Below are 57,671 nucleotides of genomic sequence, written 5' to 3' on the forward strand. Positions count from 1 at the left end.
TATAATTTTATTCTAAATACCACAGTAAAATCAGATACAATTTTAATTGTTTTCCTTAGCTGAAGATTATAAAATATTTTTTAGATCAGTACAAGGATAAAGGCTTTGCCCGTGCTATCGCACGTCCTTGACAGATTTAAAAAATATATTTTGAGTATTTGTAGGGAAAACAAATGAATTATTATTTAAAGTATTGATATATAATTATTATAGATAAGCAGATCATTTATTTTTATGTAAAATTTTGGATAAATAAACAGAGGACAATTTTTTTAGAAAAACCGTGCATTTAACCTTGCAATTCTCAATATAGTTATTAGGTGTCATTGTATTTGTAAAAAAGTCTTGAAGATGATAAAATTATGTAAAAGTTTATGTGAAATATTGATAGAATAATATGTAAATGGTGGTGGGTATAAATGAAAACAAAAAGAAAGATTGGGATAGGCTTTATACTTTTATTTATAATAGGGATTTTGGCTATAGGTTTTATTAGAACTAATTCAAAACCTCCTCAATATGAGACTAAAGAATTCTTTATGGACACCGTGGTTTCTGTTAAGGCTACAGGAGATAATGCTAAAAGGGCAGTGACAGATGCAATAAAAGTTATGCGCCAAATAGCAGATGAATCAGATAGATATAAGCAAGCTAGCATAGTTAGTAAAATTAATCGTCAAGCTGGAATTAGACCAGTAAAAGTTGATGATGATATTTTAAATATGATTAAGACTGCTAAAGAATATGGAAGTTCAATAAATGGCAAATTCGATATTACTATTGCTCCTGTTATTGAATTATGGGGTTTTGGGACAGAGAATAAAACAGTACCTAATACCCAAAAGTTAAAGGAAAAATTAAAGTTGGTTAATTATAAAGATATTATTATTAATGAAGAGAAAGAAACAGTTATGTTAGCTAAGCCAGGGATGAAGATTGATTTAGGTGGAGTTGCTAAAGGTTATATCGTCGATAAGGCGGCTAAAATACTTAAAGAAGCCGGAATTAAATCAGCTTTAATCAATGCGGGAGGAAATATTAGGACTATAGGAACTAAATATAATGGAGACAAGTGGAGATTAGGAATTAGAAATCCTAGAGATGATGAGAAAGATCCTGATGATACTTATTTAGATGTAATTGCAGTAAAAGAGACTAATATTGTTACATCTGGAGATTATCAACGTTATTTTATGCAAGCTGGTAAAAGATATCATCATGTTTTAGACCCGGATACTGGATATCCAGCCAGAGGTTTAGCTAGTGTGACTATTATTAGTGATTCTTCATTTACAGCTGATATCCTCTCTACTGCATTATTTATATTAGGTTTTGAAGATGCTAAGGCATATATTCAAAATCATTCACAGATTGAAGGTATGTTGATTACAACGGATCTTGAAAAATGGAAGAGTAAAGGATTTAAAGATTTATTAAATAATTAAAATAAGGAGGAAGTGGGATGGCAGCCATAATACTTGCTGGTGGTAAAAGTTCTAGAATGGAAGGGGCTAATAAGCATTTAATGGAATTTAGAGGAGAAACTATGATTGGGTATTTAATAAAAAAATTAAAGACAGTATTTACGGAGATTATTATATCAACTAAAGATGAAAATTTATATCAAGAATATGATGTCCAAATAGCTGTTGATGATTTTAACCATCAGGGGCCTCTTAGTGGAATACATGCAGGTTTAATGGCTAGTAATGATCATCATAATTTAGTTATTGGCTGTGATATGCCTTTATTGAATCTGAAATTAATAGAATATATGTTAGGTCAACAACTACCTGATCTTCTTGTCCCTAGAATAAATGGTCAATTTGAACCACTCCATGCTATTTATAGTAAAGAATGTATTATTAAGATAGAAGAATCAATAAAAAAAGAACAGTATAAGATCATGGATTTTTGGCCAACAGTAGAAGTTAAATATATAGAAGAAGCAGAAATTAAAGAATTTGATCCACATTTATATTCTTTTTTTAATGTTAATACCAGAGATGATTATAATCAAGTTTTAAAAGTTTTAAATAGACTTGATTAATTTAAAGGAGGGGCCATTAAATGAGAAGGTGTGTTAAATGTTCAGTTAGAATGAATAGTATTTTAGCTGAATTATCCTCAGAAGAATTGAAAGAGGTCGAAAAATTATTAATTGATCAAGAAGTTAAAGACGGGGAGAAACTTTTTTACCAAGGAGAAGATATGCATGGTTGCTATATAGTAAAATCAGGAAAAATAAAATTATATAAAAGTTCATTAAACGGTCAAGGACAGATATTACGTGTTGTAGCTCCTGGAGAAATAGTAGGATTGTGTGCATTAAGAGATAAGAGTAATTATGGACATACTGCAGAAGCTATAGGTGATTCAGTAGTCTGTTACTTAAATAAGAGTAAGTTAGATAAATTATTTACTATAAATGCTTCTTTAACTAAAAACTTCATTTCTGCATTAACTGATGAAGTTACAAATGCATATAATAGAATCTTTTTGTTAGGAACTAAATCGGCGAAAGAGAAAGTAGCTAATCTATTAATCTCCTTAGCTACTGGTGAGAATAAAGAATTAGTCGACGGAATGCAATTAAACTTAACTTTAACTCGGGCAGAAATGGCAGATATGCTAGGGGTTTCCATGGAGACGGCTATTAGAGTAATTAGTGGTTTTAAGAATAAAGGATTAATTATTGGTCAAGGCAAGAATTTAATTATAAAAGATGCTGCTGGGTTAAAAGCAGTTGTTAATGGAAATTAAAACTTTATATTAATTAAAATTTATTTTAAGCACTTTCTTATGGATATCCATAAGAAAGTGCTTTTTTCATTTGTAATATGAATGATTATGACACATATCATACAAATTTGACGAAAAAAGTAATACAATATTATTAAAATATCACATACAAATGAGATTTAGGAGAAGTATCATATAACTTGTGAAATATATATTAATTAATTTTTAGTAGAGGATATTTTATTTTGTTTAAATTAGTTATTTTTATCACATAGATAATTATTAATGAAATAAAGGGGGAGATTTATTGTTAATAGCAGGAGCTTTAGTTGAATATGATAAGAATTTCAATGAGAAGGTCTTGGACTTACTTAGAAGAGAAGAAAATCTAACTTTTTATGAGACTGAAAAGGCTGGTAAAGTAGTAATTGTTATTGAGGCTCAGGACACTAATATATTAGAAGAGCAGATAAAGGAATTAGAAGGATTAAATGAGATTATTGGTGTATTCCCATCATATATCAATTATGAAGAAGAATTCTCTAAAAATCAGACTAAAGAGCAGTTTTTAAATTAAGGTTTATATGTTTAAGGAGGGCAGTTAATGAAACTTACAAGAAGAAGTTTTTTAAAGGCATCAGCAGCTGCAGCGGTAATGACAGCAGCAGGAATCAATCCTAAGGATAAATCCTTATTCTCTACTGCTAACGCAAGTAATGAGGTTGATAAGTGGACAAAAGCACCTTGTCGTTTTTGTGGGACTGGATGTGGAGTTTTAGTTGGTGTTAAGGATGATAAAGTAGTTACAGTTAAAGGAGATAAGAAGAATCCAGTAAATAAAGGATTCTTATGTGTAAAAGGATACTCTTTAGGCAAATTAATGAATGCTACAGAAAACAGGTTGACTAAACCACAGATACGCAGAAATGGAAGACTAGTCGAGACTGATTGGGAAACAGCTTTGAATTTAATAGCTAAGAAGTATAGAAAATACATAGATAATTATGGTCCAGATTCCGTATCTATATACTCTTCTGGACAATCAACTGTTCAAGAGGGTTATGTCTTAAGTAAGTTGATGAAAGGTGCCATTGGAACTAATAACCTAGAATGTAATGCCCGATTATGCATGGCTAGTGCTGTAGGTGGCTACTTAACTACCTTTGGAAAAGATGAGCCAATGGGTTGTTATGATGATATTGAAAATGCTGATCTATTCTTTATCATTGGTGCTAATATGGCCGAATGTCATCCTATTCTTTATGCAAGAGTTGTGCGTAGAGTAAGAAATAGTGATGTTAAGGTAATTATGGCTGACCCAAGAGAGACAAGAACTCATAAGATCTCTGATTTAGATTTATTCATGAAGCCAGGTAGCGATGTTGCTTTATTAAATGCAATCTCTTATGTAATTATTGATGAAGGTTTAATTGACGAAGATTTTATTAATAAACACACTCATCTAAAGCAGAACGGTAAAGAAATTAATTTAGATGAATTCAAATCTTTTTTAAAAGATTATACTCCTAAAAAGGCTGCTAAAATTACGGGTTTAGATCCAAAGGATATTAGAAAAGCTGCTAGAATGTTTGCTGATCCTAAGCGAGAAAGTTTAAGCTTATGGACAATGGGAGTTAATCAGCAGGTGCAAGGAGTCTTCATAAATAATGCCATTCATAATCTACATCTATTAACAGGAAAGATCTGTCGTCCAGGTTCTTCACCGTTATCTTTAACTGGACAACCGAGTGCTTGTGGTACTGCAAGAGAGGTAGGAACATTTACTCATAAGCTTCCAGCACATAGAATAGTTGCAAATAAAAAACATAGGGAAGAGATGGCCAAGCATTGGGGGATTGATGTAGATAAGATTCCATCTAAGCCAAGTTATCATACAATGGCTATGTTTGAGGCAATTAATCGTGGTGATATTAAAGCACTCTGGGTAACAACTACTAACCCGGCACAATCATTACCTAATTTCAATAAATATCGTAAGGGGTTAGAAGATGTATTCTTAGTAGTTTCTGATGTATATCCAACAGAGACCACTAAGTACGCTGATGTAATCTTACCATCAGCTATGTGGGTAGAGAAGGAAGGAGTCTTTGGTAATACTGAAAGAAGAACACAGCATTTTGAAAAGGCTGTTGATGCTCCAGGAGATGCTAAGCCTGATTTATGGCAATTTCTTGAAGTGGCTAGGAAATTGGGGTATGGAGATTTGTTTCCATATAAGGATCATCCAGAAAGAGAAATTTTTGAAGAATATAGAGAATGTACCCTTGGTACCGGGAAAGATTTAGCACCATATGATGCTTATCGACAAAAAAGAGGTTTAATGTGGCCAGTTGTGGATGGAAACGAAACAGCACGACGATATGTAGCTCCGGATGACCCATATGTAAAAGAAGGCATTGAATTCTATGGTAAACCAGATGGTAAAGCTATCATTTATGCCCGTGAAAATAAAGGACCTGCAGAGTCTCCAGATGAAAAGTATCCATTTGTTTTATCCACTGGTAGAGTGGTAGAACATTGGCATACAGCAACAATGACTATGCAAGTGCCTGAATTGAAGAAAGCAGTTTCGGAAACCTATGTTGAGATTCATGAAGATGATGCAAGACGTTTAAATATTAGAAGTGGAGATATAGTTAAATTAATTTCTCGTCGTGGTGAATTAGAACTTAAAGCTAAAATTGGTGGTAGAGGTGTTCCGCAACCAGGAATGTTATTTGTACCATTCTTTGATAGAAAACGTCTAATTAACTTAGTAACTATAGATGCCGTTGACCCTAGTTCTAAAGAACCAGAATATAAAATATGTGCGGTTAAAATGAGAAAAGCATAATTCCGGAGGTGTGATAAAATAATGGATAAGAAGATAATGATAGGGTTATTGGTAACTTTATTAGGATTATTAGTATTGAGTGGTTATAATTCTATTGAATCGGGAGCACAAGCAGGATATCCACCTACTGTTCCCCATAGTATTGAGAATAGACAGAATTGTTTAATGTGTCATGAATCTGGAGTTATGGGAGCAACAGTAACTACTCATCCCGAGCGGCCAAACTGTGTGAGCTGCCATGTAACTCAATAGTTTTAGAGAATTTAAGAATGCAACATCAATAGAGGGTGACCAAGATAAAGAAGAATAGAAGAGGTATTTATGAAAATCCTACGTCAAAATTTTAGGCGTAGGATTTTTAAATAATAATTTTTAAGGAAGGGAGAAAGAATGAATCAGTATTATTTTATCTTTAACCAAGACTTATGTATAGAATGTAATAGCTGTATAATTGCATGCTCCCAGAAGAACGAAGAGGTAAATGGTAATTTAAGAAAAGTACTTCCTCATCCTATTTCAATATCATGTAATCACTGTCAAGAACCCCTCTGCCAAAAAGTGTGTCCAGTTAATGCGATTGATAAACGGTTAGAAGATGGAATAGTTATAATAGATTCTGATCGATGTATCGGTTGTAAGCGTTGTGTTAAGCGGTGTTTATATCAGGCACCGTATTTTTCAGAGAATGAATCAAAAGCTTATAAATGTAATCTTTGTTTAGATAGATTAAAGAATAATGAATTGCCTAGTTGTGTGGAAAGTTGTTTAATGCAGGCTTTAGAGATAAAGAGAGAAGATGAGTTATCTGATGCAGAGAAGAATTTGGTCAAGAATAATCCGTTGCCTAATTCAGAAGTTACTGAACCGAGTTATATTTTCAAGAATGTAGAGGAGAGATAAAGATATGTTAGGATTAGAAAAATTATTAAATTTCATTAGTGATTTTGATTTAACCCAATTGAAGGTTAATCAAGATTTATGTATAAATAATATCTTTAATAAAAAGGTTTGTAATAAATGTTATGATGTCTGTCCTTATGATGTAATTACTTTAGAAGGTACAAATTTAAAATTAAAAAAGAATAATTGTAACCACTGTGGCTTCTGTTATCAAGTCTGTCCAACAGGAGTCTTTAATATTTTAAAAGAATCTAATGGCAAATTAAGTGGTCAAATTAGATCTTTAGCTGAGAAGAGATCAAGAATTAAGATATATTGTTCTCAAAATAAACAGAGGATTAAAGATGGAGTAGAAGTAATCTGTTTAGGTAGATTAGATGAACGATTACTGATGGAAAGTCTATTAGCAGGAGCTTCAGATATTTGGGTTGTAGCGGCCGAATGTCAGAACTGTGAAATGAGTATTGGAGAAGATTTATTTAAAGAAGTATTATTTACTTGCCAAGAATTATTGAAAGATATTTCTAAGCAGAATAGAATTTATTATGCTCAAAAAGAACCAATTAAAGAAGAGAATAGTTCATTAAATATTAATAAGATTGAATTTAGTGATGATGCTTCAGAATTAAGTTTAAATCGTCGTGACTTATTTAAAATTTTAAAACCAAAGGTTAACGTGAATGATAGCAAGGAATCTCAGAATAAAGATGGCTTAGATACCTTTAGTGAGACGAGCATTTCAGAAAAAAGAGTTAGATTATTAAAGTTATTATTGGTCTTGGATATGAGAGACGATGAATTACAACAGATAATAAGAAATAATCTTTCTTTAGTTGAATTTAATTCGAATTGTGATTTCTGTCAAGGTTGTAGCAATCTCTGTCCAACTAATGCACTTCAATTAGAAAGAAAAGAAAAAGAATTAAGTTTTACTTTTAATCCTTTACTCTGTACTTCATGTCGACTCTGTGAGATTAGTTGTCTTTATAATGCTATTAAAGTGACTAAGGTTAGGAATGAAAAAATAAAACTTACAGAGATTGATTTGGAGAAGAGTTTTGAAATGTTCCGTGGGTCAAAGATTGAATGTCAAGAATGTGGTGATTATTTTTATACAGCTAAAAGTACGCAAGAGATCTGTTTTAATTGTCAGTATGTAAGTGATAAAGTCCATTAATTGCAAATTAATATATGTCATGATAAAATAAGTAAAAAGGTAATTAGATAATACTAAAAAATTGGAATTATGACAGGAGAAATCCGTACTTATTGGCTAGTATTTAAAATTAAAGGAGGGGATGAAATGTTTGGATTAGGTCCTACAGAGTTAATTCTTATTTTAATTATTGCTTTAGTTATTTTTGGTCCAAGTAAATTACCTGAGATAGGGAAAGCTATAGGTAATGGAATTAAAGAATTTAAAAATGCTACAAATGATGATTCAAATGACGTAGAATAGGCTAGTTATAAGGATTCTTTACTATTGGTGTGATGCCTATCACTTATGTAAGGCATTATATCTTATTATAATAACGATATAACTATATTATTTTAAGACTTAGATTTGATTAAGGTGATTATAATAAATATATATAAATTATGCTTAGCGCCTTATTAAAATGGTTTTATTTGGAAACAATATCAAATAATACGATAACTATGTAATTATCTATCTTATATAGGAAATAAAAGAATAGTACTTAATATATAAATTTAGTATTAAATTATGGACAAGCAACCTGATTTTAAATAAGTTTCCGTAAATATTATAATGCTATATTAAAGGACTTTATGTTGGATATGACGAAAGCTATTGACGGGGAATTTATGTATAATTTTATGATTAGAATAGATAGGTGGTGGTCAATATGATACCAGTAGTCTCTATGGTAGGTAATTCAGGTTCAGGAAAAACTACTTTTATTGAGCAATTAATACCTAAGATAAAAGAAAGAGGGTATAAAGTGGCAACTATTAAGCATGATGCTCATAATTTTGAGATAGATAAACCAGGAAAAGATAGTTGGAAACATCGTCGAGCTGGTGCTGAAACAGTTGTGTTATCTTCACAGAATAAATTAGCTATGATTAGAGAATTAAAGACAGAAGTTGATTTAGATCATATAATTGAGGATTATATAAGTGATGATATTGATTTAATTATAACTGAAGGATATAAAACAGGTAATAAGCCAAAAATTGAGATATTTCGACCAGCGAAATTTTCTAAACCTTTATTTACATTAGATGATGAAGATATATTGATGATTATTGAGAATAAAGAGAATGATAAAAGTCAGTTTAATAAAGAAGATATAAAACAAGTAGTAAATTTAATTGAAACTAAAGTAATAAGTAAGTAAATAATTAATTAATAGTAGTATGAAATTTGATTATTATTTAAATTATTTTGTTATAATAAATAGAAGGAAGGGGAAAGTGTGTATAGCTATAAAAAGCTTCTATACTTAGCATTGTTAACTGCTTTAGCAGTAGTTTTACACATGGTTGAAGCTTTAATTCCTACTTCAATAATAGTCCCTGGAGCCAAATTAGGGTTATCAAATAGTATAATTCTATTAACATTAGTGTTGTTTGACTCTAAAGCTGGGTTTAAGGTATTATTATTAAGGATTATTATTTCATCATTATTAATAGGTACATTTATGACTACTAGTTTTTATTTAAGTCTAGCTGGTGGGTTGTTAAGTTTTAGTTTAATGGCTCTAGCTTACAAATATTTAAGTGATAAATTTAGTATAGTAGGGATTAGTTTATTAGGAGCTGTAGCCCATAATATAGGACAGATAGTAACAGCTTATTTAGTTATAAATAATTGGGGGATATTCTATTATTTACCCTATTTGTTACTCTTTGCTTTGCCTACTGGAGTTTTTATAGGTTTAACTGTTATTCACTTAGAAAAATATTTAAGATTAAATTTTAAATTTACACAGGAATTTAATTAAGAATAAAGAATTGAAATTAATAGTGGTTCTTTTATAGTGGTTGGAGGAATGATAATGAAAAAAGTAGTATTAGCATCTGCATCACCTAGAAGACAAGAATTATTAGAGCAGATTTATGTGAACTTTGTTACTATTCCTAGTAATGTAGACGAAACTAAAATTAATGGTGAGGATCCTATAGATTTAGTACAGAAACTGGCTTTAGCTAAAGCGGATGACGTGGCTAAAAGAGTTGGTAATAGTTTAGTTATTGGTGCTGATACTGTTGTAGTCTATAAAGATGAAGTATTAGGGAAACCTAATTCTAATGCAGAAGCTTATGAGATGCTTTCTAAGTTAAGAGAGACTGAACATCAGGTTATAACTGGATTTGCAATTATTGATACTAATACTTTAGAACAAAAGATAGATTATGAAATGACAAAAGTAATAATGAAAGATTTTACTGACCAAGATATATCAGACTATATCGCTACTGGTGAACCTATGGATAAAGCAGGTGGATATGCAATTCAAGAAAGAGGAGCTGTCTTTGTAGAAAAAATAGATGGTTCTTATTCTAATGTTGTTGGTTTACCGTTGTCTAAATTAGTTATTAACTGTAAAGAGTTAGGTTACCAAATAGTCTGAATAAAGGTTGGTGACAAGTTTGGTTGAATGGAATTTGACAATTAAAGATTTACCGGAAGATGAAAGACCAAGAGAAAAATTACTTAAATTTGGCTCAAAGGCTATGTCTACAGCAGAGTTATTAGCCTTAATTATTCGTACTGGAAGTAGAAGTGATACAGCTATAGAGTTGGCTAATAAATTATTAACTTATGCTGGGGGTTTAAAGTTTTTAAAAGACTTAAGTCTAGAAGAATTAAAAGAAATAAAAGGAATAGGTTTAGCTAAAGCTACTCAGATTAGTGCTACTGTTGAACTAGGTAGAAGAATTAGAATGGCTAGTTCTAAACAACGTGATGAAATTATTACTTCACCTCGAGATGTGGCTAATTTATTATTAGCTAAACTGTCATTTTTAGAACGAGAACATTTTGTAACTGTATTATTGAATACAAAAAATAGAGTGATTACTATAGAAGAAATTTCAGTTGGAAGTTTAAATAGTTCTATAGTGCATCCCAGAGAGGTATTTAAGCCTGCTATTAGAAGGAATAGTGCTGCAATCATTTTGGCACATAATCATCCTAGCGGCAGTCTAGAACCTAGTTCTGAGGATATTAAGGTCACTAATAGGTTACGAAAATCTGGAGAGATAATGGGAATTGAAATTTTAGACCATTTAATTGTTGGAAATGAAGAATATATTAGCCTTAAAGAAAAAGGTTATTTCAAATAAGTTGGGAAGAAAGGAGCAACTAAAGATGGTACTGAACTTTTTGACTGCACCATTTTCACGAGATATGGGAATAGATTTAGGAACAGCTAATACATTGGTTTATATTAAAGGTAAAGGGGTTTTAATTACTGAGCCTTCAGTTGTGGCTATTAGAAAAGATAGTGATGAGGTTTTAAAAGTAGGAGATGAAGCTAAGCAAATGATTGGTAGAACTCCAGGTAATATAGTTGCCATTAGACCAATGAAAGATGGAGTTATTGCTAATTTTGAAATTACAGAAAAAATGTTAAGACATTTTATTACTAAGGCACATAAAAGAAAGAGATTAGTTAGGCCAAGAATTATTATTTGTGTTCCTTCAGGCGTAACTGAAGTAGAGAAACGGGCAGTGATTGATGCGGCTTTACATGCTGGTGCTAGGGAGGCTTATTTAATTGAAGAGCCGATGGCAGCAGCTATTGGAGCTGGATTACCTGTACACGAACCAACAGGTAATATGGTAGTAGATATTGGTGGTGGTACCACTGAAGTAGCTGTTATATCTTTAGGTGGAATAGTTACTAAACAATCTATTAGAATCGGTGGAGATGAGATGGATGAAGCGATTGTTAGTTATATAAAGAACAATTATAATCTGATGATAGGTGAGAGAACAGCAGAATCTGTTAAGATGGATATTGGTTCCGTATATGATGTAGAGCAACAAGAAGAGGTGGATATTAGAGGTCGAGATTTAGTTAATGGTTTACCAAAAACAATTACAGTTACTACAGATGAGGTACAAGAAGCATTAAGAGAACCAGTTGCCGATATAGTTAAAGCTGTGAAGAACACCTTAGAGAGTACTCCTCCAGAGCTATCTGCAGATATTATGGATAGAGGTATCATTATGGCTGGTGGTGGTTCATTATTGACTGGATTGGATAAATTATTATGTGATAATACAGGAATGCCAGTATATTTAGCTGAAGACCCACTTAATTCTGTTGTGCATGGAACTGGTAAAGTTTTAGATGAATTAAATACTTTACGTGATGTTTTAATAAGTCCTAAGCGTTTATCTTAAAATAGAAAAGAATCAAAGTAGGTGGTTATTATTGGCTAATTTATTCACAAAGCACAATCGGTTCATATCTATTCTAGTAATTTTAATTTTGATTTTAGTATTGGCTAATTTAGTTGGTAATGTCTTGCCTGATGGAGATTGGGGTGAAAGTTTAGTAATTGAGTTCGTTTCTCCTTTTTTAGCTGGAGTAAATATAATAAATGATAAAGTGACAGATACTTTTAATGTTATATTTAATTATCGGCAGGTTAAACAGGAGAATACTTCATTAAGAAAAGAAGTGAAAAAATTAAGTTGGAAGGTTCAGCAGTTAAATGAAATCGCTAAAGAGAACAGTCGATTACGGAAATTACTTAATTTTAAAGAGCGAGAAGATTTTGAAATTGTAGGCGCTAAGGTAATTGGGAAAAGTGCTAGTAATTGGTCTCGAATAGTGACTATTAATCGAGGTAGTGAAGCTGGACTAGAACCGAAAATGTTAGCAGTTACTTATAATGGTTATTTAATAGGTAGAATCGAAAAGGTTACTGCTAATAATGCCCAAATTTTATTATTAAATGATCCTAATTTTGCTATTGGCGGACTGATTTCTAAAAATGAATCTCGTGAAATTGGAATAGTAAATGGTACTTTAAGTCAGACAGAATTATTAGAGATGAATAAATTGCCATGGAATGCTGAAGTTAAAGCTGGAAATAAAGTGGTGACTTCGGGATTATCGAAAATATATCCTAAAGGGATTTTAATTGGTAAAGTAAAAAAGTTAAAACCTGAAAACTATGGGTTGACTCGTGTAGCTATTATTAAACCTTTTGTTGATTTAAAAACTTTTGAAGAAGTCTTAGTAATTACTGATTTTTAATTCAGGAGGCGGGTAGATGCAGTACCTAGTCTATTTTGTATTAATGTTAATTTCATTAGTTTTACAAATAACTATATTTGCTTTTTATCCAGTCTGGGGGGTAACTCCAGACTTGCTTTTAATTATAGTAATTAGTTCAGCATTGCTTAATGGTTATCGTAAAGGGGCTTATATAGGATTTTTCACAGGACTTATTCAAGATGTATTTTCAAGTGGATTATTTGGTAGTAATATAGTTATTAAATTAATCCTTGGTTATGCATGTGGATTTTTACAAAAGAAGATATACCCTAAAAGCATTATTATTCCTGGACTTGTTATAACTGTATCTACTATTTTCAGTCAACTTTTAATGGTGATTTTAACTGATCATATTATGCTACAGGCTGAACTTTGGACTCGATTTAAAGAGGTTACACTTCCGTTAATTATTTATCATATTTTATTATCTCTATTTATTTATCCTATGATGTATTACATTAAATATAAATTTTTAGATAATTATTTAAAATAGTAGGAGGAAATTGAGTTGGGTGTAGAAAATAAATTTAACCAACGTGTAAAGTATTTTGGAATAATAATTATTATTTTATTTGTAACCTTAATTGGGAGAAGTTTTTATTTGCAGATTATATTAGGCAATAAGTATCAGAAATTGGCTAATGGAAATCGAATAGATATTAGAGATATTCAAGCGCCAAGAGGTAAGATTAAGACTAAAGACGGTAGAGTATTAGTCTCAAATCGTTTAGCATATACAGTTTCTATTATTCCCGAAAAGGCTCAAGAAGAATTAACTCTTACTTTAAAGAAGTTAGGAGAAATATTAAAGGTTAAACCAACCAAATTAAGAGATAAGATTGAAAAAAAGGGTAATCATAAAAGTGTAGTATTAAAAAGAGATATAAGCCAAGAAGAATTAGTGATTATTGAAGAAAGTAAAAGTGAATTACCAGGGGTAATTATTGATAAATTGCCGGTTAGAGATTATGTTTATGGTCATTTCGCTAGTCATATGCTCGGCTATGTAGGTGAAATTTCTGCATCTCAATTAAAAGAATATGAGCAGTTTGGTTATGAAACTAATGATATTGTAGGAAAAACTGGTTTGGAATTAGAATATGAAAGATATTTACAAGGTAAAGATGGTAGAAAACAAATAGAAGTAAATAATTTAGGTCAAAAAATTCGTGTTTTAGGGGTAGAACAACCTATTTCAGGTGATGATTTAGTTTTGAATATTGATTTTAAATTGCAAAAAATTGTTGAGAAGAATCTTAAAAATGAATTAAAGAAGTTACGTCAAAAAGCAAAAGATAAGAATAGTGAAGAATCTCAAGGTCTACCAACTGGAGGAGCTGTTGTAGCTTTAAATCCTAATAATGGAAAAGTCTTAGCTTTGGCTAGTGCCCCAGATTATAATTTATCACTCTTTTCTGGTGGGATTTCAATTAAAAAATGGGAAGAATTAAATACTAATTCTTTACGTCCATTATTTAATAGAGCAATAAAAAGCGCTCCACCATCTGGGTCTATTTTTAAGTTAGTAACTGGAACGGCTGCTATTGAAGAGTTAGGTATAACTGCTAATAGTCAATTCTATGATCCTGGCTATTACAAAGTAGGTGGAATTAGATTTAATAATTGGTTAACAGGGGGACAAGGGAATTTAGATTTCATTGATGCTATTGCATTTTCTAATAATACTGTCTTTTATAAATTAGGCCATCGTTTATATAAGACAGATAAAGTATTATTACAAAAATATGCTAGAAATTATGGGTTAGGTCAAAAAACAGGTATCGATTTACCGAATGAAGCATCAGGTTTAGTTCCTGATCCTACTTGGAGAGAAAAAATATTCAGCAAAAGAATTAATCAAATTTGGTTTCCGGGTTACACAATTAATCTTTCTATAGGTCAAGGGAACTTAAAGACTACTCCGGTTCAATTGGTCAATTTAGTATCTGCTGTGGCTAATGGAGGTACTATATATTCTCCACAGATAGTTGATAAAGTTATTAACAATCAAGGCAAGGTAGTTAAAAATTTCAAATCACAAATTCTTAATAAATTAAATATTGAAAAGAAGACTTTTGAAATTTTACAGGAAGGAATGGTAGGAGTTACTAATTACGGAACTGCTGCCTATATGTTTAAAAAGTTACCATTTAAAGTAGCTGGTAAGACTGGAACGGCTCAGACCGGAGGTAATAGAAATAATCATGCTTGGTTTGCTGGTTATGCTCCAGCTGATAATCCACAAGTAGCTATAGTTGTTTTTCTAGAACATGGTAATTCTAGTAGTAATACGTTGCCAATAGCCAAAAGAATTTTAGAAAGTTATTTAATTTCTAAAGCTAAACCTGCAAAAAATTCACAATAATATGCAAAAAAAGAATAATTTATAAATGAAAAAAAGGAAATGTAAATTTTTTCACGAAATAAATAAATATAATGATGTTATTTTGGGCCAGGGGGAAGGTGGATTATGCAGAAGGATAGAATTCTCTTTAAGTGGGATAAGGGGAGTTTAGTAATTGTTTTGGATGAAGATGTAGAGTTTGATTACTTAATTAAAGACTTAAAAGAGAAGGCGTCTAAAGCAGAGAATTTTTTTATAGATGCTAAAATAAAACTTGATATTGGTAAAAGAGAATTAAGTTCTAAACAGAAAGAGAGATTAATTAAACTTTTTACTTCTTTGCCTGGTTTATCAGTTATAGAGATTGTTAAAAATAGTCTTCCGGATAATCCAAAGGACCATAAGAATGAAGATGAACCTGAAATTTCTACTTTATGGTTGGACAAGACTCTGCGTTCTGGCCAATCAATTGAGTATGATGGAAATATAATTATTCAAGGTGATGTTAATCCAGGAGCAGAAGTAGTAGCTAAAGGGGATATTATGGTGATGGGAACCTTTAGAGGAGTAGGACATGCTGGGGCTACTGGAAAAGAAGATGCTACAATTGCAGCTTTTAGACTACAGCCTACTCAATTAAGGATTGGGAATAAAATCTGTAGGTCTCCAGATGGAGAGATTAAGCATCCTAATAAACCAGAGATTGCTCTAATTGAAGGTGGAGATATTCTTATTAAAGTTTTAAAAAATTAATTAAGTTAAAAAGGGAGGATTATTTATGGCCGGACAAGCATTAGTAATTACCTCAGGTAAAGGAGGAGTAGGAAAGACCACTACTACTGCCAACTTGGGGACAGGACTAGCTAAATTAGGTAAGAAAGTAGCTTTAATAGATGCTGATATAGGTTTAAGAAATTTAGATGTAGTTATGGGGTTAGAGAATAGAATTGTTTATGATATTGTGGACGTTGTAGAAGAGAATTGTAGGCTTGAACAGGCTTTAATTAAGGATAAAAGGTATAATAGTTTGACATTATTACCTGCAGCTCAAACCAGAGATAAAACTGCTGTTAATCCAGAACAAATGAAAGATTTATGTATTGAGTTAAAGAAGGAATTCGATTATGTACTTATTGATTCTCCAGCAGGTATTGAGCAGGGCTTTAAGAATGCTATAGCAGGAGCTGATAGAGCTATAATCGTGACTACTCCTGAAGTTTCTGCTGTTAGAGATGCTGACAGAATTATTGGTATGCTAGAGGCTGAAGGAGTCAAGGACCCAGAAGTAATCATTAATAGAATCAGAATAGATATGGTTAAAAAAGGTAATATGATGGGGATTGATGATATGATTGAAATCTTAGCCATTAAGTTATTAGGAGTAGTACCTGATGATGAAGGAATTGTAGTTTCTACTAATAAAGGAGAACCAATTGTTTTAACTGCAAAAAGTACTCAAGCAGGTAAAGCATTTGAAAATATTGTTAGAAGAATTGAAGGAGAAGAAGTACCATTGATGCCTTTGGAGCAAGGGATAATGGATAAATTTAAAAGAATTATTGGTTTAGGATAATTTAGGAGGAGGTATATTTAGTGTTAGAGAAAATTAAAAGTTTCTTTGGAGAAGGAACTGATAGTAAAGACTTAGCTAAAGAAAGATTAAAGTTAGTTTTAATTCATGACCGAATTAATATCTCTCCTGAACTATTAGAAGATATGGAAGCAGATTTAATTGAAGTTATTTCTAAATATGTTGAAATTGAACAAGAAAATTTAAATATAGATTTAGATAAAGATAATGAAAGCATGGCATTAGTCGCTAATATTCCAGTGAAATCATTAAATAGAACTGTAAAAAAATAGTTAAATTAATCAGACCAGGATTTCCTGGTCTGATTTTTTTGCCTAACAAGGTAGACTAGTTAGTTGAAGTAATATATAATCTATAATGAGGCCTTTAACTAGCTCGTTCGTTAGGAGGTAAAGAGCATGAGTTTAAAGAATATCAGGATGAAGAAATTACTTCAAGATTTAGACTATTTAATTCCGCTGATAACACTTATTTTAATAGCAATAGGAATATTGATTATTGATAGTGCTACACATATCGATGGTTCAGTTGGTAATCGATTTATTATGAAGCAATTAATAGCCGCTATATTAGGGGTAATTTTAGTAATAGTAAGTCTAATCTTCGATTATAGAGCTTTAAGAAATTATTCTAATCTTATATATATGTTGACTATTCTAATGTTAGTTGGAGTTTTGTTTTTAGGAAAAGAGGTTGCTGGATCTAAGAGTTGGATTCAATTAGGATCGTTAAGTTTTCAGCCATCGGAATTAGCTAAATTAGGTATGATTATTGCTCTAGCTAACTTTTTAGCAGATCGTAGGCAAAAGTTAAAAGAATTAAAGCATTTTATATTCTCTTGCTTATATATTGTACCAATTATTATATTAGTTTTACTTCAAAATGATTTAGGAACGACTTTGGTTTTGTTAGCAATTTTTGCTGGGATTTTTTATATTGCAGGGGCTAATCTTAAATATTATTTTAGTATAGCCGGGACGGTTTGTGCCTTAATTGGAGGAATGTTAATAGCACATTTTCAATTTGGGGTACCTATTCCATTAAAAGAATACCAATTAATGAGATTAATAATTTTTTGGAATCCAAATTTAGATCCATTAGGTTATGGGTATAATATAATTCAATCTAAGATTGCTATTGGTTCTGGAGGTTTATTGGGTAAAGGTTTATTTGATGGAACTCAGAGTCAATTAGGTTTTTTACCTGAAAAACATACCGATTTTATTTTTTCAGTGTTGGGGGAAGAGTTTGGGTTTATAGGAGTAGCAGTAGTCTTAATCTGTTATTTTATTTTAATTTGGAGAGCAATTAAGGTAGCTTTAGAGGCTAAAGATGACTTTGGACAATTATTAGTGGTAGGTATTCTGTCTATGTTTATTTTTCATATCTTTGAGAACGTAGGAATGGTAGTTGGAATTATGCCAATTACTGGGATTCCATTACCATTTATTAGTTATGGAGGAAGTTCATTGTTAACAAATATTCTAGCTATCGGTTTAATCATTAATGTTAATATTCGAAAGAAGAAATTAATTTTTTAGAATATCATATACTTAATTCTACCTTAATATATTTTATAGTAAATATGAATATTAAGGTGGAATTAAGATGTACATAATTAAAATTTGGGGAGTTAAGATAAAATTAAATCTATTATTTTTGGTTGTAATTTTGATATTTGGTTATTTTCGGTTATTAGATAAAGCTTTGATTACATTTGGAGTTGCTTTATTACATGAGATATCTCATGTAATAGTAGCTAAAAACAACAATGTTTCCATAGATGAGATAGAGTTATTACCTTTTGGAGGAGTAGCTAAGTATGGAGATTTGTTAGAATTAGAGCCATTAGTTGAGATTAAAACTGCTTTAGCAGGACCTATATGTAATCTGTTCTTGGCCATGGGAATGATAGTTGCTTTAAGATATTCTTTATTTTCTGTTGATTGGAGTCTCTTTTTTATTAGGACTAATTTAATCATTGCTTTCTTTAATTTACTTCCGGCTTTTCCATTAGATGGAGGTAGAATTTTAAGAGCAGTTAAAACAGAGAAATTAGGATTTAGGCAGGCTACTAAATTATCTATTAAAATCAGTAAGTATTTATCTATAGGAGTAGGAATATTAGCTATTATTGGTTTATGGTTAGGATATTTTAATATAATTATATTAATTATTGCTTTTTTTATTTATATTTCTGCTTCTAAAGAGAATAAAAATAGCATCTTTATATTAATGAGATATCTGGCTCAAAAAGAGGAAAGGTTACAAGCAGAGGAAATTTTAAGAAATGAAGAACTAGTTGTCATAAAAGATGCTCAAATTAAAAGAATTATAGAAAAATTTAAACCTAAATATTTTCACACTGTTGTGATATTAAATCAAAATCTGGATATTGTTGCTACTTTGACTGAAGAAGAAATTATTGATGGTATGTTAAATTTTGGCATTAATACTCGAGTTAAGGAATTAATCTAAGTAATAGTTAAATAAAGGGATTTTATAGTTTTATCCAGAATGTAAAAAAGTAGTATTAATTATAAGATAGAATAATAAAAAATTATCATTTATTAAATACTAATTTTATATCATTTAGTAGATGACTATTCTGAATTATGAATTGGTATTAGTCTATTATCTTTACGAATTAATAAGGAAAGAATAAGTTAATTACTCCTTGTGAAGTAGTTTAGAATAAATGTTGGAAATTTAATAGGGAGATGAAAAGTTATGGTTAAGGAAATTTTAGTTGATATTGATCCGCGAGAGACACGAGTAGCAATTTTAGAAGATAAAGAATTAGCTGAAATATATTTTGAGCGAGATGATGAACAACGAATAGTGGGAAATATCTATAAAGGAAGAGTGGCTGATGTATTACCAGGGATGCAGGCTGCATTTGTTGATGTAGGTTTAGATAAGAATGTTTTTTTACATGTAAGTGATGCTTTTTCCTTGGTTGGGAAAAAGAAACAAAATAAAAATCTATCTATTCAAGAAGTAGTGCAGCCTGGACAAAAAATCATGATTCAAATTACTAAAGAACCTTTGGGCACTAAAGGGGCTAGAGCTACCTGTGATTTGAATTTACCAGGTAGATATTTAGTCTTAATGTCTACGGTAGATCATGTAGGAGTTTCTCGCCGCATTACTGATAATAAGGAAAGAAATAGATTAAAGAAGATAGCTCATGAATTAAAACCGGATGATAAAGGAGTCATTGTTCGAACTGCTGCGGCTAATAAATCTAGGTCTGAATTAAAACATGATTTAAATTTTTTGCTTAGATTATGGGATAAGACTAATCATCACTATCACAATAGTCAAGCACCAGCTTTAATTCATAAGGATTTAAATTTAGTTAATAAATTAGTCAGGGATAAATTTACTAATAAGGTAGATCGAATGTCAATAGATGATAAAGAGGAATATGAAGATATAAAAGAATTATTAAGTTTTATATCTCCACATTTACAATCTAAAGTAAGATTATATCAAAAGTCCAAACCTATATTTGATTACTATGAAATTGAAGGAGCGATTGAGAAGACTTTACAGCGGCAGGTATGGTTAGATTGTGGTGGGTATATTGTTTTTGATCCTACTGAAGCTTTAACTGCTATTGATATAAATACTGGTAAATATGTGGGAAGTACAAATTTAGCAGATACTGTACTTAAGACTAATATTGAAGCAGCTGAAGAGATAGCTAGACAGATTAAGTTAAGGGATCTCGGGGGTATCATTATTATTGATTTTATTGATATGGATAATAGAGAAGATCAGAATCAGGTATTATCTGTATTAGAAGCAGAATTGAAAAAGGATAAGACTAAAACTACTATCTTAGGTTTAACAGAATTAGGATTAGTTGAAATGACTCGTAAGAAAGAAAAAGAAGGAGTAGAAGAGTTTCTACAAACATCCTGTCCATATTGTGAAGGTCGAGGGAGAGTTTTATCGGAAGATACAATTGCGTTAAGAGCGATTCGGAAATTACGGCATATCTTTGCAGAGTGTGATGAAGAGGCGGTATTATTAAAAGTTCATCCTCGGGTAGCTTCTAGGTTGATAGGTTTAGGAGGCAATAATCTTAAAGAATTAGAAGAAGAGTTACATAGACATATTTATGTAAAAGGTTCTGAAGAATTACATATAGAAGAGATTGAGATAGTAGATATAAGTAGCAAAGAAAAAATTGCAGAGTTGGCTTCACCGGTAGAAGTAGGTGAAGAGATAACTCTAGAGATAGAAGAGACTCATGTTACTAACAAACAAGATGGAATTTCAAGGATAGAAGGATTCATTATAGATATTATTGAAGGTGGTCATTTAGTCGGTGAAACTGTAAAAGTAGAAATTACTGATGTTTACCGAACTTATGCTAAAGGCGAAGTGATTCGAGCGATTTGGACTTGACATTATACGTAAAATATGCTAGAATATTGAGTTGTAAATGGTAAATATGATGGTGTTTTACCAAAACCGCTCGGTACGGGTTTGAAAAACTTTAGAAGTTTCTTAAAGTTTACCTAGTTATCGGCGAGTCTGAGGTAGAGGAGGTGTCAAAGTAATGTACGCAATTATAGAAACAGGTGGTAAGCAACATAAAGTAGAAGAAGGACAGATAATCGAAATTGAAAAGTTGGATGCTGACGAAGGTGAGACAGTAGATTTTGAAGTTGTAAAAGCTGTCTCTACTGAAGATGGTTTTCAAGTTGGACAGCCTAATGTTGATGGTGCTAAAGTTGCTGGTGAAGTTTTAGATCATGGTAAAGGTGATAAGATTATTGTTTTCAAATATAAGCCTAAGAATAATTATCGTAAGAAGATGGGACATCGTCAGCCTTATACTAAAGTAAGAATTCAAAAGATAGAAGCGTAGAACTATGGTAACAGTAACTATTAATAGAAATGACTATGGTGAAATAAATTATTTTTGTTCTAGTGGCCATGCGCATTTTGATGAGTATGGTAGTGATATAGTCTGTGCTGCCGTGTCAGCAATTTTACAAACAGCTGTTTTTGGGATAATTGAAAATTTAGGTTTAGAAGATATATTAGTTAAAACTGAAGATGGTTGGTTAATTTGTGATTTAGAAGATTATTCTTCTAATGATGATGTAAAGCTTATTCTAGAAGTGATGGTTACTGGACTAATGAAAACAGAAGAATCGTATCCCGATAATCTTAAAGTAGTGGAAGGGGGTAAAAAAGATGCTTAAAAAAATGAATCTACAATTATTCTCACAGAAAAAAGGTGTAGGTAGTTCTAAAAACGGTCGAGATAGTATCTCTAAGCGTCTAGGAGTTAAGAGTCATGACGGACAGCATATTAAAGCTGGAAGCATTATTGTAAGACAGAGAGGAACTAAGTTTAAGCCTGGATTAAATGTAGGTCGAGGTGGAGATGACACATTATTTGCTAAGTCTGACGGATATGTTACTTTTGAAAGAAAAGGTAAGAAGACACGTCAGGTGAGTGTTTATACTGAAGAGCAGTTAGAGATGATGGCATAAATATATTAGACTTTTAACTCCCAGTAGGTAAATATCTACTGGGAGTTTTTATAGTTATATATTTATTTCATATAGAATTCTTAATAGTTGGGTATAATGGTTGGTAGGATATACATAATTTTTAGCAATGTAAGTGAGGTGAAAACGGTGTTTATAGATGAAGCGATTATTGAAGTTAAAGGTGGAAAAGGTGGAAACGGAGCCACTAGTTTTCGTCGTGAAAAATTTGAACCTCAAGGAGGCCCAGATGGGGGTGATGGAGGTTTAGGTGGAGATGTAGTCTTTATAGTGGATGAAGGATTAAATACTCTAATGGATTTTCAAGAAACAAAACATTATGATGCTGAAGATGGTGAAAATGGTAAAGGTAAGAATCAGCATGGTCAAACTGGAGATGATTTAATAATAACTGTACCTCCAGGGACTGTAGTCTATGATGATAAGACTGACGAAATAGTAGCTGACTTAATAGACGAAGGTGAACGAGTAGTTGTTGCAGAAGGTGGCCGTGGTGGTCGAGGTAATGCTAGATTTAAGTCTTCTACTAGACGAGCACCGAAGTTTTCTGAGAATGGGGAACCTGGTGAAAAGATGAAGTTAAGATTGGAATTAAAGTTATTAGCTGATGTAGGTCTAGTTGGTTTTCCAAACGTAGGAAAGTCGACTTTAATTTCTAATGTGTCAGCCGCTAAACCTAAAATCGGTAATTATCATTTTACTACTCTAAAGCCTAACTTAGGAGTAGTTAAGACTGGAGATTATAGTAGTTTTGTAATGGCTGATATTCCTGGGTTAATTGAAGGAGCACATTCAGGAATTGGATTAGGAGATGAATTTTTACGTCATTTAGAGAGAACTAAAGTGATTGTTCATGTTTTAGATGTTTCGGGTATAGAAGGAAGAGAACCTTTAGAAGACTTTGAAGTTATTAATGAAGAACTAGAAAGTTTTAGTTCGCAATTACTGGAAAGAGAACAAGTAGTAGTAGCTAATAAAATGGATTTAACTCCAGCTCAAGATAATTTTGAAGAGATTAAGTCTGAACTGGAAACAAGAGGTTATCAAGTCTTTCCAGTTTCAGCTGTAACAGGAGAGGGAGTTAAAGAATTAATTAAGACTGTAGATAAGTTAGTTAAAGAGGCTGATGATATTGTTGATATTGCTCCTGAAAAGGAGGAAGTTGTTATTAAAGGTCCGCAACCTACTAATGAAGAAGAGGGCTTCTATATTACTAAGAAGGATGGAATATTTGAAGTTAATGGTGAAGAGATTGAAAGAAGAGTAGCCATGACTAAATTAAATAATGAAGATGCTGCTTACTATTTAGCAAGAACAATGGAAAAAATGGGGGTAGAAGAAGCTTTAAAAGCTGAAGGAATTCAAGAAGGTGACACAGTTAGAATCGGTAGCATAGAATTTGAATATTATGAAGAGTAAAATTAAAATACAAAAATGAAAGGAGTTGGGCAGGATGTTAACCGGAAAACAGAGAAGTTATTTAAGAGGGAAAGGTAATCAGATGAATCCTATAGTACAGATTGGAAAAGATGGTATTAATTCTAATTTAGTAGAACAGACAGATGATGCTTTAGAAGCTAGAGAATTAATTAAAGTTAGAGCTTTGAATAATTCTCTTTATACAGCACGCGAAGCTGCTGATGAATTAGCTGAGGAGTGTGGAGCAGAAGTTGTACAGGTAATAGGGAATGTGTTTTTAATTTATCGTCGTAACGATGAAGACCCTATATATAATTTACCAAACTAATACTTTATAAGTTGTGGTGATGGAAATGTCAATAAAAGAAGAGTTACAAGCAGCAGAAAGAATTGTAATTAAGGTAGGTAGTAGTACGTTGACTCACCCTACTTCTAAATTGAATTTAGGTCAGATTGAAGTTTTAGTTAGGCAGCTAGCTGATCTTAGAAACCAAGGGAAAGAGTTAATAGTAGTAACTTCTGGAGCGATTAGTGCTGGGAGAGGAAAAATAGGTTTAGATGATCCTCCTAGAACTATTCCAGAAAAACAGGCTTTGGCATCAGTGGGTCAAGGTTTATTGATGCAGATCTATGAGAAAATTTTTAGTGAATATGGGCAAATCCCATCCCAAATTTTGCTGACCCGTAGTGATATTACTGAACGAAAGAGATATTTGAATGCCCGCAATACTATATTAAAATTACTTGATTATGACATTATACCAATAATTAATGAAAATGACACAATAGCAGTAGATGAGATTAAATTTGGGGATAATGATACATTATCAGCTTTAGTTGCTAATTTAGCAGAGGCTGATTTGTTGGTTATCCTATCTGATGTAGAAGGGATATATACCGGAGACCCTCGTACTGATGAGACAGCAGAGTTAATTCCTGAAGTTAATGAAATTGATTCAGAATTAGAAGGTTTAGCGCAAGGTGCTGGAACTGATAGAGGGACTGGCGGCATGATTACTAAAATTGAAGCTGCTAAAATTAGTACTAAGGCTGGTATTCCTATGATAATAGCTAAGGGAAGTCAAGGAGATGTATTACGTAAGATTGTTCAAGGAGAGAATCCCGGGACTGTCTTTACTCCTGTTGAACAAAATTTAGCTGCTCGTAAAAAATGGATAGCTTTTAATCTATCAGTCCAAGGCGAACTTATGATAGATGAAGGTGCAGCAGATGCATTATTAAATCACGGTAAAAGTTTATTAGCGTGTGGGGTTGTAGAAATAGAAGGTGAATTCCAAACCGGTGATGTAGTTGATGTGGTAACTGAAGATAAAGAAAAGATTGCTAAAGGTATTGTTAATTATTCTATTTCTGAAGTTGAAGCAATAAAAGGATTACAGTCGACAGAAATTGAAGATAAATTAGGATATAAAGATTATGATGAGGTTATTCATCGAGATAATTTAGTCTGTATGTAGAGAAAGGAGTTTATAAGAAGATGAGTATTAAAGAAGAAGTGGTTAAGAAGGCTAAAGCGGCACATAAAGCAGCTAGAAAATTAGCAAACTTAAATACTAATCTTAAGAATCAAGCTTTGTTAGCTATGGCTGATGCATTAGAAGAAAATGTAGATAAAATTTTTGCCGCTAATAAGAAAGATTTAGAATATGGAAAAGATAAAGGTTTAAGCGAGGCATTGATGGATAGATTATTGTTGACTGAAGAACGAATTAAGAAGATGGCCAACGGTTTAAGAGCGGTAGAACAGTTCGATGATCCCATTGGAGAAGTATTAGAGATGAAGAAACGACCTAATGAGTTGCAGATTGGTAAAGTACAGGTCCCATTAGGGGTTATCGGTATGATTTATGAAGCTAGACCTAATGTTACTGTTGATGCTGCCGGTTTATGTCTGAAATCAGGTAATGCCATTTTATTACGCGGTGGCTCGGAGGCAATTAACTCCAATAAAGCGGTGGCTGAAGTTATTTCTAAAGCTGCTTATGAGAATGGGATTCCTGAAGGTGCTATTCAATTAGTTGAGACTACTGATAGAGAGGCTGTTCAGGTCATTTTTGGATTAAACGAATACTTAGATGCTTTAATTCCACGAGGCGGACCTGGACTTATTCAAGCAGTTGTTAATAATTCAACAGTACCAGTAATTGAAACTGGAGTTGGTAATTGCCATACTTATATCGATAATGAAGCTGACGTTGTTATGGCAAAAGATATAATAATCAATGCTAAAACTCAACGCCCTGGCGTTTGTAATGCCATGGAAACTTTATTAGTTCATAAGGATATAGCTGAAGAATTTTTACCAGAAGTGATTAAGAAGTTACAGGAATTAGATGTAGAGATTAGAGGCGATGAAATTGTTCAAAAGTTAGGAACTGATATTATTTCTGCTACAGAAGAAGATTGGGAAACAGAATATTTAGATTATATTTTAGCTATTAAAGTAATAGGTAGCTTAGAAGAGGCTGTAGATCATATCCATAAATATAATACTAAACATTCAGAAGCGATTATTACTGAGAATTACCATAAAGCTCGTGAATTTTTAAATGTAGTTGATGCTGCTGCTGTTTATGTTAACGCATCTACTAGATTTACTGATGGTGGAGAGTTTGGATTAGGAGCTGAGATTGGGATAAGTACTCAAAAACTTCATGCTCGGGGTCCTATGGGTATTAATGAATTAACTACTACTAAGTTTGTTATTTATGGAGAAGGTCAGATTAGAGAATGATTTTGTAATAAATTAATTTATTAGAAAGCAGCCTGAAGCCATGATGGATAAAGGCTGTTTTTTAATATTTTAGTTTTTTATCTTTTTCTTCACAAAAAATTCACAAAAAGATAATTCTCTATTAAAGGATTTAAGAATGGCTTCTAGAATTATATTAGTAAAGTAATATTTAGCAGAAGCAGATATTTATTAAGGAGTTAGGGGGGTGTAAGTAGAACACTTGTGAAATTAAGAACATCAAATAGAAGTATTTAGTTAATGATAGAATAAATATTATTAGAATAATTATTGTAATAAATGGTAAAATAATATATTATTGTAAAGGAGGGTTGGTAATGACAAAGAAGACAAAGATGGGAATAGGAATTTTAATTTTATTAATCGGATTTGGATATTTACTTTTTTCAGGAATAAGTGGTTCATCAAGTTACTTTTTGACTATAGAGGAAGTATTAGCTAAGGGAGACGAGGTTTATGGTCAGCCGCTTAAAGTTTCAGGGACAATTATTGGTGATTCTATAGATTGGCAGCCTGAAGAGATTCAATTGAATTTTAAGATTAAAGAAAAGGAAGGGAATAAGACTATCTTGGTTAAGTATGATGGGGTGAAACCTGATAACTTTAAAGAGGGGGTAACAGCCATTGTACAAGGGGAATATACCCAAGATCAATACTTTAGGGCAGATGATTTAATGTTAAAATGTCCTTCTAAGTATGAAGCGAAAAATCCAGAAAGGGTTAAAAAAGAATAAATAATTTATTAGGGAGGAAATAATATGGCAGGGGTAGGATCAATAGCTTTATTAATCTCGTTGGCTGTAGTTATTTATACAGTAATTGCATATATTTTAGGGTTAATGCAAAAGAACAAGAGATTATTAAAGAGTGCCGAAAATGGGATATTTGCTAATGCTATTTTAAGTACTGTAGCATCAGCAGCTTTACTTTATGCGTTAATTACTGGTGATTTTAGTATTGAATATGTAGCTCACTATACTAATCAGACTTTACCTTTATTTTATAAGATTTCAGCTTTTTGGGCTGGAAATAGTGGGTCAATTTTATTATGGTATTGGGTTTTATCTATTTATGCAGCTATAATCTCTCAATCAAAGAAGGCACAGGGAGCAGAATTAAAACAATATGCTAGTTTAGTTATGATGTTAATTAGTTTGTTTTTTGTTGTAATGTTAAATTTTGAAACAGATCCATTTACTACCTTAGGATATATGCCTCAAGATGGGCAAGGTATGAATCCAATGTTACAGAATATTGGGATGGTAATTCATCCAGTAACCCTTTATTTAGGATATGTTGGTTTTACAGTACCATTTGCATATGCACTAGCAGCTTTATTCTTAAAGAAGACAGGTGCTACTTGGATTAAGTTAACCCGAAGATGGACATTAGTTGCTTGGTTATTTTTAAGTATAGGTATGATTTCTGGTGGAGAATGGGCTTATGTAGAGCTAGGTTGGGGAGGTTATTGGGCTTGGGACCCAGTAGAGAATGCTTCTTTATTACCTTGGTTAACAAGTACAGCTTTCTTCCATTCAGTAATGATTCAAGAACGTAAAGGGATGTTAAAGATTTGGAATGTATTATTAATTATTACTACATTTATTTTAAATATATTTGGAACTTTCTTAACTCGTAGTGGAGTTATTTCATCAGTACATGCCTTTGGTAATTCAAGAATAGGATTATATTTCTTCTACTTTATGTGGTTTTTAATAGTGAGTTCTTTGGCATTAGTCTTTTCTAGACTTAAAATACTTAAAAGTGGAAAAGAATTCGAGGCTATATTATCTAAAGAAAGCAGCTTTTTACTTAATAATTTGTTATTGATTGGAGCCACTTTTGCTGTATTCTGGGGAACGATTTATCCAGCTATTTCTGAATTGGTCACTGGAGTTAAAGTTACAGTAGGGCAAGCATTCTTTAATCAAGTAACAGTTCCTATTGGAATCTTATTAGTATTTTTAATTGGAGTTTGTCATTTGGTAGCTTGGAGAAAATCATCTGCAGAAAATCTTAAGAAAAATTTCTTACTACCATCAATTTTGAGTCTTATTTTCGCTATAGCAGTCTACACTATCCTAGGAGTTAATAAATTATATTCCTTATTAGCTGTAACGGGAGCCTTCTTTGTCTTCTTAACTACTATTTTAGAGTTTTATAAAGGTATTAAAGCCAGGATGAAGATGACAGATGAAGGAGTTATAACTGCTTTAGGAAGATTAGTTTCTCGTAATCGACGTCGTTATGGTGGGTATATAGTTCACTTGTCTGTTATTATTATGATTATTGGAATTACAGGTTCTAGTGCTTATAAAAAGCAGACTGAAGTAACAGTTAAAAAAGGAGAAGTAATTGAATTCGAAGGTTATAGTATGAAGTATAATGGTTTAAGAATTAATGAAGATCCTAATAAAACAACAGTCTATGCTGATTTAAATATTAAGAAGAATGGTAAACCATATACTAAATTAACACCGGCAAAACAGTATTTTAAGACATGGGAAGAACCGGTTACTGAAGTGGATTTTGAAAGTGGAATTAAAGAAGATTTATACTTGATCTTAGCAGGCTGGTCTGAAAGTGGTAAACAAGCTATATTTCAAGTAGTTGTCAATCCGTTAGTTAGCTGGTTATTTTTTGGGGTAAATGTACTAGTTATAGGTACTTTAATTGCAGTCTGGCCAGATGAAAGAAAACAGTCTATTGAGTTAATGAAAGAGTTACACAAGAAAGTATAATTCATAGGGAGGGATGGTAGTGAGCTTAATGACAGGAATACTGTTAGGAGCTATGGTACTTTATTTGATAGGGTATCCAATTATAGTGGATGAAGGGGTAGATGAAATAGATTATGATGGACGGCTGACAACTTTAGAAGCAGATAAAGAGTTACGTAAAGAAGCTATTTTTTCTGAATTGAATGAAGTAGAACTTGATTATCATATGGATAAACTATCTGAAAATGATTATAAGAAAATAAAAGAAAGATTACAGAAATTAGCATTAGAAGTTATGGGAGAAGAGGCTAGCTAAAAAAGCTAAGGAGTGAAGTCAGTGGGTAATCAGTCATTACTATCAGTCAAAGATTTAAGTAAAGATATAGGAAAGAAGAATATTTTAAATAATATTAGTTTTTCTTTAGAAGCAGGAGAAGTTTTAAGTGTTTTTGGTCCAAATGGAGCGGGCAAAACTACTCTTTTAAAGTTGCTTTCTACAGTTACTAATTTAACTAGTGGAGAATTAGAAATTGCTAATGAAAAAGTTACTGAGGAAGCAATCAGTTTAAGAAAAGATATTGGAGTGATTTCTCATAATACTTTCTTATATGATGATTTAACTGCTTATGAAAATTTAAAATTCTATGGGGAAATGTATGAAGTACCCGATCTAGAGGACTGTATTTTTAATGTGATTGATAAAGTAGGGCTGAATTTTTGTTTTCATGACTTAGTCCGAACTTTTTCTCGAGGGATGAAACAAAGATTATCTATTGCTCGAGCTATTCTTCACTTGCCAGATTTACTATTATTAGATGAGCCATATACTGGTTTAGATCAACATGCCATTGAAATGTTAAATACGGTCATTAATGATCTTAATACTAAGCAACGAACTATAGTAATGATTACTCATAATTTCCAGCAAGGATTAAATTTAAGTGATAGTTTTTTAATATTAGTTAATGGTCAAATCAAGTTTGAAGGAGTTAGTGCTGAGTTCACCTTATCAGAGTTACAGAAGAAATATAAAGAAGTGTTAGGAGAGTAGTAAATGACTTTTTTTAAACAAGTAAAGGCATTGGTCTGGAAGGATTTAAAATCAGAATTTAGAACAAAAGAAATGTTAAGTGCTATGTTAATCTTTGCTTTTTTAGTTATAGTTATCTTTAGTTTTGCTTTTGATCCTACTGATAAAGATTTACAACAAGTCTTTCCAGGCATTATTTGGGTTGCATTTATATTCTCAGGAATCTTAGGACTGAACCGTTCATTTGTTTCAGAGAAAAAGAATAATAGTATTCAGGGCTTGATGTTATGTCCGGCTGACAGAAGTGTTATTTATTTTGGTAAAGTAATTACCAATTTAATTTTGATGTTAATTGTAGAATTTATTTCTTTACCAATCTTTATTATTCTGTTTGATTACAGATTCAGTGGGTCTATACTTAAGTTAGTTTTGGTTATTTTGTTAGGAACCTTTGGTTTTGTTTCTATTGGGACATTCTTGGCTGCTCTAACTGCTAATACTAGAACGAGTGAAGTATTACTACCAATTATTCTTTTTCCTGTAGTTGTACCTCTAATAATTGGTGCAGTAGAATCTACAGAAGCTATTTTTATTGGTAAGGGCATTAGTGAAATTTTACCCTGGTTAAAGATATTAGGAATTTATGATTTAATCTTTATTACTGTTCCATTTATGTTATTTGAGTTTTTGCTGGAGGTGTAAATAGTGGAGATATTAGATAGAGGTAATAAATATAGTAACATTTTAGGGATATTATCCTTCATAGTTACTTCTATAGGATTGTATATGGTCTTTAATTATGCTCCTACAGAAAAGGTTATGGGGCATATTCAACGACTTTTTTATTTTCATGTGGCTGCAGCTTGGATTGCATTTTTTGCTTTTTTTGTAGTCTTTATAGCTAGCATTCTTTATCTTAAGAGTCGTAATACAATCTGGGATATTCTAGGTTTAGCTTCAGCTGAAATAGGTGTGGTCTTTACAACTATAGTTTTAATCACTGGACCTATTTGGGCTCGACCGATTTGGAATGCTTGGTGGACTTGGGACCCTAGATTGACTACTACTTTAATTCTGTGGTTCATTTATATTGCATATATCATAATTCGAGCGTCGGCTGATGAAAGTGAAAAGAAGGCTCGGTTTGCGGCTGTCTTTGGTATAGTTGGTTTTATTGATGTACCTATTGTGTTTATGTCTATTAGGTGGTGGAGAACGATTCATCCTCAAGTATTAGAAGGTGGAAGTATGAATTTAGCCCCACCAATGCTACATACTTTATTAGTCAGTATCGCAGCTTTTACTTTGCTTTATTTTTACTTGTTGGCTAGAAGAATTAAAGTAGAAATATTAGGGAATAAAGTTAAAGAAATGAAAGATAACTTACGTGGTTATCAATATAACTAAAGAATAAGAGAGATTTTTTAATAGGGAGGCTGTTAAGATGGATAAGCTAAATTATCTGTTTGCTGGCTATTTAATAATTTGGATCATTATCTTTGGGTACACTATGCTTATTGGTAGAAAACAGAAGAATTTAGAAGAAGAAGTTGAGTTTATGAAGAAGAATATAGAAAAAATGAATTAAAATTATAGTGAGAGGTGAAAATAATATGGATAAACAGAAGATAATAATTTTAGTTTTAGCTGTTGTTTTATTGGCTGGTTTAATTGCTACTAAACAATCAAGTTGGACTCCTGGTAAGAAACAAGGTGTTCCTATGGAAGAAGTGGTAAGTAATAGTGGAGGTAATCAACAAGGGGATAATAAACAAGATAAGAATCAAAAGGATCAACAAGATAATCCTCATGCAGGAGATAATACAGATACAGAAAAATCACCACATGAACAAATATCAGCCAAAATTGAGACTAATGAGGCTGGTTTTCCTAAAAATATTGGTGGGTTAAAATTAGTAAAGTTCTTATCAGGCCAAAATGCTATTAAAAGCATAGAAGATTTACATGGAACTACTATCGATGTAACAAATGGATATGTAGCAACTTATGGTGAAGGAGATCATATGGTCGAAATTTGGGTCTCTGAAGCTAAGAGTGTAGAAGCAGCTACAAAGCAAATTGAGGTAATGACAGAAAAAATCACAAATAATAGTGATGTCTTTATGCAACCAAGTGCCTTTCAAATTAGTGGTATTAAGTTCTTTCAGACTAAAGGTATGGGGATGAATAATTACTATTATCAAAAAGGTAAGAAAGCCTATTGGATTTCAGTTAAAGGAGTCAAAGAAGCTGAAGTGATGGGGTTAATCTTTAGGGTTTTATAGATAAATATTTGAATTTAAAGTCCAATAGAGTGGATAGCTCTTTTGGACTTTTTTTATGTGGTAAATGAGGGGGAAGAGAGATGGATAAAGTAGACTTACATACTCACACCTGTTACAGTGCTGATGGTGAGATTAGACCGAGAGAAATAGTAAGTATGGCTAAAAAGAAAGGTTTAAAAGCTATTGCTATTACAGACCATGATACTGTAGATGGGTTAGAGGAAGCGTTACAAACAGGAGAAGAGGAAGAGATTGAAGTTATTCCAGGAATAGAGTTTGATACTAAATATAAAGAAGAAAATCTTCATATATTAGGGTATTATTTAGATTGGCATGATAATAGACTAATAGAGATTACTAAAAATATTAGAGATAAACAATATCAGCAGGCTAAAGAGAGAGTAAAACTTCTGCAGGAGATGGATTTTGCGATTAATTGGGAAGATGTAGAAGAAGAAGCTAATATAATTCCTGTTGGTGGAATTATAGCTAAGGTTCTTTTAAATAATGGTTTAAATGATAAGGATCCTAGATTAGAACCTTATTATAATGGTCAAAGAAGTGACCAACCATACTTTAATTTTTATTTAGATTATTTTTTGCCTGGGAAGCCGGCTTCTGTACCTGCTAATATGCCTGATTCTCGTGATATAATTGCTTTAATTAAAGAATTAAATGGTATTGCAGTTTTAGCACATCCAGGTTCAGCTATAAACTTAGATGATAATGAAGAAATTTTATATGAATTAATTGATAGTGGTTTAGATGGAATGGAAGCTTATAGTACATATCATTCAATTAAAGAAAATGAGGAGTTTGCAAAGTGGGCAGCTAATCATCAGATGTTGATAACTGCTGGTAGTGATTTTCATGGACATCTAAAGCCTGATATTGAATTAGGAGGTATAGAGAAGAATAATTATAGTATAGTTGAGGAGATGAAAAGTAAGTTTTTAGCATAATTAAATGAGGGTAATTATAAAGGAATATCAATAATAATAGAGAAAAATAGTAGTGAAGGGAGTAATTTACTAATGGGATTAAATCGAAAATTCACTACTATTTTTTCGTTATTGGGTTCTTTATTATTAATTTTAGGGATAATTATATTATTGCCTATAGTACTAGTCTTCTTTTATCAGGAAGGCTCTTTATTATATAAATCATTTTTAATACCAGCATTAATTTCTCTTTCATTGGGAGTTATATTAATTCAAGTTAGTCAAGGAGAAAAGAGATTAGATTTAACTACTAGTATGGTAGTTTGTGGTTTAGGATGGATTCTGTCTTCAGCTATAGGGGCATTACCTTTTCAAATTAGTTTAAATAAAAGTTTTATAGATGCTTATTTTGAAGCGGTTAGTGGATTTACTACTACAGGTATTACTCTTTTTCAAGGATTAGAGAATATGCCTAAGTCAATAATATTTTGGCGTAGTTTAATTCAATGGTTAGGTGGATTAGGGATTATTACTTTCTTTTTAGTTGTTACATTTCGAAGTGAAGGTGGAGTATGGCAGTTATTTACTGCTGAAAGTCATAAGATTAGTACATCTCGACCAGTACCTAATGTACTTAAGACGATTAAGATATTATGGATGATTTATATTGGTTTTACAGTTTTAGAGATTCTTTTATTAATATTATTTCAGGTGTCAGTCTATGATGCAGTTATTCATAGTTTGACTACATTATCTACAGGAGGATTCTCGAATTATGATAGTAGTATTGGTCATTTTCAACAAATAGGTCATCCATTTTATAAAGTAATTGAATATATTATTATCTTTTTCATGATATTAGGTGGAGTTAACTTTTTGGTTCATTTTAAAGTTTTAACTGGAAATATTAAAGAGATGTTTACTAATGTGGAGTTAAAACATTTTTGGGGAATAATCATAGGAAGTGTTTCATTAATATTATTAGGTAGGATAATGGTCAATGGAGGCTTAGAACTAGCTCAGTTGGAATCTGATTTTAGAACTACTCTATTCCAAGTTGTTTCAGTAATTACTACAACTGGGTATGGCACTCAAAGTATAGGTTCAGCCTTCTTCCCAGCAGTAGCAAAACAGTTATTTCTTTTTTTAATGTTAGTAGGAGGATGTGTAGGATCTACGTCAGGTGGGCTCAAAGTTATTAGAATAGCTATCTTAAATAAGTTATTTACTAGAGAGATTAAGAAAATTTATTTACCAAAGCGAGCTGTATTACCTGTTAAATTAAATAAAAAGATTATTAATGATGAGGAGATTATGAAGATTGGCGCTTTATTCTTTGGGTGGTTAGCATTAATTTTGATCGGTGGAGGAGTTACAGCTTTATTTTCGGACTTATCAGCCTTTCAATCAATTTCAGGAATGTTTTCAGCAGTAGGAAATATTGGACCATTTTATTTTAGTGTAGCTAAAATGGCTTCTTTATCTCCAGTGATTAAATTAACATATATTCTGGGGATGTTAGCAGGGAGGTTGGAGATATTACCTATTTTTATTTTATTTACTAAACAGGCTTGGAAATAGGAGTGATAAGCGATGTATATTATAATTGCTGGTGGAGGGGTAGTAGGTAGGAATTTAACTAAAAAATTAGTAGTTAATCATGATGTAGTGGTAATAGATGTAGAACAAGAGATATGTGAAAGAATTTATTCTCAATATGGTGCAATCAGTATCTGTGGTAATGCAACTCAGATAGATGTTTTACAAGAGGCAAGAATGGAAAAATGTGATATAGCAGTAGGAGTTATGCAGAATGATGCTGATAATTTAGCTTTTTCATTATTAGCTAAAAATTATGGAGTAGAAAAAATATTAGTTAGAATGAGGGAACCAGAATATAGGAGTGCTTATGAATTAGCAGGAGCAACTAATATTGCTGGAACCATGGAATTAATGGTAGAAGAATTTGTAAATGATATAGAACAACCAGATATTAGAAAAGTAATTTCTATAGGGGATGGTAAAGCAGAGGTGTCCTTAATGACGATTCCTAAAGGAGCAAAATGTTCTGGTCGGAGTGTATCAGAGATTGTAAATAGCAAAGGATTTCCTGAAAAGTGTGTAATAGCAGGTATTTTTGATCAAAAAGCTGATGAATTAATTATCCCTAGAGGAAATAAAAGAATACATAGTCATAACCAAGTCTTTTTAGTTGCTACTAGAGAGAATATAGAGAAGGCAGCTAATTATTTGAAAAGATAAATAAGTATATTTGGGACATTTGTCACTAATTTCTGTGATAAATGTCCTATTTATATTATGATATTTGTCATTAGTTTCATTATTTTACTAATTGTGAAAGGGAAAACAAAATTAATATCTAATAACGTATATATGACGATTATATGACGATTTGTTATATGTTCATAATAAAATATTATAAATTGTTAATAAAATTTGACAGGAGCAGACATGTGTTGGTGATTTTTTAAAGACCTAGCTTGTGATTAATGTAACGTCATACATATTTGGATTAATGTCGCACTATATCAGAATGTCGTATGAATAAATTGCTTTTAATGGGGCAACCCATTAGAATAATAGATCTATATCAAAGTAAAGGGGGAGATACAAAAGAGATATAGATATGAAAAAAGATTAAGAATAAGGGTTAAATTGATAATGTTGTAAGTCTTGTAGGCAAAAGTTTTATATGATTGTCAAATACGAAAGGAGGTAACAATTAATGACAGATACTAAGAAGATTAATCTGTTATTCAGTATTACTTTAGTTGCAGTTTTGGCATTAGCAGTAATGGTTGCTATGCCTTCAGAAGTACAGGCGCAGGCTAAAGATTCAGAGTCATGTATATCCTGTCACAGTAAAGTAAAAGATCAATTTCAATTTAGAAGATCAACACATAGTTTAAATGATATTAATTGTATGGATTGTCACGATTCACATAGTGAGAAAAAAACTGATTCTCCTAAGGCTACATTAAAGATGAGTGAGCCGGAGTTATGTTACACTTGTCACGAGGATGTAAAGTTAAACTTTGCACAAAGGAATAGTCACGATTTAGAGAGTGGTGAAATGACTTGCTCAAGTTGTCACACTCCACACGGAGGTCCAGGTGGCGATATAAATGCTTCACTTAATAAGCATTCAGCACTAGCAGGAAGAGCAGGTGACCTTCCTAATGAAACTTGTGTAAGTTGTCACTCAGAAAAGGAAGGACCGTTTGTAAATCAACATAGTTCTGTAGTAGCTGAAGAAGGTTGTGCAAGCTGTCACACTCCACACGGTAGTCAGAATCGATTTATGTTAAAGCATCAACGATCAGATATGGTATGTCGTGAATGTCACGGTACTATGCCAAGCTTCCATTATGATGATGCAGATTTATTAAATAGTGATGCTAAGATTGTTGAATCAGGAGATAGAGAAAATTGTATAACATGTCACGGAACTATTCATGGTTCTAACCAAGACTTTATGATGATGGATGAGTAAAATTAGTAAAAGAAAGGAGGAATTAAATAATGAAGAAAATTAGTAATTTATTAATCTTAATGTTAGTTATTAGTATGTTAGTTATTCCTGTTCAAGCTAAAGATATTGAGCTATTATCTGCAGGAACTCCAAATGCTAAACTTGATGCGTCAGCTATCAAGTTAGAATCTGTAGATTATAACTTAGGTATTCGTTCTGTTGATGTTAACGGAAATGAAGATATGTATAAGCATGATATTGACTTAGATGAGGGTTTTCGGTTATTAGACTTGGAGCTTACTTTAGTCCCAGGTAATGATAATGCCGATAAATACTTAGATTTAGTTAAATTTGGTTTAGGTGATGTACAAGACCCAACATCTACTTATAATCTTCAAGTAAAAGAGTATGGTTTATATGATTTTGGTGTTAAACGAACTGAAAGAGATTATTATTATAATGATGCATCTAAAGATACTAAAGAAGATGCTGCTGACACAAGAGCTGAATATGATTTAACTGAGTATGACTTTACAAGAACTAGAGATACTATGCATTTAACTATCTCTCCAGAGTGATTACCAGAGTTCTTTATCGCTAAGAATAGATTAGAAAGAGACGGGTTAGCACAGCTCCCTCAGGAAGCATATTCTACTCATGCAGTGTATCAAATGACAACTCCTCTTGGCCAAGTGAGTGAGGATACTACGGTTGGAACTGCATTCAGTTATGCTGGATTTGATTTTAATCTTGCTCATACTCAGGATAACTATGATGCTAGTTCAAGTGAAACACTAGGAAATCCATTTGATGATGAAAACACTCCGGTAGAAAATGTTGATGGACAGTATAATAATCAAGAAAGAAGAAGCTTAGACAGAGATGTCAATGAATTAAATATCCATAAGACTGTCGGCAATAGATTTGATTTTACCGTACACTTAAAAGATACTAGTGGAAATGGTTCCTTCTCTACAAACGGTTATATCAAATCAGAAATTGGGTCTCATGGAGCATATGATAGTTCAACAGTTGATGAAGCGAACATAGATTATGATGTAGATGGAGATGGGACTATTCAATCAGATGAAGAAGGGATAGACTATGATGTAGATGGTGATGGTAACATTACAGACTCTGTAGACTTTATAGGAAATGATATTGATGGAGATGGAACCATTCAAGATGATGAGAAGTTCTTCCAGCAAGCAAAGAGTGCTTACGGTTCTACTAACTCTGATAGTTTTGTTGGAAGTATTGATGCCACTTATTTGATTAACAATGACACTTATCTACATAGTGGTTACAAGAAGGTAGAAAATGAAAACACAATGAATGTTTATGCTTTTGGAGATGATGGTAATCCTTGGCAGAGTGCGAGGTTTGAATTGGATGAAAATGGTAATACAGTTGCCATTTTAGATGAAACTAATCCTCAATCGTTAACAACTTATAACTTCCATAACTATAAGGATAAGTATTATGTTAATGGAGAACATTACTTCAATGATAACTTAAAGATGGATTTAGGTTATCTATATAATGAGGAAGAAGATGCAGGACCACATGGACCAGGAGTAATAGAAGAAGATGGTTATCAGTTAGGGTTCCTTTATAATCCACTTGAAACAGTTACATTTAATGTAGATTATGAAAATATTAGTGATAAAGATTCTGAGGCTACAGAAGAAGATGTAGATGTAAATGTTAGTTGGGATGCTACTGATTATTTAACTTTATCTGGTAAATATAAAAAAGAAACAAAAGAGGATATTGGTGGTGCTTACCTAGGAGGCTGGGCAGCAGATGTTGGTTTATCTACAAGACATCTTGAAGCTAAAAAAGAAAATGAATCACAGACTTTAAGTGTTGCTTATCAACCATTAGCTAATTTAAGCTTAGATTTCTCTTATGGTAACAATACTTATGAGACAGAGAATCAATTTATAGATTATGAAGATCCAGATGGTTATGATCCTCTTCCTGCAGAGAAAGAATTAGTTGAATATACTACAACAATGGAGAATGATATGTATAATGTAAACTTAAATTACCAAGCTAATGACCTATTTAATATTGGTTTACGTGGTAATTATGTAGATGGAACAGAAACATTCTCTACTACAGATGAAGAGTTTGATAATATGTATAGTGACTTTGGTCTTAAGTTAACTCATGCTCTTCCATCTTATGAAAATGTAAATGTAGTGCTAGATGCACGTCGTGTAGAGTACGACGAAGAAGAAAGCACTATAGGAGCATACGGTACAGATGCTAACGATTATGATGCTGACGTTATTACTTTAGGTTTAGAGGGCAGTTTCTAAGAACTACCTTCTAAGTAATCCCTTATTCATGAGAGATCCTCGAACCCCTCGAGGGTCTCTTTTCATTTTATATTTATATTATATCCTTAAAGTATGATAAAGTTATGAAGAGAATTTGAAATAAATGTGAACTCTTTATTATTTGAAAAATCCCTTTTATCTTGCCATACTATATCATAAATTGTCATAATTTTTAGAAATAAGCATAGTGTAAATGTACTATTTTATTTCAGTAGTAAGAAATAGGGATTTTTGTATAAAAAAAGATAATAAAAAAAGGAAATACCAGCACAGCTATAGAATAAGAATATAATAAATAAGGAATTATTTTCTTGTAATCAATCGTGATTGAAATAATATAATAATTTTCAAAAAATTCTAATACATTTTAATATTCATTAATATACTTTAGTAATATGTTAAATATGGAAAAATTAATAAGTGTCCATAACTGCATAATAAATAAATTTTGCAGTTTTATATAAATTAATTAATAAATTTAAAAGGGGAGATTATTAATCATGGGACAGAATACGCTTAAGGAGTCTATGCTAAAGAAGGATGAATTTACTGTAACCTGGGAGTTAGTGCCTGGGAGAGGTGCTAGAGAAGAGAATCAAGAATTCATATTTGATGGTGCAAAACAAGCAGCAGAAAGTGACAAGATCGATGGGATAACTATCACTGATAATCCTGGTGGTAATCCAGCTATTTCAGCTGAGTATTTGGGGATGAAAGCAGAAGAGATAGGAATTCCTGCTTTAGTTCACTTTACTTGTAAGGATAAGAACCGTAACCAAATGGAGAGTTTCTTATACTCTTTAGAAAGAGAAAATGTTAATAATATTTTGGTTATGACTGGTGACTATCCAGTAGGTGGATATGATGGTCGTTCAAGACCTGTTTATGATATGGATCCTACTCAAGTTTTAGAGATGGTTACGGATTTAAACAGTGGATTAGAGTATAAGGATGCTTTTGGTAGAAGTGTTGGTTTAAAAGATACGGATTTTTTCCCAGGAGCAGCAGTTTCACCATTTAAAAAGCTAGAATCTGAGCAAATGGTTCAATACTATAAGTTGAAGAAAAAGGTAGAAGCTGGAGCTAAATTTATTATTCCTCAGTTAGGCTATGATGCTCGTAAATTTCATGAATTAATTCAGTTTATTGAAATGAATAATTGGGATATTCCAGTGATCGGTAATGTTTATGTATTATCTTATGGTGCTAGTAGAGCTATGAATGCTAATCGAATTCCTGGCTGTGTTGTAACTGATAAGATGGTAGATAAATTAGCCGAAGAAAAAGAAGCTGATGATAAAGGTAAGCATGCTCGTTTAATGAGAGCAGCTAAAATGTATGCTTTCATGAAGGGAATGGGTTATGCTGGAGTTCATTTAGGTGGACATGGTATGGGCTATGAAGATGTAGAATTCATTATTGATAAAGGTGAGGAGTTAGCACCTAATTGGAAAGATTACATTCATGAGTTTGATTTCCCAATGGAAGATGGATTCTATTATTTCCAGAAGGATTCAGAAACTGGATTAAATACTGATAAGCCAGCTAGCAAAGATTATAGACCAAAGAATGATTTGCATAATAGAACATTTAGGGTTATGCATCATGCAATGTTTGAACCAGATGGATTTTTATTTAAACCTATGCAGTTAGTATGTAGTGCAATTGACGATTCATCTTTAGAAAAACCATTTGAATTCATGGAAAGAGTTATTAAGACTGTTTCTAATGATTGTCAAGAATGTGGAGATTGTGCATTATTTGATTTAGCTTATTTATGTCCAATGTCACAATGTCCTAAGAATCAAAGAAATGGTGCCTGTGGAGGTAGTAGAGACGGATATTGTGAGGTATATCCTAATGAGAAGGAATGTATATATGTACGGGCTTATGATAGATTAAAGCCATATGGTGAGGAAGAACAGCTAAAAGAATATCAGATACCACCAGTTAATTGGGATCTGCACCGTACTGCTTCTTGGCTTAACTTCTATATGGGTCGTGACCATTCAGGTAAGAGAATGGGTATTACTCCTCCAGGTAGTGAGAAGAGCGGTAAGAGTAAGAAAGCATAAGCTATATATTTAGTATATTATTAGATAAGGCCCCTATCAATTTAAATTGATAGGGGCCTTAATATGTTAGGATTAGTATTTTTATTCTTCATACTTATGACATCTAATACAGATTTTTGCTGTCTTATCTTCAAGTTTAATGTGTTGTTTAGGGTCACCAAGATTATGACATTTAGCACAGAATTCAGTAGCTAAAGTTTCTTCAGGAGTATTACCTGGTACGTGACATTCTATACATAGTTGAGCATTTTTAGTTTCTGAACTGATTTGATGAGTTGGGTTTGGCCCTGCATGTAAGCGGTGACACTGTTCACAGTCTTTAGTTTTCCAGTCGAGTTCTACTTGGTGAGCAGGGTCAGGGCCAGTTTTATGGGCAGGTCCAAATTGATGACATTGATTACAAAACCCTCCTTCATTGGTATCCATTTCTTCAGGAACTTTGTGACAATCAGCACATTTAGTAGCAGCCATATCTTCATTAAATTCTGGATGGGATTTTGGAATCATTGGTGTTCCTTGAGCTAATACGGTAGAACCAATAAAACAGATAACAGTTAGTAAACTTAGAATCAAAATTTTCTTTTGCAAATACGACACCCCCTTATATTAGATTTTATTTATAAGAATATATTAAATAGTTATGAATAAATTTATAATTTATTCATACTTGTTTAATTAATAAATTGAAAAACCGGAGATATCATTAATCTCCGGTAGAGTGATTTTGAGTATTACAGGTTTTAAGTTTATTAACCTTTGCCTCTAAATGACTATTGACCACAATTCGTCTAATAAAAGGATGTTTTTCCCAAGGGATTGCCTTACCTAAAGTGAGATAAATAGCATAGGCTTGTTTAGCTTGATCTCGAAGAGGATATTCATTAATGAATTTATTTAATTGATCAATAATTTTTTCTTTTATAGAAGGTGTTAATAATTCTTCTTTAAGAAATTTGTAAGCAAATTCATTAAATGACCTAAGTTGTAATTGTGATTTTATAGGGGTTAATTGATTTGGAGAAAAATAGAGTTCTTTAAAATAAGCTAGGTCAGCTAGTACTTCTGAATCTTTTAAATAAGTCGTAATATTTTCAACTATTTCTTCACTATCAAATTCACTTTCAGCTGTTTCTAATTTACGTTTTGCATAGGCGTCAAATTTAGCTATTTTATAAATACCATTTTTAATTACTCCTTTAACTGCTCGTGGTAAATCTTCATCCCAAAGTAGTTCTTCTATTAATCTTCTTAATTTACTTCTGATTCTTTTTACAAAATTACATAAATCTTGATATTGGTCAAAGTTTTCTAAAGCAGTCTTATAAGGCTCTTCTAAGTAGTTCATATAACTAATAATTTGCAAATAAGTTTTATCAATAATTAATCTTAAAATATTTTCAATCTTTTCTATTTTTAATTCGTTTCTTTGTGGATAATAATAACTAAAGAATAAATAATTTAATGTTTCTTTTGGCTTCTTTTTGAGTAATTGTTCAAATTTTAAGAGGTGAAAATTGTTCTCCTGTAATTCAGACAGGGGCTGATTATATAATGAATCAAATATAGAAAAATTAAACTGGTTTTTTCTAGACATTTATATCACCTTCTACTCTATTTTTATGTTATTCTATCCATGGTGGTGACTAATTACTCTTAATTATGTTGAAAATACTTTGTTAAAGTAGCAAATAAGGATTATAATAACATAATTTAACTAATGATTGCCTTATGTTTGAAAAATACTTGAGAGATAGAATAGATTGTTATATTATAATAAATATAGATAATAATTGTTTATAGGGGTTGAAGGATATGTTAGATGAATTATTAAAAGAAGATATAAAGAGTTTAGGGATCATGGGAGGTACCTTTGATCCAATCCATAATGGGCATTTAGTTACTGCACAGGCTGCAGCTTACCAATATGATTTGGATCAAGTAATCTTTGTACCTTCGGCTAATCCACCGCATAAAACTGAACAAAAGATTACGAATGCTGAAGATAGATATATTATGGTTATGTTAGCTACTATGAATAACCATAAATTTAATGTATCGCGGATAGAGTTAGAAAGAGAGGGCCCTTCATATACAATAGATACTGTACGAGTTTTTAAGGAATTACTTGGCGAGGTAGATATTTATTTTATTACAGGAGCCGATGCTATTTTAGAAATATTTACTTGGAAGAAAGCACATCAGATTTTAAAAGAATGCAAGTTTATTGCTGCTACTAGACCAGGATATTCTTTGTCTAAATTAAAGGATGGGATTTATGAAAAATATCGAAATCAAATTTTTCAGTTAGAAATCCCTGGACTAGCTATTTCATCTACTGATATTAGACAAAGAGTACAGAATAAAAGACCGATTAAATATCAATTACCCAGTGCAGTAGAAGCATATATTAAGAAAAGAAGATTATATCTAGACACTTAGTTATTAAATAGTGTCAGTGTTAGTTGTGAATGTGAGGTAGCAAGTTGTTATTATCTGATATTGACACTAATAACTGATTTAATAGGAGAGGTAGATATGATGTTAGAGAAAGAAATGCTTAAATTATTAAAGCAGATGATTTCAGAAGATAGATTAAATCATTCATTAGGAGTAAGAGATACGGCTATAGAATTAGCTAAAATATATGAGATTGATTTAAAAAAAGCAAGAATTGCTGGTTTATTACATGATTGTGCTAAAGGTTTATCCAACAATAACCTGTTGAAAAAAGCGGAGAAGTTTGGTATAGTGATTGATGGTGTGACTATTATAGTTCCACCCCTATTACATGGTCCAGTAGGAGCTGAATTCGCTAAGCGTAAATTTAAGATCAATGATGAAGAGATTTTAAATGCTATTCGAATTCATACTTTAGGTTCCGAAGAGATGACAAGTTTGGAAAAAATTATATTTTTGGCTGATTACATTGAACCTAATAGAAAATGTTCAGGTTTAGATAAACTACGTAAAATAGCTAGATCTAATCTGGATTTAGCAGTTAGAAAGGCATGTGATCGTACTTTAAAATTTCATTTAGATAATCACGATGTAATACATCCTCAGACATTAGCTACCCGTAACGCTTTTCTTAGAAAGGGTGGATGAAAATGAGTAAATATAATAGATTTGAAAAGCATCGGCTAAAAAGACAAAATAAGAAAGAAAAGCGATCTAAAAGAAAAAAGATATTTAAGATAGGGATATTAGTCATATTATTAGCGGCGGTAGTGAGTGTAGGGGTTTTTGTCGTGATGCAGAAAGGTCAAGTTAAGCCTAAAAAAGAATTGCTTATAGATCAAAAATTAAATTTGTTGGTGTCAGGGGTAGATGCCTTGCAGAAAGGCGCTAATCGTTCTGATTTTATAGCTGTTGTTAGTCTTGACTTGGAAAGTGGTAATATAGGAGTTCTTTCTTTACCTAGAGATACTAGAGTCAAAATTCCTGGGGAAGAAGGTTATCATAAATTGAATTCGGCTTATGCATATGGTGGTATAGAATTATTAAAGGAGACTGTAAAGAATAACTTCAAGGTTCCTATTGATTATTATATAAATACTGATTTTATAGGGTTTAAAGATATAATTAATACTTTAGGTGGAGTAGAGGTAGATGTGGAGAAAGATTTGAAGTATATTGATCAAGCTGGAGGTTTATATATAGATATTCCTGCTGGTAAACAGGTTCTAAATGGTCAAGAGGCTTTGGAATATATTAGATTTAGACATGATAAGCTAGGAGATATAGGTAGAATTCAGAGACAACAAAAATTCTTAAAGGCAGTAGTGGATAAGGTTTCAACTCCTAAGATTATATTAAAGTTACCAAAATTATCAAAACATTTATTTGATAATATTGAAACAGACGTACCATTAACAAAAGGTTTTAAATTAGCTACTAATTTAGCTGGTATGTTTAAAAATATGAATAAAGATAAGATAAAGATGAAAACTTTACCAGGAGAACCGAGATATATTGATGGGATTAGTTATTGGGTTCCTAACCGTTGGAAGAGTGAAGCAGTAATAGCTAAATTGATTAGGAGTAAAGAGTATTTAGCTAATTCTAAATTGAAGATAGTAGTATTAAACGGTAGTGGTCAAAAAGGAGTTGCAAATCAGATAGGAGATATCTTATCTCAGTCTGGTTATAAAGTTGTTAAAATAGGAAATGCCAATGGTTTTAATTATTCTCGGACACAAATATTATTTAGACCTGAATTTGAATCAGAGGCCAAAAGCTTAGCAGATTATTTAGATGGAAAGGCTATTACTTGGGAGAATATTAATTCTAATCTAGATGCTCAAAATAAAGTCGATATTAAAATTATTTTAGGGAAAAACCTTAATGGTAGCTAGGCTAATCTTGATTTTTTAAAGGATTTTCTTTCTCAATAACGAATACTTTATATGGATAATGGGAAATTTTATTAAATATAGAACCTATTACAGAAGGAAAGTAGGAGGCTAAATGAATGGAAATTAATGGTGAAGAACTTGCACGATTAATTACTAAAGCTGCTGATGATAAAAAGGCTTTAGATATTAATATTTTAGATTTAAGAGGTATATCAATTTTAGCAGATTATTTTGTAATCTGCAGTGGAAAGACTGAGATTCAAGTTAAGGCTATAGCAAGAGCTATTACAGGTGAAGTAGAAGAAGAATTAGATATAGAATTAAAAAGAAAAGAAGGTATGGACCAAGCTAAGTGGGTATTATTAGATTATGCTGACGTTATTGTTCATATCTTTCAGCAAGAAGAACGTGAATTTTATGAATTAGAAAGGTTATGGGGCGATGCTAAAGAGGTAACCTGGGAGAGTTAAATTAAAAACTACTTGACATCATAAAATTAATAATTTATAATAGTAGTTGTTAGCTAAGAGTAGTTAGTCTTTTGGGGATATAGCTCAGTTGGGAGAGCGCTTGTCTGGCAGACAAGAGGTCGGGGGTTCAAATCCCCCTATCTCCACCAGATTATTTCTACCAAAATAAGAGCATAGGAATCCTCGTCCCTAGCAATGAAGAATCGTTGTTAGTGATGAGGATTTTTTAATATTTAATAAATAAATGAGGAGGAAAGTAGATGCAGGATAGATATGATTTTCAGTCTATTGAAGAGGAATGGCAGCAGTATTGGGATGATGAAGATATATTTAAGAGTGAAGCAGATTTAGATAAACCAAAGTATTATACATTAGAGATGTTTCCTTATCCATCTGGGAACTTACATATGGGGCATGTTAGAGTTTATTCAATTGGAGATGTAATTGCTCGCTTCAAGCAAATGCAGGGTTATAATGTTTTACATCCTATGGGATGGGATGCTTTTGGGTTGCCTGCTGAAAATGCAGCTATTCAGAGAGATATTCATCCTAATAGTTGGACTTGGGATAATATTGCTAATATGAAGAAGCAGCTAGAGAGATTAGGTATTAGTTATGATTGGGAACGTGAAGTAGCAACTTGTCATCCTAATTATTATAAGTGGACTCAATGGTTATTCTTACAATTATATAATGAAGAATTAGCTTATAAACAAGAATCTACGGTTAATTGGTGTCCAGGTTGTGAAACTGTATTAGCTAATGAACAAGTAGTTAATGGAGGCTGTGAACGGTGTGATTCTGAAGTTATAGATAAAGATTTAGCTCAATGGTTCTTTAAGATTACTGATTATGCAGATGAATTATTAGCAGAGCATGAATTATTAAAAGATTGGCCTGAAAGAGTCAAGATTATGCAGAGAAATTGGATAGGTAAAAGTGAAGGGGTTGAAATTAAGTTTCCTATAGATGATATAGATGAAGAATTAAGAGTCTTTACTACTCGTCCTGATACAGTTTATGGAGCTACATATATGGTTTTAGCACCTGAACATCCATTAGTAACAGACTTGATAGCTGGTAAGGAAGAAGAAGAGGACGTAAAGGAATTTATAGCTGAAATGGCCAATAAAGATGAAGAAGAGCGAACTTCTACGGAGTCAGAAAAGCGGGGAGTCTTTACTGGTGCGTATGCTATTAATCCTATGACTGAAGAAAAAATTCCAATTTTAGTTGCTAATTATGTTTTAATGGGTTATGGGACTGGAGCTATTATGGCAGTACCAGCTCATGATCAACGTGACTTTGATTTTGCTAAAAAGTATGATTTAGATATAAAAGTAGTTGTTAAACCAGAAGATGAAGAGTTCAGTGGAGATACTATAGATGAAGCCTATACTGAAGATGGAGTCTTAGCTAATTCAGATATGTTGAACGGTTTAGATGTGGATTCTGCTTTCGATAAGATAGCAGATTATATGGAGGATAATGATATTGGTAATAGGAATATTAATTATCGTTTAAGAGATTGGTTAGTTTCCAGGCAGCGTTATTGGGGAACTCCTATTCCAATTATTTATTGTGATGAGTGTGGAGTAGTTCCAGTGCCTGAAGCAGAATTACCAGTAGAATTACCGACAGATGCAGATTTCACAGGTCAAGGAGAATCACCATTAGCCCAAGTAGATGATTTTGTAAATACTACTTGTCCAGAGTGTGGAGGTGCTGCTAGACGAGAAACAGACACAATGGATACTTTTGTTGATTCCTCATGGTACTTCTTAAGATATACTGATCCTAATAATGATGAAAAGATATTTGATTCTAAAAAAGCTAATTATTGGATGAATGTTGATCAGTATATTGGTGGAATAGAACATGCTATTTTACATCTATTATATGCTCGTTTCTTTATGAAATTTATTAATGATTTAGGACTTACTGATGTTAAGGAGCCATTTGAAAGGTTATTAGCTCAAGGAATGGTTTTAAAGGATGGATCAAAGATGTCTAAATCAAAAGGGAACGTGGTTGATCCAGTAGAGATCATTAATGAGTATGGTGCAGATACAGCTAGATTATTTATTCTATTTGCAGCTCCTCCAGAAAGAGATTTAGAATGGAGCGATGAAGGAGTAGAAGGTGCATCTAGATTCTTAAGGCGTATTTGGAGATTAACTGCTGAGTATATTGATCAGGTTAAAGATCTTGATTTAGATAACATTCAATTTCCTAATTTAAGTAAATTAGAAAAAGAATTGAATCGAGAGATTCATCAAGGGATTAAGAAGGTTACTGAGGACTTAGATGAAAGAAAGAACTTTAATACAGCAATTAGTGCAATTATGGAATTAGTAAATGCAGTTTATTCTTATATAGATCAAGTTGAAGAAGAAAATATTAAATTATTAGGATCAGCTGTTAAGTCAATAGTATTACTATTGGCACCATTTGCACCACATATGACTGAAGAAATCTGGTCTAAGTTAGGTTATACTGGAAGTATTCATAAGCAAGAATGGCCGGAATATGATGAAGAGGCTTTAAAGAAAGATGAAATTACAATTGTAGTGCAGGTCAACGGTAAAGTAAGAGATAGAGTAGAGGTTGCAGCTGATATTACAGAAGATGAATTAAAAGAAGTAGTATTATCTCAAGATAAGATTCAGGATTACTTAGAAGATAAAGAGTTAATTAAGACAATAGTTGTACCGAAGAACTTAGTTAATTTAGTGATAAAATAATTTTAATTATAAATAATTAAGGATATTAAATGAGGACTCTCTGTTTCTAGAGAGTCCTCATTTGCATTTTTCTCCATTTATTGGCAATAGAATGCAGGAGTTTAGTTATGATTAATCTAAATAAATTATTAAAGATTAATTTGTAATAAGAATTATAATTGTTAGTTAAATGGAGGGAGATTATGTTTAAATTTACTAAAAAAGAAGAGATAATCTTATTAGTAGTTATAATAACTTTAATAATTGGTAGTAGTTTATTAATAGTAAAACATGTAATGAATAGTGATTCTGAAGCAAAATTGACAGTAAATAAAGAGAATGTACAGTCAAATCTTAATCAATTAGATAATCAGGATAAGCAAGAACAAGAAGAACATAAAAATAACGGGGATAAGATTTTAGTGCAGATAGGAGGAGCTGCAAAAAAGCCTGGTGTTTATAAGTTAAGAGAAGGAAGTCGAATTTTTCAGTTATTGGAGAAAGCAGAAGGACCTACTTCGGAAGCTGATTTAGATAATATTAATTTAGCTAAGGAAATGATTGATGGTGAAAAAATTATTATTCCTTCTGAATCTATGGAAGAATCTAAGGAGAATCATGAAGAAATTAAAGATAGAAGTAGCATACAGGATAACCAAAGTAATAAGATTAATTTGAATACAGCTTCTAAGAAGGAATTACAAAAGCTATATAGGGTAGGGCCAGTATTATCAGAGAAGATTATTCAATATAGGAATCAGCATGGAGGCTTTGATAAAATAGATGAAATAAAGAAAGTGTCAGGTATTGGAGACAGTACTTATCTAAGAAATAAAGATAGGTTAGCTATCTAATGAAAAGAGTCGAAGAAATTAAGACACCTTTTATAATAATATTATTATCTTTAATTATAGGAATCATTGTTGGAATTAAAATTGATTTATCTCTCTCAATTTTATTAATCATATTAGTAATTTTAGCAGTAAGTATAATTATATTGTGGTATTATGAGGTGAACCTAACTAAGGTGCTAATTCTAGTCTTTATTCTGTTAATAGGAGTAACTCAAGTGCAAATTCTTCAATACCAATATCATGCTCCAAGTTCAATAACTAATTATGTAGAAAAGGAAGTATATATCAAAGGTATTATAACTAGTGCTCAAGCTTCAACTGAAGGACAGGAGTATATTATAAAGCCTTGGAAGATTATTAAAGAACAAAGTAGTGTTAAAATCAATTATGGTCAAGTTTTAATTAAGAAGAAAGAAGCAAATCAAGAATATAATTATGGTGATGTTATTAGGATAAGAGGAAGGTTAAGCTTACCTCCTGATAATAGGAATCCAGGATTTTTTTCTTATCGTGATTATTTAAAAAGAAAAGAAATTTATGCTTGGTTGGAAACTTCAAATATAAACCAAATAAAGTTATTAGATAACAGAGGTAATCGAGTTATTAAATTAGCTTTACAAATCAAATCCAAAGCTGAAAATATTATAGATAAAACTATGCAAGAACCATATAATTTCTTATTAAGAGGTTTTTTATTAGGAGAAAGTGATTTAATTCCAGAAGATATTATAACTAGCTTTAAGAAATTAGGCTTTAATCATTTGTTGATTATTTCTGGTTTTCATATTGGTTTATTGGTATTAATATTAAATAGCATTGGTATGGGACTTAAGGTTCAAACGTGGTTAATTGATATGAGCAGTATTCTATTAATATTTGGTTATATAATTATCACCCAGGGACAAGCTTCAGTAGTAAGAGCAGGATTAGTAGTAATTCTTTATATTATAGGTAGAAGATATAACCGAAGTGTAAATGTATCCAATATATTATCTTTAGTAGCTTTAATTATGTTAATTATTAATCCGTATTATCTATTACAACCAGGATTTCAACTATCATTTGTAATCGTTTATAGCATTATTTATCTAACACCAGTTTTAAGCCATCATTTATCTTTTTTACCTAATATTTTAACTAATATTATATCGGCTTCCATAGCAGCGCAATTAGGCGCTTTTCCTTTATTAATTTATTATTTCAATCAAGCATCTTTAGTACCGATATTAGGAAATATATTAATTATGCCTTTAGTTAGTTTAATTCTATTCTTTGGATTTATATCATTGTTGTTAGGAAGTTTACATTTGATTTTTGCTCAATTATTAAATAATATTAGTTTATTATTGTCTATTCTATTATTAAAAATAATGGACTTTTTAAAATTATTTGCGTTCTTTAAGGTTAAGTTGCCTAGTCCTTCTTATTTATTAATAGGAGTTTATTATTTTCTGTTGTATCAATTTGAAGAGGCTTTTTCTTTTAAAGTAATCCCATATTTAAATCGTAAAAAAGAACGATTAATTATTTCGCTAGCTGTTATTTTATTGGTTTGTTTAGGTTTTAGTTTAAGTATAAATTTTAATGATAATTTAGAAGCTAATTTTATAGATGTAGGGCAGGGCGATGCTGCATTTTTAAGACTACCAACAGGAGATAAAGTTTTAGTCGATGGAGGAGAAGATAAAGATAAATTAGCTGATTTCTTATATAAAAATGGTATTTTGAATTTAGAATATATAATAATTACACATTTTCATAAAGACCATATCCAGGGCTTACTTAGAGTATTAAAAGAATTCAATGTGAAGCAAGTCTTTATCCCTACACCAATTAGGAGAAATAAATTAATTCAAAAGGTATTTCGGATTTTTAAAGAGAATGAAATCAATTATCGGATAGTTAAACGAGATAGCACCTTGCAATTGCAAGAAACTGTTTTGAATTTTTATCATTATCCGAGGAGTATTAATAATCCTAATAATAATTCTTTGGTAGTAAGAGTAGATTATGATGATTTTGAACTATTATTTACAGGTGATATTGAAAGAGAGGTGGAAGAATATTTAACTTATAATGGCTTTGAATTAAATAGTGAAGTTTTAAAAGTGGCACATCATGGTAGTAATACTTCTAGTAGTAATAATTTTTTAGATAGTGTTAACCCTTCTACTGCTATTATCTCAGTTGGCAGGTGGAATGATTATAATCTGCCTAATCATCAAGTAATAAATCGATTACAGACTCTAGGAGCTAAAGTATTTGAGACTAAGAAGGTAGGGGCAGTAATAATTAAGAGTAATGGTCAAGAATATTGGATAGAGGATTGGTAAGAAAAAATTACTATAAATAAGATATAATTACTATAAATAGAAGGATATTTGGGAGATCATGACTAATATTATGTATAAGTCAAATATTAATATAATTGAATAGATTTATATATCCCCGAAAAGGTACACTTATCGAAAGATGAGTTCACAAATTAAAATCCTGTTTCCTTTCAATTTAAAAGGGGAGAGGTTTTTTGTTTTTTGGTTTGATTAGAAAATGGACTTTAAAATGTAGGGGAGGCGATATAATTACTGTAATTTTCAGAAAATAATGAATATTTACTGAAAAAGGTATATTAAATTATTCAATAATCTTATTAATTTATAAATAAATTATCATTAAAGGAGAGAAAATTATGAGTTTATTTAAAAAAATAGATTTTAAGAATGTTAGTATTAGGTTTAAATTATTAGTAGCGTTTATGGTTTTGATTATATTACCAACTATTATATTAGGATATTTTAGTTATCAAAATGCTAAAAAAGAATTAACGAATTTAGGAAAAGATAAATTGCAAAGAATAGTCAAAGATGCGACATTATTGACTGATGCATTAAATAAGCAAGTTCAAGCAGGGGAAATATCATTAGATGAGGCTAAAGAGGAAGCTAAGTTCAAATTAATTGGCCCTAAAACGAATAAAAAGGGAGTTAGAGAGATTAAAAATACAGTTGGTGAGTCAGGGTATATATATGCCACTAATAGTGAAGGAATATTTACTTTACATCCTAGATTAGAAGGTTCTAGTTTTATTAAGGATGGTACTAATACAGGTAAGATTGGGAAGGAAGTAGTAAAAAGGAAAGAAGGATTTTATAAATATGCTTGGAAGAATCCAGGTGAAAAAGAATTTAGAGATAAGATTATTGCTATGGAATATTATAAACCTTGGGATTGGATCATTTGTGCTGGAGCTTATGAAGAGGATTTTTATCAGCCGGCTAATAAGATTAAGTATACAGTATATTTAATCTTAGCTATTAGTATCATTGTTGGTGGTATAGTAGCTAGTTTTTTAACTAAGCGATTGACTGACCCTATAGAAAAACTAGTAATAATGATGAAAGAAGCTGGTAAGGGAGATTTAACTAATAGAGTGGAGATTAATACTAGAGATGAATTAGAAACTTTAGGAAATGAATTTAATTCAATGTTAGATAAGGTTACAGATATAATTAGAAAAATTCATGATAATTCTGAAGAAACTACTTCTTTCAGCCAACAAATTTTAGGATTAGTTGGTGAAACTAATAGTAATATTCAAGAGACTTCAGCGACTATGGAAGAGATGTCAGCTGGTATTCAACAGATTGGTGCTAATGCTGAACAGGTTGGTGATTTTTCTCAAAAAGCAGCAAAGAATACTCAAAATGGAAATGAGGTAATTCAAAATACAATTGCTAAAATGAATTCAATTAGTGATAAAGTAGAGGATATATCTAATACAATTAATAAGCTAAATAATAAATCTGAACAGATAGGTGAAATTACTGAAATGATTACTGATATAGCTGATCAGACTAATCTATTAGCTTTAAATGCAAATATAGAGGCAGCTAGAGCGGGCGAGCATGGTCGCGGTTTTGCAGTAGTAGCTGAAGAAATTAGAGGATTAGCTGAAGAATCAGCTAAAGCCGCTGATAGAATATCTAGTTTAATTGATCAAACTCAAGAAGAGTCTCACAATGCTTTGGAATCAGTTAATGTGGGTACAAAAGAGACAACAGCTGGGGTAGAAATGATAGATGAAGCAGGAGAATCATTTAAGAACATAACTGTGGCTATTGAAGAAGTTACTCAACAGATCCAAGAGGTTAGTGGAGCTATTCAACAGATGGCAAGTAGTAGTGATGAAGTAGTACATGCCACCCAGGAGATAAGTCAATCTAGTGAAAAGATTGGTCGTTCCACAGAGGAATTAGCTAAGATGGCAGAAGAGTTAGAAATTGTAGCAAATCAGTTTGAAATAAAATAAGGATAATATCAATTTGCATTTTTATAAATTCAAAAAGCCATGTCAAAAACATGGCTTTTTGAGATTGTTGTTATAATAGTTTGACACTTTTATAGAGATAGTATATAATCAAATTGAAACGTCAGTAAAAGTGTCAAAATCAATTACTTAATGAATATATGGTGTCAAAGGGGCTTCTAAATATTTTTTTCTTTAATGTGGTTAGACGTCTAACTATTCAAAGTATATCCTTTTTTATAAATTTCTACTTAATCAGCTGATATATGGTAGAGGAATTAAAAATTGTAGGGGGTGATGTCACAGTAATATTGGGGAGGATTATAGTGATGTCTAAGGTATAAAGTCAGTATACTTAATTTTATAAGGAGGAGTAAAATGTTTAAAAAAATGTCAACTACTAAAAAAGCTTTAATCGTACTTGTAGCTTTAGTTGTATTTGCTGTTGGACTTACTGGTATAGTAAGTGCTATGTCTTCAGGTCCCGTAGAAAAAGGAGATACTAAGAAAGATGTAGTTACTAAAAAACCTAAATATGTTTTCCTATTTATTGGTGATGGAATGGCTTCTTCCCAAAGACAATTAGGAGAATATCTTTTAAGAGCAAAAACAGGTAATCCAGAGAAGGATTTAACTATGAATAAATTTCCAGTAGCAGGTATGAATACGACTTATGCAGCTAACACTCTAGTAACAGACTCCGCTGCTGCTGCAACTGCATTAGCAACTGGATATAAGACAGATAAAGGAATGATTGGTCAATTACCAAATGGTGACGCAGTTAAAACTTTAATTGAAGTAGCTAGAGATAAAGGCTTAGCAACTGGTGTAATCTCTAATATGAGATTAACTCATGCAACTCCGGCTTCCTTTATGGCTCATAATGAAAGCAGATATAATCCGAACCAAATTGCTGAAGACATTGCAGAAAGTAATATTGATTTTCTAGCTGGTGGAGGATATAGACACTTTGTTCCAAAGGATAGTGAATTAGGTTCTAAAAGAAAAGATAATAAGAACTTAGTTAAAGCATTTGCAGACAAAGGTTATAAAACTTTTGTTAATGACCCAAAAGGCTTTAGAAATTATGAACCACAGTCTGGAGATAAAGTATTCGCTCCTTTAACTTACAGTCATTTCCCTTATGAATTAGATAGAGATGCTAAAAAGACACCAAGTTTAGCAGAGGTCACTCGTAAAGGAATTGATACTTTAGCTAAACATGAAAATGGATTTGCTATGATGGTAGAGGGTGGTCGAATAGACTATGCAGGTCACGCTAATGGTCCCGCTACTGTGGCAACTGATATATTAGCTTTTGATGAAGCAGTTGCAGAAGCTTATGAATTCTATTTAAAGCATCCTAATGAAACATTAATTGTAGTAACTGGTGACCACGAAACAGGTGGGCTTGGATTAGGATTTAAGAATAATTACTTTTTAAATATAGATGCTCTTTTACCAATTAAAGCATCTATAGATTCAATTAATTATGATGGAAATAGAGAAAAGACTTTTGCTTATATTAAGAATGAATTTGGTTTAACTGATTTAACTGCTGAAGAAAGAGCTAAGATTGAAAAAGGAATGGACTTAGATGACGCAGGTAAGAAACCTGTTGATCATATGCCAAGCTTTATGAGTCCGGTTAATGCAGCAGTTGCTGAAATTGTATCAGCACGAGCTAATTTATTCTGGACAACTTATGCTCACTCTGGTACTACAGTACCATTAACAGCGATTGGAGTAGGTGCTGAAAGCTTTGGTGGCTATAAGGATAATACTGAAGTAGCTCGAACAATGGCTGAAGTAATGAATATTGAATTAACTTCAGAAAAGTAAGATAAAATAGTAATAGGTATAAAAGAGATAGTCGGGATTATTCCCGGCTATTTCTTTAATAGAGCAATAATATCATAGAGTAATAATATCTTTGGTTAAATTATGAGGTGAATTTAATGAAAAAGTCTAAATTAAGAACAATTATAATTATCATAGTTTTATTAGTATTTGGATTATTATTTTTTAATAAATTTATAGGAGAAACTCCAGATAAGGCAGAGATAAAGGCTGTAGCACTTAAGGTAGATAATAGTGAAGTAATAAATTCTGGAATCACGAGTATAGGTTATCAGTCAATTAAAGTAAGAGTTTTAAAAGGGAAATATGAAGGAGAAAAATTTACAGCAGTTAATCAGTTTACTGGTAAAGCAGAGATAGATAATTATTTTAAAGAAGGAGACAAATTATTAGTTGCCATTAAAGAAAAAGGAAACCAAGTTACTGCAGTTAAAGTTATAGATCTTTATCGACAAGGATGGGAATTATCATTATTTCTTATTTTTGTTATAGTTTTATTAATATATGCACGGATTGTAGGTGTAATGGCTTTATTCTCTTTTGTAACTAGTATCTATATAATTTGGAATCTTTTAATTCCGGGTTTATTGGCAGGATATAATCCATTATTATTAGCCAGTTTTACTTTAATAATTTTAACGGCTCTTATTATCTTTTCAATCGCTGGTTTGACGAAAAAAGGATTAGCAGCTTTTACAGGAACGGTGACGGGATTATTAATTACAATTATAATTACCCTCTTTTTTGGTAATAAATTAGGATTACAAGGGATGACAGCTCCTTTTTCCCAAGCTTTGCTATTTAGTGGACACATGGATTTAAATATGAAGCATATATTCTTTGCTTCAATAGTAATTGGAGCTTCTGGAGCAGCCATGGATATTGCTATGGATATTGCTGCTTCTATAGCTGAAATTAAAGCTCAAAAGCCTGAAATAGAGATGAGGGAATTGATTGAATCTGGGTTTAATGTAGGACGAGCAGTAATTGGAACTATGACGACTACTTTACTATTAGCATATTCAGGTGGATATTTAACTTTATTAATGTTATTTAGTAGTAAAAGTACTAGCTTGTCTCGAATGATTAATTTTAAAATGGTAGCAGCAGAAATTCTTAGAACTTTGACCGGTAGTATAGGGTTAGTTTTAGTAGCACCGATTACAGCTGTTTTAGCAGGTTGGATATATTCTATTAATTTTAAAGAAGTTATTGGTTGGAAAAAAGATTAAGTAATTAGTTATTTAGTTTAATAATTTTAAATAATTATGTAAGGTATGATAGAGTATATCCTAATTAGGGTATGCTTTTTTTACTTTAGATAGGAAATTATTATCTACTCACATTTTCTGCGTAATTCACATAATATGTAATAGCTTATATGTGTTAGCCTCGGTTAACATACTTAACTTCAGTTAAGTTGTATAAAGCAAATGTAATGTGTGGAAAGGTTGAAAGGAGGGAGAATTGTGCAATTAACAAATTTGCCAATAGGTAAAACGGCTAGAATAATTCAACTTAACGCAAAAGAGATTAAAAGAAGAAGGTTTTTAGATTTAGGTTTAGTACCAGGAACCGTGGTTGTTGCTAAACGGAGAAGTCCATCAGGTGATCCTACAGCATTTTTGATTAGAGGGACTACGATAGCTTTAAGAAAAGAAGAGACTGATTTAATTATTGTTCAAGAAATGGGTCAAAAGAAAATTATATAATTTTTATTTAACATATAAAAGAAAGGAGTTGAAATAGATGGGATTAACATCTAATTCTAGTGGACTTAATTTATT

Annotated in this window: 59 protein-coding genes and 1 tRNA gene (1 of these 60 running past the window's edge); 58 read left to right on the forward strand and 2 right to left on the reverse strand. The window is 31.6% G+C overall.

Going from position 1 to position 57,671, the window contains the following annotated elements; genetic code table 11:
- The first annotated feature begins 419 nt into the window (after positions 1–419).
- From B5D41_RS10760 to B5D41_RS10980, 45 genes are all read left to right on the forward strand, one after another.
- Positions 420–1,445 carry an FAD:protein FMN transferase gene (locus tag B5D41_RS10760; protein ID WP_078810661.1) on the forward strand — a complete coding sequence of 342 codons (1,026 nt, stop codon included), beginning with the start codon at positions 420–422 and terminating at the stop codon, positions 1,443–1,445.
- A gap of 17 nt (positions 1,446–1,462) precedes the next feature.
- The gene (gene mobA / locus B5D41_RS10765) at positions 1,463–2,050 is read left to right on the forward strand and encodes a molybdenum cofactor guanylyltransferase (RefSeq protein ID WP_078810662.1); all 588 of its coding nucleotides are present in this window, start codon (positions 1,463–1,465) and stop codon (positions 2,048–2,050) included.
- 20 nt (positions 2,051–2,070) lie between these two features.
- Positions 2,071–2,763 (forward strand): Crp/Fnr family transcriptional regulator, encoded by a 693-nt coding sequence (locus tag B5D41_RS10770; protein WP_078810663.1) that lies wholly within the window; start codon positions 2,071–2,073, stop codon positions 2,761–2,763.
- A gap of 286 nt (positions 2,764–3,049) precedes the next feature.
- Positions 3,050–3,319: a chaperone NapD gene (locus B5D41_RS10775; protein ID WP_078810664.1), complete on the forward strand. Its 270-nt coding sequence runs from the start codon at positions 3,050–3,052 to the stop codon at positions 3,317–3,319.
- A 27-nt stretch (positions 3,320–3,346) separates the two neighbouring features.
- Positions 3,347–5,596, forward strand: coding sequence for a molybdopterin-dependent oxidoreductase (locus B5D41_RS10780; RefSeq protein ID WP_078810665.1), 2,250 nt, complete (start codon positions 3,347–3,349; stop codon positions 5,594–5,596).
- A 21-nt stretch (positions 5,597–5,617) separates the two neighbouring features.
- The gene (locus B5D41_RS10785) at positions 5,618–5,848 is read left to right on the forward strand and encodes a hypothetical protein (RefSeq protein ID WP_078810666.1); all 231 of its coding nucleotides are present in this window, start codon (positions 5,618–5,620) and stop codon (positions 5,846–5,848) included.
- A gap of 138 nt (positions 5,849–5,986) precedes the next feature.
- Positions 5,987–6,496 carry a 4Fe-4S dicluster domain-containing protein gene (locus B5D41_RS10790; RefSeq protein WP_078810667.1) on the forward strand — a complete coding sequence of 170 codons (510 nt, stop codon included), beginning with the start codon at positions 5,987–5,989 and terminating at the stop codon, positions 6,494–6,496.
- A gap of 4 nt (positions 6,497–6,500) precedes the next feature.
- Positions 6,501–7,673, forward strand: a complete 1,173-nt coding sequence (locus B5D41_RS10795) for a 4Fe-4S dicluster domain-containing protein (RefSeq protein ID WP_078810668.1) — start codon at positions 6,501–6,503, stop codon at positions 7,671–7,673.
- A gap of 126 nt (positions 7,674–7,799) precedes the next feature.
- Positions 7,800–7,955, forward strand: coding sequence for a twin-arginine translocase TatA/TatE family subunit (tatA, locus tag B5D41_RS10800; RefSeq protein ID WP_078810669.1), 156 nt, complete (start codon positions 7,800–7,802; stop codon positions 7,953–7,955).
- A gap of 409 nt (positions 7,956–8,364) precedes the next feature.
- Entirely contained in the window at positions 8,365–8,859 is a 495-nt protein-coding gene (gene mobB, locus B5D41_RS10805) for a molybdopterin-guanine dinucleotide biosynthesis protein B (protein WP_078810670.1), read from the forward strand.
- Positions 8,860–8,937: 78 nt separating this feature from the next.
- Positions 8,938–9,465: a Gx transporter family protein gene (locus B5D41_RS10810; protein ID WP_078810671.1), complete on the forward strand. Its 528-nt coding sequence runs from the start codon at positions 8,938–8,940 to the stop codon at positions 9,463–9,465.
- A gap of 54 nt (positions 9,466–9,519) precedes the next feature.
- On the forward strand, positions 9,520–10,095 hold the full coding sequence (locus B5D41_RS10815) for a Maf family protein (RefSeq protein WP_078810672.1): 576 nt from the start codon (positions 9,520–9,522) through the stop codon (positions 10,093–10,095).
- A gap of 19 nt (positions 10,096–10,114) precedes the next feature.
- Entirely contained in the window at positions 10,115–10,810 is a 696-nt protein-coding gene (gene radC, locus B5D41_RS10820; RefSeq protein ID WP_078810673.1) for a RadC family protein, read from the forward strand.
- Positions 10,811–10,835: 25 nt separating this feature from the next.
- Complete coding sequence (locus B5D41_RS10825) at positions 10,836–11,876, forward strand: rod shape-determining protein (RefSeq protein WP_078810718.1); 1,041 nt, start codon at positions 10,836–10,838, stop codon at positions 11,874–11,876.
- Between the two features lie 31 nt (positions 11,877–11,907).
- Positions 11,908–12,738, forward strand: a complete 831-nt coding sequence (gene mreC / locus B5D41_RS10830; protein ID WP_159442944.1) for a rod shape-determining protein MreC — start codon at positions 11,908–11,910, stop codon at positions 12,736–12,738.
- A gap of 16 nt (positions 12,739–12,754) precedes the next feature.
- Entirely contained in the window at positions 12,755–13,252 is a 498-nt protein-coding gene (gene mreD, locus B5D41_RS10835; RefSeq protein WP_078810675.1) for a rod shape-determining protein MreD, read from the forward strand.
- A gap of 15 nt (positions 13,253–13,267) precedes the next feature.
- Positions 13,268–15,124: a penicillin-binding protein 2 gene (gene mrdA / locus B5D41_RS10840; RefSeq protein ID WP_078810676.1), complete on the forward strand. Its 1,857-nt coding sequence runs from the start codon at positions 13,268–13,270 to the stop codon at positions 15,122–15,124.
- Between the two features lie 105 nt (positions 15,125–15,229).
- Positions 15,230–15,856: a septum site-determining protein MinC gene (gene minC, locus B5D41_RS10845; RefSeq protein ID WP_078810677.1), complete on the forward strand. Its 627-nt coding sequence runs from the start codon at positions 15,230–15,232 to the stop codon at positions 15,854–15,856.
- A 25-nt stretch (positions 15,857–15,881) separates the two neighbouring features.
- Positions 15,882–16,676: a septum site-determining protein MinD gene (gene minD / locus B5D41_RS10850; protein WP_078810678.1), complete on the forward strand. Its 795-nt coding sequence runs from the start codon at positions 15,882–15,884 to the stop codon at positions 16,674–16,676.
- Between the two features lie 20 nt (positions 16,677–16,696).
- Entirely contained in the window at positions 16,697–16,966 is a 270-nt protein-coding gene (minE, locus tag B5D41_RS10855; RefSeq protein WP_078810679.1) for a cell division topological specificity factor MinE, read from the forward strand.
- A 126-nt stretch (positions 16,967–17,092) separates the two neighbouring features.
- Positions 17,093–18,235 (forward strand): rod shape-determining protein RodA, encoded by a 1,143-nt coding sequence (gene rodA / locus B5D41_RS10860; RefSeq protein ID WP_234983940.1) that lies wholly within the window; start codon positions 17,093–17,095, stop codon positions 18,233–18,235.
- 67 nt (positions 18,236–18,302) lie between these two features.
- The gene (locus B5D41_RS10865) at positions 18,303–19,172 is read left to right on the forward strand and encodes a M50 family metallopeptidase (protein ID WP_078810680.1); all 870 of its coding nucleotides are present in this window, start codon (positions 18,303–18,305) and stop codon (positions 19,170–19,172) included.
- Between the two features lie 252 nt (positions 19,173–19,424).
- Complete coding sequence (locus B5D41_RS10870) at positions 19,425–21,113, forward strand: Rne/Rng family ribonuclease (protein WP_078810681.1); 1,689 nt, start codon at positions 19,425–19,427, stop codon at positions 21,111–21,113.
- A gap of 154 nt (positions 21,114–21,267) precedes the next feature.
- On the forward strand, positions 21,268–21,579 hold the full coding sequence (gene rplU / locus B5D41_RS10875) for a 50S ribosomal protein L21 (protein ID WP_078810682.1): 312 nt from the start codon (positions 21,268–21,270) through the stop codon (positions 21,577–21,579).
- Positions 21,580–21,583: 4 nt separating this feature from the next.
- Positions 21,584–21,919, forward strand: coding sequence for a ribosomal-processing cysteine protease Prp (locus B5D41_RS10880; protein WP_078810683.1), 336 nt, complete (start codon positions 21,584–21,586; stop codon positions 21,917–21,919).
- Positions 21,912–22,214: a 50S ribosomal protein L27 gene (rpmA, locus tag B5D41_RS10885; RefSeq protein ID WP_078810684.1), complete on the forward strand. Its 303-nt coding sequence runs from the start codon at positions 21,912–21,914 to the stop codon at positions 22,212–22,214. Before B5D41_RS10880 ends, rpmA begins: the two co-directional genes overlap by 8 nt.
- A gap of 147 nt (positions 22,215–22,361) precedes the next feature.
- On the forward strand, positions 22,362–23,651 hold the full coding sequence (gene obgE, locus B5D41_RS10890) for a GTPase ObgE (RefSeq protein ID WP_078810685.1): 1,290 nt from the start codon (positions 22,362–22,364) through the stop codon (positions 23,649–23,651).
- Positions 23,652–23,685: 34 nt separating this feature from the next.
- Positions 23,686–23,979 (forward strand): ribosome assembly RNA-binding protein YhbY, encoded by a 294-nt coding sequence (yhbY, locus tag B5D41_RS10895; protein WP_078810686.1) that lies wholly within the window; start codon positions 23,686–23,688, stop codon positions 23,977–23,979.
- A gap of 25 nt (positions 23,980–24,004) precedes the next feature.
- Positions 24,005–25,129 (forward strand): glutamate 5-kinase, encoded by a 1,125-nt coding sequence (proB, locus tag B5D41_RS10900; protein WP_078810687.1) that lies wholly within the window; start codon positions 24,005–24,007, stop codon positions 25,127–25,129.
- Between the two features lie 20 nt (positions 25,130–25,149).
- Positions 25,150–26,406: a glutamate-5-semialdehyde dehydrogenase gene (locus tag B5D41_RS10905; protein WP_078810688.1), complete on the forward strand. Its 1,257-nt coding sequence runs from the start codon at positions 25,150–25,152 to the stop codon at positions 26,404–26,406.
- Between the two features lie 335 nt (positions 26,407–26,741).
- Positions 26,742–27,158 carry a cytochrome c maturation protein CcmE gene (locus B5D41_RS10910; protein ID WP_078810689.1) on the forward strand — a complete coding sequence of 139 codons (417 nt, stop codon included), beginning with the start codon at positions 26,742–26,744 and terminating at the stop codon, positions 27,156–27,158.
- A gap of 24 nt (positions 27,159–27,182) precedes the next feature.
- Positions 27,183–29,165, forward strand: coding sequence for a heme lyase CcmF/NrfE family subunit (locus B5D41_RS10915; protein WP_078810690.1), 1,983 nt, complete (start codon positions 27,183–27,185; stop codon positions 29,163–29,165).
- Positions 29,166–29,184: 19 nt separating this feature from the next.
- Positions 29,185–29,460 (forward strand): hypothetical protein, encoded by a 276-nt coding sequence (locus B5D41_RS10920; protein WP_078810691.1) that lies wholly within the window; start codon positions 29,185–29,187, stop codon positions 29,458–29,460.
- 21 nt (positions 29,461–29,481) lie between these two features.
- The gene (gene ccmA, locus B5D41_RS10925) at positions 29,482–30,195 is read left to right on the forward strand and encodes a heme ABC exporter ATP-binding protein CcmA (protein WP_078810692.1); all 714 of its coding nucleotides are present in this window, start codon (positions 29,482–29,484) and stop codon (positions 30,193–30,195) included.
- A 3-nt stretch (positions 30,196–30,198) separates the two neighbouring features.
- Positions 30,199–30,876: a heme exporter protein CcmB gene (locus B5D41_RS10930; protein WP_078810693.1), complete on the forward strand. Its 678-nt coding sequence runs from the start codon at positions 30,199–30,201 to the stop codon at positions 30,874–30,876.
- Between the two features lie 3 nt (positions 30,877–30,879).
- A complete protein-coding gene (gene ccsA, locus B5D41_RS10935; protein ID WP_078810694.1) occupies positions 30,880–31,581 on the forward strand; it encodes a cytochrome c biogenesis protein CcsA in 702 nt (233 codons plus the stop codon).
- Between the two features lie 37 nt (positions 31,582–31,618).
- A complete protein-coding gene (locus tag B5D41_RS10940; RefSeq protein WP_078810695.1) occupies positions 31,619–31,762 on the forward strand; it encodes a CcmD family protein in 144 nt (47 codons plus the stop codon).
- A 25-nt stretch (positions 31,763–31,787) separates the two neighbouring features.
- Positions 31,788–32,459, forward strand: a complete 672-nt coding sequence (locus B5D41_RS10945; protein WP_078810696.1) for a hypothetical protein — start codon at positions 31,788–31,790, stop codon at positions 32,457–32,459.
- A gap of 80 nt (positions 32,460–32,539) precedes the next feature.
- Positions 32,540–33,421 carry a PHP domain-containing protein gene (locus B5D41_RS10950; RefSeq protein ID WP_078810697.1) on the forward strand — a complete coding sequence of 294 codons (882 nt, stop codon included), beginning with the start codon at positions 32,540–32,542 and terminating at the stop codon, positions 33,419–33,421.
- 72 nt (positions 33,422–33,493) lie between these two features.
- Entirely contained in the window at positions 33,494–34,981 is a 1,488-nt protein-coding gene (locus B5D41_RS10955) for a TrkH family potassium uptake protein (RefSeq protein WP_078810698.1), read from the forward strand.
- Positions 34,982–34,993: 12 nt separating this feature from the next.
- Positions 34,994–35,662, forward strand: a complete 669-nt coding sequence (locus B5D41_RS10960; protein WP_078810699.1) for a potassium channel family protein — start codon at positions 34,994–34,996, stop codon at positions 35,660–35,662.
- A 484-nt stretch (positions 35,663–36,146) separates the two neighbouring features.
- A complete protein-coding gene (locus tag B5D41_RS10965; protein ID WP_078810700.1) occupies positions 36,147–36,914 on the forward strand; it encodes a cytochrome c3 family protein in 768 nt (255 codons plus the stop codon).
- 29 nt (positions 36,915–36,943) lie between these two features.
- The gene (locus B5D41_RS10970) at positions 36,944–37,471 is read left to right on the forward strand and encodes a hypothetical protein (protein WP_078810701.1); all 528 of its coding nucleotides are present in this window, start codon (positions 36,944–36,946) and stop codon (positions 37,469–37,471) included.
- A 93-nt stretch (positions 37,472–37,564) separates the two neighbouring features.
- Entirely contained in the window at positions 37,565–39,220 is a 1,656-nt protein-coding gene (locus B5D41_RS10975) for a hypothetical protein (protein ID WP_078810702.1), read from the forward strand.
- 521 nt (positions 39,221–39,741) lie between these two features.
- The gene (locus tag B5D41_RS10980; RefSeq protein WP_078810703.1) at positions 39,742–41,316 is read left to right on the forward strand and encodes a methylenetetrahydrofolate reductase C-terminal domain-containing protein; all 1,575 of its coding nucleotides are present in this window, start codon (positions 39,742–39,744) and stop codon (positions 41,314–41,316) included.
- A gap of 81 nt (positions 41,317–41,397) precedes the next feature.
- Here the strand turns inward: B5D41_RS10980 and B5D41_RS10985 are convergent, their stop codons facing one another.
- A complete protein-coding gene (locus tag B5D41_RS10985) occupies positions 41,398–41,904 on the reverse strand; it encodes a cytochrome c3 family protein (protein ID WP_078810704.1) in 507 nt (168 codons plus the stop codon).
- 115 nt (positions 41,905–42,019) lie between these two features.
- Entirely contained in the window at positions 42,020–42,910 is an 891-nt protein-coding gene (locus B5D41_RS10990; RefSeq protein ID WP_078810705.1) for a hypothetical protein, read from the reverse strand.
- A gap of 218 nt (positions 42,911–43,128) precedes the next feature.
- Between B5D41_RS10990 and nadD the strand changes: the two genes are divergently transcribed.
- The 13 genes from nadD to B5D41_RS13990 all read left to right on the forward strand — a co-directional run.
- Positions 43,129–43,755, forward strand: a complete 627-nt coding sequence (nadD, locus tag B5D41_RS10995; protein WP_078810706.1) for a nicotinate-nucleotide adenylyltransferase — start codon at positions 43,129–43,131, stop codon at positions 43,753–43,755.
- 96 nt (positions 43,756–43,851) lie between these two features.
- On the forward strand, positions 43,852–44,421 hold the full coding sequence (gene yqeK / locus B5D41_RS11000; RefSeq protein ID WP_234983941.1) for a bis(5'-nucleosyl)-tetraphosphatase (symmetrical) YqeK: 570 nt from the start codon (positions 43,852–43,854) through the stop codon (positions 44,419–44,421).
- Positions 44,422–44,423: 2 nt separating this feature from the next.
- On the forward strand, positions 44,424–45,671 hold the full coding sequence (locus B5D41_RS11005; RefSeq protein WP_159442945.1) for an LCP family protein: 1,248 nt from the start codon (positions 44,424–44,426) through the stop codon (positions 45,669–45,671).
- A 116-nt stretch (positions 45,672–45,787) separates the two neighbouring features.
- Positions 45,788–46,141: a ribosome silencing factor gene (gene rsfS, locus B5D41_RS11010; RefSeq protein ID WP_078810708.1), complete on the forward strand. Its 354-nt coding sequence runs from the start codon at positions 45,788–45,790 to the stop codon at positions 46,139–46,141.
- Between the two features lie 73 nt (positions 46,142–46,214).
- Positions 46,215–46,290 (forward strand) — tRNA-Ala (locus tag B5D41_RS11015).
- Positions 46,291–46,401: 111 nt separating this feature from the next.
- Entirely contained in the window at positions 46,402–48,885 is a 2,484-nt protein-coding gene (leuS, locus tag B5D41_RS11020; protein WP_078810709.1) for a leucine--tRNA ligase, read from the forward strand.
- A 182-nt stretch (positions 48,886–49,067) separates the two neighbouring features.
- Entirely contained in the window at positions 49,068–49,718 is a 651-nt protein-coding gene (locus B5D41_RS11025) for a ComEA family DNA-binding protein (protein ID WP_078810710.1), read from the forward strand.
- A complete protein-coding gene (locus B5D41_RS11030) occupies positions 49,718–52,051 on the forward strand; it encodes a DNA internalization-related competence protein ComEC/Rec2 (protein WP_078810711.1) in 2,334 nt (777 codons plus the stop codon). The genes B5D41_RS11025 and B5D41_RS11030 overlap by 1 nt, the downstream gene beginning before the upstream one ends.
- 356 nt (positions 52,052–52,407) lie before the next feature.
- Complete coding sequence (locus tag B5D41_RS11035) at positions 52,408–54,027, forward strand: methyl-accepting chemotaxis protein (protein WP_078810712.1); 1,620 nt, start codon at positions 52,408–52,410, stop codon at positions 54,025–54,027.
- A gap of 375 nt (positions 54,028–54,402) precedes the next feature.
- A complete protein-coding gene (locus B5D41_RS11040) occupies positions 54,403–55,866 on the forward strand; it encodes an alkaline phosphatase (protein WP_078810713.1) in 1,464 nt (487 codons plus the stop codon).
- 116 nt (positions 55,867–55,982) lie between these two features.
- Positions 55,983–57,116 (forward strand): YibE/F family protein, encoded by a 1,134-nt coding sequence (locus B5D41_RS11045; RefSeq protein ID WP_078810714.1) that lies wholly within the window; start codon positions 55,983–55,985, stop codon positions 57,114–57,116.
- Positions 57,117–57,353: 237 nt separating this feature from the next.
- Positions 57,354–57,596 carry a FeoA family protein gene (locus tag B5D41_RS11050; protein WP_078810715.1) on the forward strand — a complete coding sequence of 81 codons (243 nt, stop codon included), beginning with the start codon at positions 57,354–57,356 and terminating at the stop codon, positions 57,594–57,596.
- Between the two features lie 37 nt (positions 57,597–57,633).
- Positions 57,634–57,671, forward strand: partial view of a FeoB small GTPase domain-containing protein gene (locus B5D41_RS13990; protein ID WP_143555704.1) — the beginning only. Its footprint extends 766 nt past the window's final position; the window shows 38 of its 804 coding nt (coding positions 1–38); its start codon is at positions 57,634–57,636; the stop codon falls past the right edge of the window.

This window comes from Selenihalanaerobacter shriftii, assembly GCF_900167185.1.
GTDB classification, from domain to species: domain Bacteria; phylum Bacillota; class Halanaerobiia; order Halobacteroidales; family Acetohalobiaceae; genus Selenihalanaerobacter; species Selenihalanaerobacter shriftii.

Bases quoted from the DNA above. Each gene is read 5' to 3' on its own strand.
- B5D41_RS11005 (WP_159442945.1), top strand. From the start codon at position 44,424: ATGAGTAAATATAATAGATTTGAAAAGCATCGGCTAAAAAGACAAAAT.
- proB (WP_078810687.1), top strand. From the start codon at position 24,005: ATGTCAATAAAAGAAGAGTTACAAGCAGCAGAAAGAATTGTAATTAAG.
- mobB (WP_078810670.1), top strand. From the start codon at position 8,365: ATGATACCAGTAGTCTCTATGGTAGGTAATTCAGGTTCAGGAAAAACT.
- rplU (WP_078810682.1), top strand. From the start codon at position 21,268: ATGTACGCAATTATAGAAACAGGTGGTAAGCAACATAAAGTAGAAGAA.
- mreD (WP_078810675.1), top strand. From the start codon at position 12,755: ATGCAGTACCTAGTCTATTTTGTATTAATGTTAATTTCATTAGTTTTA.
- B5D41_RS10965 (WP_078810700.1), top strand. From the start codon at position 36,147: ATGACAGATACTAAGAAGATTAATCTGTTATTCAGTATTACTTTAGTT.
- B5D41_RS10870 (WP_078810681.1), top strand. From the start codon at position 19,425: ATGGTTAAGGAAATTTTAGTTGATATTGATCCGCGAGAGACACGAGTA.
- B5D41_RS10790 (WP_078810667.1), top strand. From the start codon at position 5,987: ATGAATCAGTATTATTTTATCTTTAACCAAGACTTATGTATAGAATGT.
- B5D41_RS10990 (WP_078810705.1), bottom strand. From the start codon at position 42,910: ATGTCTAGAAAAAACCAGTTTAATTTTTCTATATTTGATTCATTATAT.
- B5D41_RS10865 (WP_078810680.1), top strand. From the start codon at position 18,303: ATGTACATAATTAAAATTTGGGGAGTTAAGATAAAATTAAATCTATTA.
- B5D41_RS10940 (WP_078810695.1), top strand. From the start codon at position 31,619: ATGGATAAGCTAAATTATCTGTTTGCTGGCTATTTAATAATTTGGATC.
- yqeK (WP_234983941.1), top strand. From the start codon at position 43,852: ATGATGTTAGAGAAAGAAATGCTTAAATTATTAAAGCAGATGATTTCA.
- B5D41_RS10915 (WP_078810690.1), top strand. From the start codon at position 27,183: ATGGCAGGGGTAGGATCAATAGCTTTATTAATCTCGTTGGCTGTAGTT.
- mobA (WP_078810662.1), top strand. From the start codon at position 1,463: ATGGCAGCCATAATACTTGCTGGTGGTAAAAGTTCTAGAATGGAAGGG.
- B5D41_RS10815 (WP_078810672.1), top strand. From the start codon at position 9,520: ATGAAAAAAGTAGTATTAGCATCTGCATCACCTAGAAGACAAGAATTA.
- B5D41_RS10930 (WP_078810693.1), top strand. From the start codon at position 30,199: ATGACTTTTTTTAAACAAGTAAAGGCATTGGTCTGGAAGGATTTAAAA.
- B5D41_RS10955 (WP_078810698.1), top strand. From the start codon at position 33,494: ATGGGATTAAATCGAAAATTCACTACTATTTTTTCGTTATTGGGTTCT.
- rsfS (WP_078810708.1), top strand. From the start codon at position 45,788: ATGGAAATTAATGGTGAAGAACTTGCACGATTAATTACTAAAGCTGCT.
- B5D41_RS11035 (WP_078810712.1), top strand. From the start codon at position 52,408: ATGAGTTTATTTAAAAAAATAGATTTTAAGAATGTTAGTATTAGGTTT.
- B5D41_RS11025 (WP_078810710.1), top strand. From the start codon at position 49,068: ATGTTTAAATTTACTAAAAAAGAAGAGATAATCTTATTAGTAGTTATA.
- B5D41_RS10975 (WP_078810702.1), top strand. From the start codon at position 37,565: ATGACAACTCCTCTTGGCCAAGTGAGTGAGGATACTACGGTTGGAACT.
- B5D41_RS10770 (WP_078810663.1), top strand. From the start codon at position 2,071: ATGAGAAGGTGTGTTAAATGTTCAGTTAGAATGAATAGTATTTTAGCT.
- nadD (WP_078810706.1), top strand. From the start codon at position 43,129: ATGTTAGATGAATTATTAAAAGAAGATATAAAGAGTTTAGGGATCATG.
- minD (WP_078810678.1), top strand. From the start codon at position 15,882: ATGGCCGGACAAGCATTAGTAATTACCTCAGGTAAAGGAGGAGTAGGA.
- B5D41_RS11045 (WP_078810714.1), top strand. From the start codon at position 55,983: ATGAAAAAGTCTAAATTAAGAACAATTATAATTATCATAGTTTTATTA.
- B5D41_RS10910 (WP_078810689.1), top strand. From the start codon at position 26,742: ATGACAAAGAAGACAAAGATGGGAATAGGAATTTTAATTTTATTAATC.
- B5D41_RS10780 (WP_078810665.1), top strand. From the start codon at position 3,347: ATGAAACTTACAAGAAGAAGTTTTTTAAAGGCATCAGCAGCTGCAGCG.
- B5D41_RS10795 (WP_078810668.1), top strand. From the start codon at position 6,501: ATGTTAGGATTAGAAAAATTATTAAATTTCATTAGTGATTTTGATTTA.
- B5D41_RS10970 (WP_078810701.1), top strand. From the start codon at position 36,944: ATGAAGAAAATTAGTAATTTATTAATCTTAATGTTAGTTATTAGTATG.
- B5D41_RS10960 (WP_078810699.1), top strand. From the start codon at position 34,994: ATGTATATTATAATTGCTGGTGGAGGGGTAGTAGGTAGGAATTTAACT.
- B5D41_RS10825 (WP_078810718.1), top strand. From the start codon at position 10,836: ATGGTACTGAACTTTTTGACTGCACCATTTTCACGAGATATGGGAATA.
- rpmA (WP_078810684.1), top strand. From the start codon at position 21,912: ATGCTTAAAAAAATGAATCTACAATTATTCTCACAGAAAAAAGGTGTA.
- minC (WP_078810677.1), top strand. From the start codon at position 15,230: ATGCAGAAGGATAGAATTCTCTTTAAGTGGGATAAGGGGAGTTTAGTA.
- B5D41_RS10760 (WP_078810661.1), top strand. From the start codon at position 420: ATGAAAACAAAAAGAAAGATTGGGATAGGCTTTATACTTTTATTTATA.
- tatA (WP_078810669.1), top strand. From the start codon at position 7,800: ATGTTTGGATTAGGTCCTACAGAGTTAATTCTTATTTTAATTATTGCT.
- B5D41_RS10905 (WP_078810688.1), top strand. From the start codon at position 25,150: ATGAGTATTAAAGAAGAAGTGGTTAAGAAGGCTAAAGCGGCACATAAA.
- B5D41_RS11040 (WP_078810713.1), top strand. From the start codon at position 54,403: ATGTTTAAAAAAATGTCAACTACTAAAAAAGCTTTAATCGTACTTGTA.
- B5D41_RS10980 (WP_078810703.1), top strand. From the start codon at position 39,742: ATGGGACAGAATACGCTTAAGGAGTCTATGCTAAAGAAGGATGAATTT.
- yhbY (WP_078810686.1), top strand. From the start codon at position 23,686: ATGTTAACCGGAAAACAGAGAAGTTATTTAAGAGGGAAAGGTAATCAG.
- leuS (WP_078810709.1), top strand. From the start codon at position 46,402: ATGCAGGATAGATATGATTTTCAGTCTATTGAAGAGGAATGGCAGCAG.
- B5D41_RS10945 (WP_078810696.1), top strand. From the start codon at position 31,788: ATGGATAAACAGAAGATAATAATTTTAGTTTTAGCTGTTGTTTTATTG.
- B5D41_RS10880 (WP_078810683.1), top strand. From the start codon at position 21,584: ATGGTAACAGTAACTATTAATAGAAATGACTATGGTGAAATAAATTAT.
- rodA (WP_234983940.1), top strand. From the start codon at position 17,093: ATGAGTTTAAAGAATATCAGGATGAAGAAATTACTTCAAGATTTAGAC.
- B5D41_RS11030 (WP_078810711.1), top strand. From the start codon at position 49,718: ATGAAAAGAGTCGAAGAAATTAAGACACCTTTTATAATAATATTATTA.
- B5D41_RS10785 (WP_078810666.1), top strand. From the start codon at position 5,618: ATGGATAAGAAGATAATGATAGGGTTATTGGTAACTTTATTAGGATTA.
- B5D41_RS10950 (WP_078810697.1), top strand. From the start codon at position 32,540: ATGGATAAAGTAGACTTACATACTCACACCTGTTACAGTGCTGATGGT.